Source organism: Bacillus sp. EE-W1 (assembly GCF_009760835.1).
GTDB lineage: Bacteria > Bacillota > Bacilli > Bacillales > Bacillaceae_G > Bacillus_A > Bacillus_A wiedmannii.
In genome coordinates, this window is record NZ_WIPE01000074.1 from 115,344 (window position 1) to 173,014 (window position 57,671).

The window sequence follows — 57,671 nt, forward strand, 5'->3', positions numbered from 1 at the left end:
TTGCGTTGCAACACATTTTCGTAACGGAACTTTTCGATTGCTCATACTCATCACCTCTATTCGATTTCGTCTTCAACTGAATCGAATCCGAATGCGATTACGCTATCTTCTTCTGTTACAATACCAAGTTGTTTCGCATCATACTCACTCTTAATATCAATTTTCCAACCTGTTAATTTAGCTGCAAGACGTGCATTTTGTCCACGCTTACCAATAGCTAATGACAGTTGGTGGTCTGGAACAACAACTGTTGTTGCTTTTTCTTCTTCATCTACAAGCACTTTAACAACTTGTGATGGGCTTAAAGCATTTGCAACATATTCTACTGGATCATTTGACCAGCGAACGATGTCAATCTTTTCGCCTTTTAGTTCGTCTACAATGCGTTGTACACGTTGTCCTTTCGGTCCTACACAAGAACCTACTGGATCAACATCAATGTTCTCTGCATGTACAGAAATTTTAGAGCGATCGCCTGCTTCGCGTGCTACAGAACGAATTTCAACAGTTCCATCATAAATTTCAGGAACTTCCATTTCGAATAAACGTTTTAAAAGACCAGGATGTGTACGTGATACGTAAATTTGTGGTCCTTTCGTTGTTTTTTCTACTTTCGTAATGAATACGCGAATACGATCATGTGGTTTGTACTGTTCGTTTGGCATTTGCTCACTTACAGGTAATAAAGCTTCTACTTTCCCTAAGCTTACATAGATGAAACGAGCATCTTGACGTTGTACGATACCCACCATGATATCTTCTTCACGGTCACTAAACTCAGAGTAAATAACACCACGCTCTGCTTCGCGCACTCGTTGTGTTACAACCTGTTTTGCAGTTTGTGCTGCAATACGACCGAAATCTTTTGGTGTTACTTCAATCTCTAGTACGTCACCATCTTGATAGTTTGGATTAATTTGTCTTGCTTCTTCAACAGAAATTTCAAGACGTGGATCAAACACATTATCAACAACGTCTTTACGTGCTAAAACTTGAATTGTTCCCACTTCTGGGTTAAAGCTCACACGAACGTTTTGTGCTTGGTTAAAATTGCGTTTATAAGCAGAGATTAACGCTGCTTCAATCGCATCAATAATAATATCTTTGCTAATTCCTTTTTCTGACTCTAATACGAGCAAGGCATCTAACAACTCAGTGCTCATGAAGATCCCCCTTCTAACTAAAACGTAACAGCAAGTCGCGCATTTGCAACTTTATCCATTGAAATTTGGATTTCTTTTTTACGTGTTTTAATTGTTAATAATAATGTAATTGTAGTACCATCGTAGGAAAGTAGCTTTCCTTCAAACATTTTTTCACCATCAATCGGCTCATATGTTTTAATTGCCACTTGTTTTCCTACCGCTTGCTGGAAGTCTTTCTCTTTCTTTAATGGGCGTTCCGCTCCAGGAGATGATACATCCAAAAAGTAAAGATGAGGAATTGGATCCTCTTTATCTAAAGCTTCGCTTAAACGTTCACTTACCGCACCGCATTCTTCAATGTCGACTCCCTTTTCAGAATCGATGAATACGCGTAAGAACCAGTCTTGTCCTTCTTGCACATACTCTACATCTACAAGTTCAAGATTTAACTCTTCAACGATTGGCTGCGCAAATGCTTCTACAACTTCTGTGACTTTCTTATCCATAAACAGCCTCCTTCCTGCCGCCATGTACCATTTACAAGAAAAGACCCCGTCCATAAAAACGGTCCATCTTATTCTTTCTCGTTAGCTAATAAAAGCCCCTGCCGTTAAGCAGGGAATATCTGTCTTAGTATTACCAAATTTAAGAAGTAAAACTTGTAACAAAATATGTATATACGACAGAAATTTCTTACCTCTCCACATCAATAAAACGTAGATAGTAACACGAAAGAGTGGGTTTCCCCACTCTTTTTTTTACACAATATACATGACATGGTTATCTCGGTTAATAGTATACCATAGCAAATGTTGATTTGCAAAGAATTTTCCTACCTATTAGAACAGTGATAACTGGTTTTGATCAGGTAGATCGCCTAAGCAACCTTGACTATCTAAATACTCAATAATTGTTTTCGAAACCTTACTGCGCTGCTGCAGGTCTTCTTTTGATAAGAAATCTCCATTTTTGCGTGCTTCTACAATACTTAAAGCTGCATTTGTACCAAGTCCAGGCACTGCATTAAATGGAGGAATTAAAGTATCCCCATCAATAATAAATTCTGTTGCATGCGAACGGTATAAATCAACCTTTTGGAATGAGTATCCACGCTCACACATTTCAAGTGTCATTTCTAGTACTGTTAATAAACTTTTCTCTTTCGGCGCTGCATCCAAACCTTTTTGCGCAATTTCATCAATTCTTACACGTATAGATGCTGAACCTTTCGCCATCGCCTCTACATCAAAGTCATCTGCACGAACTGTAAAGTATGCCGCATAGAATAGAAGCGCGAAATGTACTTTAAAGTATGCAATACGTACAGCCATAAGTACGTAAGCAGCCGCATGGGCTTTAGGGAACATGTACTTTATTTTCTTACATGAATCAATATACCAACCTGGTACATTATTACTTTTCATGTCATCTTCCCATTCTTCCGGTACACCTTTACCTTTACGAACTGACTCCATGATTTTGAAGGCTAATGATGGGTCTAAACCTTGATAGATTAAATATACCATGATGTCATCACGACAACCGATAACTTCACTCAGCGTACATGTACCGTTATAAATTAACTCGTTTGCATTACCAAGCCATACGTCTGTACCATGTGATAGTCCAGAGATTTGGACTAACTCAGAGAATGTCGTAGGTTTCGTCTCTTCTAACATCTGCCTTACGAATTTCGTACCAAACTCTGGTATACCAAGTGTACCTGTTTTACAGTTAATTTGTTCTTCCGTTACCCCTAACGATTCCGGGCCTGAGAAAATTTTCATTACTTCCGGATCGTCTGTTGGGATTGTTTTCGGATCAATACCACTTAAATCTTGTAACATACGAATAACAGTAGGATCATCGTGTCCTAGTATATCAAGTTTCAATAAATTATCATGAATGGAGTGGAAATCAAAGTGTGTAGTTCTCCACTCAGCCCCTATTGAATCTGCCGGAAACTGAATTGGTGAGAAATCAAAGATATCCATGTAATCTGGCACAACGATAATACCACCTGGATGCTGTCCGGTTGTACGTTTTACGCCCGTACATCCTGCTACTAAGCGGTCAATCTCTGCATTTCGAATCGTTAAATTATGATCATTTGCATAACCTTTTACATATCCATAAGCCGTTTTTTCCGCAACTGTACCTATTGTACCCGCACGGTATACATAATCTTCACCGAACAGTACTTTCGTATAGTTATGGGCACGTGGTTGGTATTCCCCGGAGAAGTTCAGATCGATATCGGGTACCTTATCTCCTTTAAATCCAAGGAACGTTTCGAACGGAATATCATGTCCATCTTTCACGTATGGAACATTACATGCAGGACATTCTTTATCCGGCAAGTCAAAACCAGAACCTACAGAACCATCATTAAAGAATTCTGATTGCTTACACTTCGGACATACATAGTGTGGTGGTAATGGGTTTACTTCTGTAATTTCCATCATCGTTGCAACGAATGATGAACCTACCGATCCACGCGAACCTACTAAATATCCGTCTACTAACGATTTTTTCACAAGCTTATGTGAAATTAAATAAATTACGGCAAATCCATGCCCAATAATACTTTTTAATTCTTTTTCTAAACGTGCTTCTACAATTTCAGGTAACTCTTCACCATAAATGCTACGCGCCATTTTATAACTCATATCACGCGTCTCATCATCTGCACCTTCAATTTTCGGTGTATATAGATCATCTTTCACTGGATGAACATCACCAATTAATGATGCAATCTTTTGTGTATTCGTTACAACAATTTCTTTCGCTACGTCTTCACCTAAGAATGAAAAACACTCTAACATTTCATCCGTTGTACGGAAATGTACAGGTGGTAATGAATGCCGGTTTAACGGATTGGCTCCGCCCTGCGAACTGACTAAAATCTTGCGATACATTGCATCCTCTGGATCTATATAATGCACGTTTCCTGTAGCAACAACTGGTTTATCTAACGTCTCACCTAGTTTTACTAAGTTAGAAATAATTGTTTTTAATTGTCCCTCATCTCGAACAAGTTCACGCTCTACTAAATGACGTAACACCTCTGGAGGCATTACTTCAATGTAATCATAGAACTGCGCAATTTCTTCTACCTCTTCAGGAGCTTTTTGCATCATCGCCTCAAATACTTCACCTTTATCACAAGCCGTTCCTACTAAAATTCCTTCACGATATTTTTTTAATAGTGACCTTGGTACTCGTGGTACACGGTAAAAGTAATTTAGGTGAGAATAGGAAACAAGTTTATATAAATTTTTCAACCCTACATCTGATGTCGCAAGTAACGTCATATGACTTGGACGTCCACGCTTATACGCATCCCCTTGCCCCATGCTATCATTTAATTGATCGTGATATTCAAATCCCTTTTCAATCACATCTTTTAACATTTTCACAAGTAAGTATCCCGTTGCTTCTGTATCATAAATCGCACGATGATGTTGCGTTAATTCAATATCAAGCTTTTTACACATCGTATTTAATCGATGGTTTTTCATTTCCGGGAATAAGAATCTTGCAAGTTCTAACGTATCAATAACAGGATTATTCGTTTTTTCTAGTCCAGCCTTTTTAAAACCTACGTTAATAAAGCCCATATCAAAACTTGCGTTATGAGCAACAAGTGTATGGTCACCCATCCATGCTTCAAACTTTTTAAACACTTCGTCCACTTCTGGTGCATCCGTTAACATATCATCTGTAATACCTGTTAATTCAATGATCGTCGCAGATAATGGTTGATGTGGATTTGCGAAAGATTCAAAGCGGTCAATAATTTCGCCACCTTTTACTTTTACAGCCGCTAACTCGATAACAGTATCATATACAGCTGATAAACCTGTCGTCTCAACGTCGAAAACAACATAAGTTTCCTCTGCAAGTAAACGATGCGCTTCGTTATATGCAATCGGTACACCATCATTAACTAAATTCGCCTCTACACCATATATAACTTTAACCCCAGCCTTTTTACCCGCAGAATATGCCTCTGGGAAAGACTGCGCAACAGCATGGTCTGTAACAGCGATTGCCTCATGTCCCCATTTACCTGCTTGGGCAACAAGTCTAGAAACAGGAGTAACAGCGTCCATTTGGCTCATCGGTGTGTGAAGATGCAGCTCTACACGTTTTTCACCTTCTGGCGCTTTATCTTTACGAGACGGTCCTGTTATTTCATTTATATCATTTGCAATCATTACTAAATCTCGAACGAATGTATCGTTTTGAACAGAACCACGCGCTTTCACCCACATTCCTTTTTTCAAGGATTGCAGCATTGGAATATCTTCTTTGTCACGCGAGAACATTTTGATCATAATTGAATCCGTATAGTCTGTTATTTTTAAAGTTAATAACGTACGGCCACTACGTAGCTCTTTCGTTTCTACATGGAAGACATACCCTTGAACTGTTTTTCTTCTTTCTTCATCTTGAATTTCTCGCATCGGTGTAATCTCTTCATCCGGCTTAATAAGATATCCGAGTACAACCGGTCCTTCATGCACAACGCTACTTTCTTCAGCTTGCTTCTTTGCCATTTCTTCCATAGCTTGTATAACACGTTCACGATCTTCTTGCTGCGTTTGCTCACGAAACTTTTGCATTTCTTCTGTATTTTGCTGTATATGTGTGTCTAACTGAAAACGCGGGAATCCAAAAGTTTCGTATTGATCCCCTACTGGTTTCGCAACGTTTTTCTTTAAAGCAGTAGATTCCAGCTCATTATTCACATTTATTAGCAACTTCACTCCATTCACCTGCGGAAGCTGCTTTTTTAAGTAAGCAAACATAGGTGAAAATGTAATTCGTTCCGTACAAAGTGGCCAATACGCCCTCACTTCTTCTTCTGTAAATTGTTTATTCTCTGTTTCTAATGCAAATGTTGTTCTTGCAATATGAGAAAATGATTGCTTAAGCTTTGTTTCTAGCAATTCATATAATTCTGTAGGCAAAATTCGTGGCACTTGTAAATCAAAATGCCAACTTTTATTCGTTTTATCAATAACGAGCCTTTCAATGCCACCACCTTGTAAATATTGATTTATAAGGTCGTCTGGTATTTGCAACTGCTGGAGCAAAATTTGAAATCGCTCTTGTTGTTCATTTGTTAAAGACATAAGCACTCTCCTTCCATTTGCTATTATAAATTGAAACGTACTACAAAGAAAGATTTCTCCCTTCTTCTTTTACAAAATACGTTTACAAAGAAAGAGAAGGTACCTCATTACGAGGTACCTCTTCTTATTTTAAAATATTTGCAATATATGTTTGAAGTTCTTCTACTTTCACTTCTTCAGACTCGCCTGTAGCACGTACTTTCACTTCTACAATACCTTCGTCTGCTTTTTTACCAACTGTCACGCGAACTGGAAGGCCGAATAAATCTGCATCTGCAAATTTAACACCTGCACGTTCTGCACGATCATCTAGTAATACTTCGTACCCTTGCTCTTGTAATGAGTTGTAGATGTTTTCACCCATTTCACGTTGCGCATCAGATTTCATGTTTACTGGAATTACATGCACATGGAACGGTGCAACAGCTTTTGGCCAAACTAAACCGTTCTCATCATTAAACTGCTCTGCGATTGCTGCAACTGTACGAGATACACCGATACCGTAACAACCCATAATAAGTGGTTGTGTTTTTCCGTTTTCATCTAGGAATGTTGCGTTCATTGCTTCACTATAACGAGTTCCTAATTTGAATACATGGCCAACTTCAATTCCGCGTGCGAAAAGAATTGTTCCATTTCCATCTGGAGACTGGTCTCCTTCTTGAATGAAGCGTAAATCTGTATATTGACTTACTTTAAAGTCACGTTCTGGATTTACATTTACATAATGGAACCCTTCTTCGTTCGCTCCTGAACATCCGTTAACAATTGATGCTACAGCATGGTCTGCGATAATTTCGATATCACCTGTTACACCAATCGGTCCTAAAGAACCAACTTCACAGTTTAATAACTCTTTCACTTCTTCATGAGAAGCAAGCTCAACAACTGAAGCGCCGTATACATTTTTCACTTTTACATCGTTTACTTCATGATCACCACGAACAAGTACAACTACTAATTTCTCATCTACTTTAAATACCATAGACTTAATGCACTTGTCAGCTTCAATGTTTAAGAATGCAGATACTTCTTCAATTGCTTTTTGATCTGGTGTTGCTACTTTTTCAAGTGCCTTTTCTGCTTCATCACTCTTCGTATACGTAGCTACCACAGGAGCCATTTCGATGTTTGCTGCATAATTAGATGTATCAGAGTATGCAATTGTATCTTCACCAACTTCAGATAATACCATAAATTCATGCGTATCTTTTCCGCCCATTGCTCCAGAGTCAGCAATAACTGCACGGAAATTCAAGCCACAACGAGCAAAAATGTTAGAGTATGCTTTGTATAAGCGATCGTATACTTCATCTAAACTCTCTTGTGTAGCATGGAAAGAGTATGCATCTTTCATTAGAAACTCTCTTCCACGTAATAAACCGAAACGAGGTCTTTGTTCATCACGGAATTTCGTTTGAATTTGGTACAATGTTAACGGTAATTTTTTATATGATTTCACTTCATCACGTACAAGATCCGTAATTACTTCTTCATGTGTCGCTCCTAATGCGAATTCACGAGCGTTACGATCTTTCATACGCATTAATTCAGATCCGTAAGAATACCAACGGCCTGATTCTTGCCATAATTCTGCAGCTTGCATCGCTGGCATTAATAATTCTACAGCTCCTGCGCGCTCCATTTCTTCTCGAACGATACGTTCTACTTTGTGTAGTACTTTTAATCCAAATGGTAGAAAACTATAAATACCAGAAGCATTTTGACGCATAAAACCTGCACGAAGTAATAACTGATGACTCTTAATCTCCGCATCAGCTGGAACTTCACGTAATGTAGGACTGAATACCATACTTTGTTTCATTTATTCGCACCTCTTCATTTTACTCTTACACGCAGTAAAACCCCTCACCTCGAGTTAGGTGAGGGATTTTATTCTACGAGCTCTATTTCATTATAAGTTTCACTTTATTTTACAAGAAAAACTTACGAATGTCATTCCAAGTTACAACTAACATAAGTAACATTAATAATGCAAAACCAATAAAGTGAACCATTCCTTCTTTTTGGCGGTCAATTGGTTTCCCTCGTAACGCTTCAATTAAGAAGAAGAACAAACGTCCACCGTCTAAAGCAGGGACTGGTAGTAAATTAAATAAACCAAGGTTAATACTTAAAACTGCTGCTAAACTTAATACACGCGTAAATCCATAATCTACGACTTGATCTGTTAGATTATAAATTCCTACTGGACCTGACAACTCATTAATAGAGAATTGACCAGTTACTAATTTCACAAGTGAATCAAAAATTAGTTTTGTCCATTGGTATGTTTGTTCAAATCCTGATTTAATAGAACCCATTACTGTTTTCTCTACTGGAGAGTAAACACCAATTCTACCTACTTCGTCTTTTCCTTCTTTATCGAGTGTTGGCGTTACTTTTACATTAAACTGTTCATTATCACGCTTTACTTGTAACGTAATTTCTTTATTTGGGTTTTCACGTACAATGGTAACAACATCTTTCCATGTACTTGTGTTTTTCCCATCGATTGCTTGAATTGTATCATTTTCTTTTAATCCGGCTTGCTCGGCTGCACTATTCTCCATTACTTTTCCGACCATTGGCTTGTCAACAGGAACACCTTGTACAAATCCAAGAATCACAAAAATAACAAATGCTAAAATGAAGTTCATTGCAGGACCTGCAAAGATTGTTAAGGCACGTTGACCCAATTTCTTGGAGCCGAATTGCCTATTATACGGAGCAATTTGTATTTCTTCACCAGCAGTAATAATACGAGCCTTTTCATTCACTCGGAATGTTTGAAGCTCTTCCTCGTACTCTTCATAGCCCGAAATTGTTAAATTATGCTCTAAATCAGCTTGTTCGACTTCAATGACACGAACATTTGGATACTTTTCATATCCATCAAAAACTAATTTCGCAACTTCGTCTTTTTCATTTAATACAAGGCCAACCTTTTTTCCAGGCTTTAACTCAACTGTGTCTGCATCCTCGCCAGCCATTCTTACATAGCCACCAAGGGGCAGTAATCGAATCGTATACACCGTTTCATTCTTTTCAAATGAGAATATTTTCGGACCAAAACCAATCGCAAACTCACGGCATAAAATACCTGCTCTTTTTGCGAAATATAGATGCCCTAGCTCATGGAAAAATACGAGTGCACCGAAAATTAATATAAAGGCAATCGCTGTATTCAATTCCATACCACCTTTGCTAAATTTGTTCCATCACAAACCGTCTTGTGGTTGCATCAATTTCCAGAATTTCCTCTAAGCTCGGACGTGCAATGACATTGTGATGGTTCATTGCTTTTTCAATGAGGTCTTCCACTGTTAAGAAACCAATTCTCTTTTGTAAAAATGCTTCAACAGCTACTTCATTCGCTGCATTCATTACAGCTGGCATACTTCCACCTGTTTTTCCAGCTTCGTACGCAAAACGCAAACAACGGAAACGTTCTTGGTTCATTTTCTCAAAATGCAATGTCCCCATTTCCCATAAATTTAACTGTTTTGTGTCTGAAAGAGGTAATCGATCAGGATATGTAAGTGCGTATTGAATTGGTACTCGCATATCAGGTGAGCCAAGCTGTGCCATCACACTACGATCTTCAAATTCAACCATAGAATGAATAATACTTTCTTTATGTAAAACAACATCGATTTGCTCATAAGGGATACCAAAAAGCCAATGTGCTTCAATTACTTCTAGCCCCTTATTCATCATTGTAGCAGAATCAATTGTAATTTTCGAACCCATTGACCAGTTTGGATGTCGAAGCGCATCTTCTACGGTCACATGATGCAATTCATCTCTCGTTTTATCACGGAAACTTCCACCAGAAGCCGTAATAATTAGTCGAGAAATTCTTTTTTCATTTTCACCATTCAAGCATTGAAAAATAGCTGAATGTTCACTGTCTACTGGAAGTAACGAAACATTATGTTTTCGTGCTGCTTCCATTACAAGATGCCCTGCGGTTACTAACGTTTCTTTGTTTGCAATTCCGATTGTTTTTTTCGCCTCAATTGCACGAAGTGTTGGTAACAACCCTACGCTACCTACAACAGCATTTACTACAATCTCTGCATCTGGATGTAATGCTACTTCTAAAAGCCCTTCACTACCATATACAATTTTTGTATTACCAGAGACAGCTTGTAATTTTAAAACATCTTCCTCTCTTTGCACAGAGACAATTTGCGGAGAAAATTCTTGAATGACCTTTACTGCGTAGTCAATATTTTTCCCTACAGAAAAAGCAACGAGACGGAATTGGTCTGGGTGCGAGCGTAATACATCTAAAGTTTGTGTACCAATTGATCCGCTTGCACCTAATAAACTAATGTTTTTCATGACTCCAACCCCTCGTTCATTTATTAATTGTATTGTAATAAGAAGTAGAGAATTGGTAAAACAAATAACCAACTATCTGTTCGATCTAATATACCACCATGTCCAGGTAAAATTGTACCTGAATCTTTTACGCCATAATGACGTTTAAATGCAGATTGTACTAAATCACCAATTTGTCCAAAAATAGAAATGATAATTGTCAACACAATTAAAATCCCTACATTAGCCTCAACTGGGAAGAACATATTGTAAACAAGTGCCACAACAATCCCACAAACGATGCCGCCTAATGAACCCTCAATCGTTTTATTCGGACTAATTTCTGGCCATAATTTTCTTTTTCCTAATGCTTTCCCTACGAAATATGCGCCTGAATCGGTAGCCCATATAACAAATAATGCGCAAAACACATATTTAATTCCTAAAATTCTCGTTTCATTCAAATATAAGAATCCCATTGCAACATATGTTGTTGCCATTAGTAAAAAGGAAGCATGGTCAAAAGTAAATGTATTCTTAGAAAGGACTGTATATGATAAAAGTAATAAAACAATCACAAATGTGATTTCTAATTTACCTAATCCAATCCAAGTAAACAGTTCTGATGCACTACTTGGAATTAAAATAACCCATAATAATACTGCAGCTAAAACTGTTGGTATTGAAATAAGCGTAAGCTTATTCATACGAATTAATTCATATAAACCTATAGAAGCAAGTGCATACACTAAAACCGTAAAAGGCACGCCACCGTAAATTACGATGGGAATGAATAGCGCGGCAGCAACCACTCCAGTAATAATTCTCTGTTTCACTACCAAACCCTCTCTTTCTACACGCCTCCGAATCTGCGCCCTCTATGTTGAAAGTCTGTAATCGCATTTAGCAAATGTTCCTCGGTAAAATCTGGCCAATACACATCTGTAAACCAAAACTCCGAATATGCAATTTGCCATAACATGAAATTACTAATACGTAGCTCTCCGCTCGTACGAATTAACAACTCTGGATCAGGTAAAGAACTCGTCATTAAGTAGGAAGAAAGCATTTCTTCACTTACATCTTCAACACGAATTTTTCCTTCCTCACTATCTTTCACCATATGTTGCACAGCAGAAACGATCTCATCTCGACTTCCATAGTTTAACGCGAAATTAAGAATTAATCCTGTATTCTCTTTCGTATCTTCCATGGCCTTTTCCATCGCTCTGCGTGTATGCGTAGGAAGACGATCTTGTTGTCCTATCACTCGGACTTGTACGTTCTCTTCAATCAATTCTGGTAAAAATGTACCTAGAAATTCTTCTGGAAGCCTCATTAAATAGTCAACTTCCTTTTTCGGTCTTTTCCAGTTCTCAGTTGAAAAAGCATAAAGAGTTAACACTTTCACATTAAGTTTGCTTGCAAATTTTGTGATTTTCTTTACAACTTGCATGCCTTCATGATGTCCCGCAATACGAGGCATCGCTCTCCTCTTTGCCCATCTTCCATTACCATCCATAATGATGGCAATATGTTCTGGGATGTATCCTTTTTTCACTTTTTCAACGAGATGATCAAACGATGCGACCTTTTTACTTTTAAAAAAAGGAAAGTTTTTAAACATCATTCATACCCTCCAGCAAGCAGACGTATGCCTAAAAGTGTAAAAAGACCCCCTTAAGAAGAGGGTCATATTTGCGAAGGTATCGCTATTACACTTCCATGATTTCTTTTTCTTTGTTTTTTGCGATTTCGTCAACTTTTGCAATATATTTATCTGTTTCTTTTTGGATATCTTCAGTATATCCTCTTAAATCATCTTCTGTAATATCGCCAGCTTTTTCAAGCTTCTTAAGATCATCGTTACTGTCACGACGTACGTTACGAACAGCAACTTTTGCTTCTTCAGCATATTTTTTCACAACTTTTACAAGATCGCGACGACGCTCTTCTGTTAATGCAGGGAATGCAATACGAATTACAGTTCCATCATTAGAAGGATTTAAGCCTAAATCTGCTTTTAAGATTGCTTTTTCAATATCACCGATAGAAGTTTTATCATAAGGTTGAATTACAAGTAAACGTGCTTCTGGAACTGTAATGTTCGCTAATTGCACAACAGGTGTTGGTGCACCATAGTAATCAACTTGTACCTTATCTAATACAGACGAGCTTGCACGACCTGCGCGAACTGTTGCCAATTCACGAGAGTAAGCAGCAACTGCTTTTTCCATTTTTTCATTTGAAGACTTCAATACTTGTTGTCCCATATTTATTTCCCCCTTACAACTGTTCCGATATTTTCGCCTAAAACGGCACGTTTAATGTTACCTTTTTCCATAACCGAGAATACAATTAATGGAATATCATTGTCCATACATAAAGAAGAAGCTGTTGAATCCATTACACCTAAACCTTCTTTTAATACATCTAAGTAAGTAAGTGTTTCGTATTTCGTAGCTGTTGGGTCAAGAGATGGATCTGCATTATATACGCCATCTACATTGTTTTTCGCCATTAAGATAACGTCTGCTTCGATTTCCGCTGCACGTAGTGCTGCCGTTGTATCTGTAGAGAAATATGGGTTACCTGTACCTGCTGCAAAGATCACAACACGTTTTTTCTCTAGATGACGAATTGCTTTACGACGAATGTAAGGCTCTGCTACTTGACGCATTTCGATTGAAGTTTGAACACGAGTTTGAATTCCAATGTTCTCTAGGCTATCTTGAAGAGCTAATGAGTTCATAACTGTTGCTAACATACCCATGTAATCTGCTCCAGCACGATCCATTCCCATTTCACTTCCGATTTTTCCACGCCAAATGTTTCCGCCACCAACAACAACAGCAACCTCTACATCAAGTTCTGCAATTTCTTTCACTTGTTCCGCAACTGATTTAATAACAGATGGGTTAATTCCAAATCCTTGTTCGCCAGCTAACGCTTCTCCGCTTAGCTTTAATACGACACGATTATATTTCGGTTTACTCATAATGAACCTCCAATTGCTTACATCTTTATTTTAAAAAAGGGAACACAATGTGTTCCCTAATCTTTATTAGTTGCTACCTTTTACTTGGTTCATTACTTCTTCAGCAAAGTTGTCTTCGCGTTTTTCGATACCTTCACCAACAGCGTAGCGAACGAATCCTTTTAATGTTCCGCCTTTAGACTCAACGAACTGACGAACTTTCATATCAGGGTTTTTAACGAATGCTTGGTCAAGTAAGCAAATTTCTTCGAAGAATTTGCCTAGACGGCCTTCAACCATTTTTGCAACGATTTTTTCAGGCTTGCCTTCGTTTAAAGCTTGTTGTGTCAATACTTGACGCTCATGCTCAACTTCTTCAGCTGTTACAGCATCGCGGTCGATGTATTTAGGGTTAACTGCTGCGATGTGCATTGCTACATCTTTAGCAGCAGCTTCGTCAGTAGAACCTTCAAGAACTGTTAATACACCAATACGTCCACCCATGTGTAGGTAAGCGCCGAATGCATCAGCATCAGTTTTTGATACGATTTCGAAACGACGAAGTGTAAGTTTTTCACCAATTTTAGCGATTGCTTCGTTGATGTGCTCTTCTACTGTTTTGCCGCCTTCGATTGTTTGAGCCATAGCTTCTTCAATGTTAGCTGGTTTGTTAGTTAATAAGTGTGCAGCTAATTCTTTAATTAATGCTTGGAAACCTTCGTTTTTCGCAACGAAATCAGTTTCAGAGTTTAATTCTAAGATTAAACCTTCGTTACCGTTTGTTTCGATGAAAGTTAAGCCTTCAGCAGCGATGCGGTCTGCTTTTTTAGCAGCTTTTGCAATACCTTTTTCACGTAAGAAGTCAATTGCTTTCTCCATGTCGCCATTAGTCTCAGTTAAAGCTTTTTTGCAGTCCATCATACCTGCGCCTGTTTTTTCACGAAGTTCTTTTACCATTTGTGCAGTGATTGCCATATTTTTCATCCTCCTAAAATATGTATTTATACCTTTTATAAAGGTGTTTATACCTTAAAAAAGGTGATAAAAGGCCGAACCCCTTATCACCTTTCCAAATTTGTTACGCAGTAACAGTTTCTTCACCTTGTTTTGCTTCAAGGATCGCGTCTGCCATTTTAGATGTAAGAAGTTTTACAGCACGAATTGCATCATCGTTTGCTGGGATAACGTGATCGATTTCGTCTGGATCACAGTTTGTATCAACGATACCGATGATTGGAATGTGTAATTTGCGTGCTTCAGCAACTGCAATACGCTCTTTACGAGGGTCTACTATGAATAATGCACTTGGAAGACCTTTCATATCTTTAATACCGCCTAAGAATTTCTCAAGACGCTCTAACTCTTTTTTAAGTTGAACAACTTCTTTCTTAGGAAGTACTTCGAAAGTACCATCTTCTTGCATTCTTTCGATGTCTTTAAGACGCTTGATACGCTTTTGGATTGTTTGGAAGTTTGTTAAAGTTCCACCTAACCAACGTTGGTTAACGAAGTACATACCAGCACGAGTTGCTTCTTCTTTAATAGCTTCTTGTGCTTGTTTTTTAGTACCTACGAATAAAATGTCTCCACCTTCAGCAGCGATGTCGCGCATCGTTCTGTAAGCTTCCTCAACTTTTTTCACAGTTTTTTGTAAGTCGATGATGTAGATACCGTTACGCTCTGTGAAAATGTAACGCTTCATTTTTGGGTTCCAACGACGAGTTTGATGTCCGAAATGAACACCAGCTTCAAGCAATTGCTTCATAGAAATTACTGACATAATATAGTTCCTCCTAAATGGTTTTTGATATCCTCCGTTTACTTCATCTCTAAGCGAAACTACAAACGTAGCACCAACACTTAAATCAGCAAACGTGTGTACTTTGTACTGACACCACTGCTTACTATATCATACTGAAATATTACAATCAAGTCGAAAATGCGAACAATGTAAAACTTTCTTTGTTCACACTCGAATTCTAGTATTACCAACCTGCATTTCTTTTAAGCAAAAAAGTGAAATTCAACTCATAGCTTTTCCAAAGAACACGATTATGACGCTTTTTACAGACACCATTAATCTTTTACACACAAAAAACTCTCCTCAAAAAACGAGGAGAGTTTTATAAATTAGTTTGTTTTTAATTTAGCAAGTTCCTGTAGAAACTTGTCGTTTAGCACTTTAATGTATGTTCCTTTCATACCTAAAGAGCGAGACTCAATAACACCAGCACTTTCTAATTTACGCAGTGCATTTACGATTACAGAGCGAGTAATTCCTACGCGATCAGCAATTTTACTTGCAACAAGTAAACCTTCTGTTCCATTTAATTCTTCGAAGATATGCTCGATTGCTTCTAACTCACTGTAAGATAATGAGCTAATCGCCATTTGAACAACAGCTTTACTACGTGCTTCCTCTTCGATTTCTTCTGCTTTTTCACGTAAGATTTCCATACCTACTACAGTTGAACTGTATTCAGCAAGGATTAAATCATCGTCTAAGAACTCTTGACCAAGACGAGCTAACACTAATGTGCCTAGACGCTCACCACCACCAACGATTGGTACGATTGTAGTTAAACCTTGATCGAATAATTCTCTATTTTCTACTGGGAATGCTGTGTAAGCACTGTTTACATCTAAGTTTGAAGACGTTTCTGTAATGTTGAATAAGCTTTGCGTGTACTCTTCCGGGAATTGACGCTCTGCAAGCATTTGTTTCATACGCTCATTCTCAATTTGTTGGTGAATTGCATAACCTAGTAATTTACCACGACGACTTACTACGAATACGTTCGCTTCAATTACTTCACACATTGTGTCAGACATTTCTCTAAAGTTTACAGGCTTTCCTGCTGCGCTCTGTAATAACGCATTTAATTTTCTTGTTTTTGCTAATAATTCCATTTCAAAAGTTCCTCCTACATGTTACTTACATATTTTTTCATCACTTGGAAACTAGGGCGAGTCACCTGATGACACTATTACAAAATAAACTGGCTCACATCTTTATTTTTAGCAATCGTTGCTAATTTCTCCTCAACGTATTGAGGTGTTATCGTTATTTTCTCTAACGTAATTTCAGATGCTTCAAACGATAAATCTTCAAGGAGTTTCTCCATAATCGTATGAAGTCTTCTTGCTCCAATATTATCTGTATCCTGATTAACTTGATAAGCAATCTCAGCAATCTTACGAATAGCTTCGTCTGAAAATTCAATTTCTATACCTTCAGTCGCTAATAAAGCCATATATTGTTTAATTAACGCATTGTCAGGCTCGATTAATATTTTAACAAAATCATCTGTCGATAATTTTGTTAATTCTACTCGAATCGGAAATCTCCCTTGCAGTTCCGGAATTAAATCCGACGGTTTAGACATATGAAACGCTCCAGCTGCAACGAATAAAATATAATCCGTTTTTACTGATCCGTATTTTGTCGCAACATTCGATCCTTCTACAATTGGTAAAATGTCACGTTGCACACCTTCACGTGATACATCTACGCTATTCGACTGCTTACCAGCAATTTTGTCAATTTCATCGATAAAAATAATCCCGAGCTGTTCAGCACGATAAACAGCCTCTTGTGTAACTTCATCCATATCAATTAAGCGCTGTGCTTCCTCATTTGTCAAGAGTTTTCTTGCTTCTTTCACAGAAAGTTTACGTTTTTTTGTTTTTTTCGGCATAAAACTTCCTAATGCATCCTGGAAATTCATTCCCATTTGTTCCATACCAGTTCCTTGTAACATATCGAACATGGAAGACTGTTGCTCAGTCACTTCAATCGATACAATTTCATCTTCAAGAAGTCCTGCAGCAAGCTTTCTTTCCACATCTTGACGTTTCTTTTCGATTTCACCATCTTCCTGTGCATCAGATGTTTGATTCGAATTTTGAGCACCGCCAAATAGCATTTCTAATGGGTTTTTAAATCCAGATTGTTTCTCCGGACTCGGCACTAAAATTTCAACAAGACGTTGGTTCGCTTGTTCTTCTGCTTTGTCTTGTACTTTAATTACCATTTCTTCTTTCACGATACGAACTGACGTTTCCACAAGGTCACGTACCATCGATTCTACATCTCTACCTACATATCCAACTTCTGTAAATTTGGTAGCTTCAACCTTAATAAAAGGTGCTCCAACGAGTTTCGCCATTCGTCGTGCTACCTCTGTTTTACCAACACCTGTCGGTCCAATCATTAAAATATTTTTAGGCGCAATTTCATCACGTAGATTTTCAGCTAATTTACTTCGACGATATCGATTTCTTAAAGCTACAGCAACCGCTTTCTTCGCATCTTTTTGACCGATAATGTATTGATCTAATTTTTCCACAATTTGACGCGGAGTAAAATGTAAATGCATATAAAATGCCTCCCTTACGATTCTACAATTCTTCCACAATTATATTGTGGTTTGTATAAACACAAATATCGCCAGCAATGTCTAAACTCGCTTTCGCAATTTGCTTCGCTGTTAAATGTTCACTTGCATATTGCTTTAAAGCACGACCTGCAGAAAGCGCATAATTCCCACCAGATCCAATCGCTAAAATCCCATCATCTGGTTCAATCACTTCTCCTGTACCTGAAACAAGAAGCATAGTTGTTTTATCCATGACAATGAGCATCGCTTCTAGCTGACGTAACATTTTGTCGCCACGCCATTGTTTTGCCATCTCAACTGCAGCACGCTGCAAGTTCCCATTGTACTCTTCTAATTTCCCTTCAAACATTTCAAAAAGAGTAAATGCGTCAGCAACGGAACCTGCAAAGCCAGCTAAAACTTTCCCTTGGAAAAGTTTACGGACTTTACGAGCTGTATGTTTCATTACAACTGCATTTCCCATTGTCACCTGACCATCTCCAGCCATTGCACATTCTCCATTATGATGAACTGCAAATATCGTTGTAGCGTGGAAATTTCCCATAGAAAAAACTCCTTTATATGTTTTTATAGCTTTAAAAGCAATTTATGCCCGCGGGTGATGCTTCATGTAGACCGAACGCAATCTTTCTTTAGAGACATGCGTATAAATTTGTGTCGTCGACAAATTCTCATGACCGAGTAGCTCCTGTACAGTACGTAAATCTGCCCCTTCATCTAACATATGTGTAGCAAATGTATGCCTTAACATATGGGGACTTATCCGCATTGTCAGTGAAGCCTTCTTAATGAGTTCGTTTAATACATAGCGTACCCCTCGACTTGTTAGCGGCGTGCCTTTCGCATTTAAAAATACCATATGAGAGTGTTCTTCAGTTTTGTGAGCCAACTGTTTTCTCCCGTTCTCTATATAAGTAATTAAAGCATCTTGCGCATAGCTTCCGAACGGAATATACCTTTGTTTTTTTCCTTTTCCCATTACTAAAATTGTTCCCACCGCGAAGTCAATATCGGTAAGTTGTAAATTGACACATTCACTCACACGGATTCCAGTCGCATACATCAACTCTAATAAAGCTTGATTCCTTTGACCTAGCGGTGTTTCCGTATCAGCAACTTCAAATAATTCCTCTAATTCTTCAGCATATAAAAACTTTGGGATTGACAATTCTTTTTTGGGGAGTGACGCAAGTGCAAACGGATTATCTTTCCGATAACCTTCACGCATCAAAAAACGATATAAACTTCGTAAGCTTGATACTTTTCTTGCGACAGATTTACGGGCTAACTTTTCATCGTGCAACGTCGTTAAGTACAAACGAACATCCGCGTATGTAACATCTAAAAAAGAGGATATGCCTTCTCGCTCCATAAATTGCACAAAATGTTCTAAATCATTTTGATAACTTGCAATTGTATATTTTGAATAATTTCTTTCAATTTGTAAATATCCAACGAATAATTGTAACAATTTCTTCACATTCACACAATTCACCTCAATAAAGGCTACTAAATCGTATCACAACTTAGTAGCCTTTGCAAGAAATTTAACTAAATATTTACAAAATTTTGAATTGTTTCTAAAGCGCGTGTTGCATATGCTTCATTTCGTTCTGCTTTCCTCTTAATTTTCTTCTCTAACGGTGCAAACAAACCGAAGTTTGCATTCATTGGCTGGAAGTTTTTCGCGTTTGTCGCAGTAATATAATTCGCCATACTTCCCATTGCAGTTACAGGCGGTAATACAACCGGCTCTTCACCTTTCACAAGTCGAGCAGCGTTAATACCCGCTAGTAATCCTGATGCCGCCGATTCAACATATCCCTCTACTCCAGTCATTTGGCCAGCGAAGAATAAATCATCACGTTGTTTATATTGATATGTTGGACGAAGCAAGTTAGGTGAATTAATAAACGTATTACGATGCATTACACCATAACGTACAATCTCTGCATTTTCCAGTCCTGGAATCAACTGTAACACTTCTTTTTGTGGTCCCCACTTTAAATGCGTTTGGAAACCTACGATATTGTATAACGTTCCTGCTGCATCATCTTGACGTAACTGAACAACAGCATATGGCGTTTTTCCTGTTTTCGGATCTTCTAATCCAACAGGTTTCATCGGTCCAAATACTAGCGTCTGTCTTCCTCTACTTGCCATAACTTCTACCGGCATACAACCTTCAAAGAAAATTTCTTTTTCAAATTCTTTTAAAGGTACTGTTTCAGCAGCAATTAATGCCTCGTAAAAACGGTCAAATTCCTCTTCCGTCATTGGGCAGTTTAAATATGCAGCTTCCCCTTTATCGTAACGAGACTTTAAATATACTTTATTCATATCAATGCTATCTTTCTCAACAATCGGTGCTGCAGCATCATAGAAATAAAAATAATCTTCACCTGTTAATTCTTTTAATTGTGCAGCAAGATCAGGAGACGTAAGTGGACCTGTCGCGATAACAGTAGGCCCTTCTGGAATTTCAGTAATTTCTTCATTCATCACAGTTACGTTCGGATGTTTTTTCACATACTCTGTTACCTTTGCCGCAAATTCATGACGATCTACAGCTAAAGCTCCTCCTGCTGGTACAGAGCACTCATCAGCTGCACGAATAATAACAGAGTCCATTAAACGCATTTCTTCTTTAATAACACCAACAGCGTTTGTTAATGTGTTTGCGCGAAGCGAGTTACTGCATACTAACTCTGCAAATTTATCTGTGTGATGAGCTGGCGTTTGCCTTACTGGTCTCATTTCATATAATTTCACTTGGACACCACGTTTTGCAATTTGGTAAGCTGCTTCACTTCCTGCAAGACCTGCGCCAATGACGTTTACTACTTGTGTTGTCATATTTATCACCTTTCCTTTTCTTCCCGAAAAAAATGTGAGCAGTTACGCTCACATTTGTTGTTCTTCTTCATAATCACACGAAATACATTGTACTTGCACGCCTTTTTTCAACTTCTTCTCTACAAGCATACCTTCGCACTTCGGACATTTACGACCAATTGGTTTATCCCAAGATACAAAGTCACACTCTGGATACGTACCGCATCCATAGAAAAGACGTTTCTTTTTATTACTACGGCGTTCAATAATTTGACCTTTATCACACTTCGGACAAGTAACACCGATTTCTTTCACAATCGGTTTTGTATTACGACAATCTGGGAAATTCGAACAAGCCATAAATTTCCCGTATTTACCCATTTTAAAGACCATTGGGTGATCACACAATTCACAGTCTTCCCCAGCTGGTTCATCTTTAATTTCCACTTCACGCATTTCTTTTTCCGCTTTTTCTAAACGCGGTTCAAAGCCTACGTAGAAATCATCAACAATTTTTACCCAATTCGCATTTCCTTCTTCTACTTCATCAAGACTTTGCTCCATGTTAGCAGTAAATTCAATGTTAATAATTTCTGGGAAAAACTCTAAAATAAGTTCAATTACTATTTCACCAAGTTCAGTTGGAACGAAGCGTTTATTATCCAAACCTACGTATCCACGTTTTTGAATCGTTTCAAGTGTCGGTACGTAAGTCGACGGTCTTCCAATTCCAAGCTCTTCAAGTGTTCTTACTAGACGAGCCTCTGTATAGCGCGGCGGAGGTTGTGTAAAGTGTTGCTTCGGTTCTAAATCCTTCGAAAATACCGTTTCCCCTACTTCTAAAGGTGGCAACATTTTATCCTTTTCTTCAGCCCCGTCATCTTTCGACTCTACATACACTTTCATAAATCCTGGAAACTTTACAACCGATCCACTTGCACGGAACTGAACATTGTTATTAATGAGTCTAGCTGTCACAGTATCCATTATAGCAGACGCCATTTGACTTGCAACAAATCGCTCCCAAATCAGTTTATACAACCGAAGTTGATCACGACTTAAGAAACTCTTTAGTTCCTCTGGCCTTCTCATTACCGAAGTAGGACGAATTGCCTCATGCGCATCTTGCGCGTTCGACTTTTTCGTTTCTTTCTTCTTTTCTGTCCCTATGTATTCCGCACCAAACGCCTCAGTAATGTAAGTACGCGCCTCTGTTTGAGCTGTTTCTGAGATACGTGTTGAGTCAGTTCTCATATACGTAATAAGACCTACAGTCCCTTGCTTTCCAAGATCTATCCCTTCATACAATTGCTGCGCGAGCATCATTGTTTTCTTTGCTCGCATGTTTAACTTACGAGCTGCCTCTTGTTGCAAGGAAGATGTTGTAAACGGTAATGCAGGATTACGTTTTCGCTCTTTTCGCGTTACATTTTCAACTGAAAACGCATTATCTTTCATCTGTTCAATTATTTCATTCACTTGCGTTTCATTCGTTAATTGAACTTTTTCACCATCTACACCGTAAAAACTTGCTTCAAATGTGTCTTTCCCTTTCACAAATTCTGTCTTAATTGTCCAGAATTCTTCAGGCTCAAAGATTTGAATTTCTTTTTCACGTTCGATAATTAAACGAACTGCTACAGATTGTACGCGTCCTGCACTTAATCCTTTTTTTACTTTCTTCCATAATAAAGGACTAATATTGTAACCAACAAGACGATCTAGTATACGCCTTGCTTGCTGTGCATCTACTAAATCCATATTAATCGCACGAGGATGTTTAAATGATTCTTTTATTGCATCTTTTGTAATCTCATTAAACACAACTCGGCAATCTGATTCAACGTCCACATTTAACGTATTGGCTAAATGCCAAGCAATCGCTTCCCCTTCGCGGTCTGGATCGGCCGCGAGATAGACTTTCTTTGCTTTTTTGGCCGCTGATTTTAAATCTTTTAAGACGGGACCTTTACCACGAATGGTAATATACTTCGGGGTGAAGTTGTTCTTTACTTCTATCCCCATTTGGCTTTTAGGTAAATCGCGAACGTGTCCCATAGACGCGACAACTTTGTATTTTTTCCCTAAATATTTCTCAATGGTCTTCGCCTTAGAAGGCGACTCCACGATTACGAGGTAATCTGACATGCTAGTGCCTCCTTAAGAGGTGGATTCAAGTCTTCATCAATCTTATTGATTTCTCTTGTTTTTGTCAATCAAGAATGAATATACCATACAGTGCCTATCTACCATTTGTCAATAATTGTTTAATAAAAACATAAAAATATAAAGTTAATTTAAAACTTCTTCCAAGATATCTTCTGCATTTCTTACTAGTTTTGCTCCTTGTTGAATCAGATGATTCGTTCCTGATGCACTATCTATAAATATAGGTCCAGGAAGTGCAAATACCTCTCTATTTTGCTCTAAAGCAAGGTCCGCAGTAATAAGTGTTCCACTTCTTGATTTCGCTTCTACAACTAAAACACCCTTACTTATACCACTAATAATCCGGTTCCTTTTTGGAAAATACCATTTTTTCGGTGCATAGTGCGGCGGATACTCTGTTAATAACAATATATATTCATTCCACGTTTCATATAAATGTCTATTCTCTTTTGGATACATATACGATAATCCATGTCCTAGTATTGCAATAGTCGGGCAATGCCGTCTTACTGTAATTTCATGAGACATTGTATCTATCCCTCTTGCAAACCCACTGACAATAAGCCATTCCCTTTCTAATAATGGGTGTAAAATAAATTTTAAACTCTCATGTCCATATAAAGTCGGTTCTCTAGTTCCAATAACCGCCAATTTATTCGATTTATTGAGAAAATACTTCTCTCCTTTTCCATATAATACAAATGGGGGATCTTGTATTTCACGTAATAATTGTGGATAATCTTCATCCCATATAGTCATATAAAAAATTCGATTTTTCTCTAAATAAGATATATATTGCGAGAGATTTGAACTTTGAAGAAAATTTACTAATTCTGAAGATTTTTTCGAGGATATTCCAGTGTAGTATTCCATTTGTTTCGTATTAAAAGTGTATATTCCCTTCAATTCAGGATCGACATATAGTAGTCTTTCCATCGCCTTCCAATGATCTGCTAAAAAATAATGAAGATGTAATAATCGTTCTCTTTTCATCTTAATTCTCCTTACCCATAATTTTTATTATGTAAACAAGAATTGCGTAAAAAGACACCTTCAAGCAAGAAGGTGTCTTTCAACAGATTAGTAGTTTTTACAAGTCTCAAATAGCCCTTTTTCTTTTAAGACAGAGATTAGCGTTTCGCCCATAACCGCTGGAGTTTCCGCTACTTTAATACCACAAGCTTCCATCGTTTTAATCTTTTCTGCAGCAGTTCCTTTACCACCAGAAATGATTGCACCAGCATGGCCCATACGTTTGCCAGCAGGCGCTGTTTGGCCACCAATGAAGCCTACAACAGGTTTTGTCATATTAGCTTTCACCCATTCAGCCGCCTCTTCTTCCGCTGTACCACCAATTTCACCAATCATAATTACAGCATGTGTTTCTTCATCTTCATTAAATGCTTTTAACGCATCTATAAAGTCCGTACCGTTAACTGGGTCCCCGCCGATACCTACAGCAGTAGATTGGCCAATACCTTCTTGTGTTAACTGATGTACAGCCTCATACGTTAATGTACCAGAGCGAGATACGATACCTACATGGCCTTTTTTATGAATGTACCCTGGCATAATACCAATTTTACATTCATCAGGCGTAATAACACCAGGACAGTTTGGTCCAAGTAAACGTGTATGTTTACCTGCCATATATCTCTTTACATTTACCATATCTAATACAGGAATACCTTCAGTAATACATACTACTAAATCGATTTCTGCATCAACTGCTTCCATAATTGCATCAGCCGCAAAAGCGGGTGGAACGTATACAACTGAAGCGTTTGCGCCTGTTGCTTTCACTGCATCTTCTACAGTATCAAATACTGGTACACCTTCAATATCAGTGCCACCTTTACCTGGCGTTACACCACCGACAATTTTCGTACCGTATTCAATCATTTGTTTTGTGTGGAATAAACCTTGAGAACCTGTAATACCTTGAACAATAACTTTTGTATCTTTATTAACTAATACGCTCATTTTTCTCCCCCGCTTTCTATTAGCCCACTAGTGAAACAATTTTTTGTGCACCGTCTGCCATAGATTCTGCTGCAACAATATTTAAGCCAGACTCATTTAAAATTTTCTTACCTAACTCTACGTTTGTACCTTCAAGACGTACAACTAAAGGCAATTCAAGACCTACTTGTTTCGTCGCTTCAATAACACCTTCTGCGATAACATCACACTTCATAATGCCACCAAAAATGTTAACGAAGATACCTTTTACATTTTTGTCAGAAAGGATAATTTTGAATGCTTCTGTAACTTTTTCAGCTGTTGCACCGCCACCAACATCTAAGAAGTTAGCTGGATCGCCATGGTAATGTTTAATGATATCCATTGTAGCCATCGCTAAACCTGCACCATTAACCATACAACCGATATTTCCATCTAAAGGAATGTAGTTTAGGTCATATTTAGAAGCTTCAATTTCTTTTGAATCTTCTTCATCAAGATCACGAAGTTCTAAAATGTCTTTATTGCGATATAAAGCATTAGAATCAAAGTTTAATTTCGCATCTAATGCCATAACTTTACCGTCACCTGTTGTAACAAGTGGATTGATCTCCGCGATAGAGCAATCTTTTTCGATAAACGCACGGTATAAGCCCATCATAAACTTCACAGCTTGTCCTACAAGCTCTTTTGGAATATTGATGTTAAACGCGATTCGGCGCGCTTGGAAGCCTTGTAAGCCTACTGCTGGATCAATATATTCTTTAAAGATCTTTTCAGGTGTTTGCTCTGCTACTTCTTCAATTTCTGTTCCACCTTCTTCAGATGCCATTAAAACAACTTGAGAAGTTGCACGATCTAAAACTAGACCAACATAATATTCTTTTTTAATATCGCAACCTTCTTCGATAAGTAAGCGTTTTACTTCCTTACCTTCAGGACCTGTTTGATGTGTCACAAGTGTAGTTCCTAAAATGCTCTCTGCATATGTACGAACTTCATCTAAATTTTTTGCAACTTTTACTCCGCCAGCTTTGCCGCGTCCACCAGCGTGAATTTGTGCTTTTACTACACATACATCCGTTCCTAATTCTTTCGCTGCTTCTACAGCTTCTTCTACTGTAAATGCAACCTTCCCGTTCGGAACGCTAACCCCATAGCTTTTAAGGACTGCCTTACCTTGGTACTCATGGATATTCATGGTCCCATCCTCCCCTGTTTTCCTGTTTTACTCGAAAAGTTTTTAAATGTTTAAAAAACATTACATTGCCATTGTATAAGATGATTGGCACGCTGTCTACAATAAAGTGTCAGAAAACTGAAATCGCTTTATTCTTTTTTAAAAATAATAATGTTCATATACCAAAATAAAAAAATAAGCTGCATATTCGCAGCTTATTTGTGAATCGTATCTTTAATTGGTGCAAACGATTTGCGATGTTCTTCTAATACTCCATGCGCTTCAATCGCTTCTAAATGTTGTTTTGTGCCATATCCCATATGTTGTTCAAATCCATATGCAGGATACTTTTCTCCAAGCTCTTTCATCATACGATCTCTCGTTACTTTCGCAATAATGGATGCAGCTGAAATAGAAATACTTTTCGCATCACCTTTAATAATGGATGTTTGCGGAATTGGTGTAGGAAGTTTCATCGCATCAATTAATAAATGTTCTGGTGCACAAGATAAATTCGCAACAGCATCTAACATCGCTTGTTTCGTCGCTTGATAAATATTTATCTCATCAATAACTTGTGGTGATACAATTCCAACTCCAATTGCAATTGCTTGTGCTTTAATTTCATCATAAAAACGCTCTCGCTTCGCCTCACTCAGCTTTTTCGAGTCATTTAACCCTGGAATATAAAAATCTTCCGGAAGGACAACAGCTGCCGTCACGACAGGCCCAGCTAGCGGCCCACGCCCTACTTCATCTATACCTGCAATAAATGTGAGCCCTTTTTCACGTAATGCAATCTCATACTTGGACATTTCGAAAAACTTTTCTTTTTCTTTCTGCGCTAACTCTTTTTGTTTATGCCACTTCAAAATGAGCTTTTGTACCCCTTTTCGCTCATCTTTCATTAATATTTGAAAGCGGTCGTCCTCTTCACTCATAATTTTTTGCAGTAAATGTTCCGCTTCTTGAATAGTCACTTTTTGCATTCACGCACACTCCTTTTATATACAAAAAAGAAAAGACGTACAAACGCACGTCTTATACTTCTTCTACTTTTTCAACACCTTCTACTTGCTCCGCAAACTCTTCTGGTGTTTCAAACGTCATTTTCCCAAGTTTCCCACCACGAAGCTCACGAAGTATAAGCTCAGATGTTTTATCATAATCAATCATTCCGCCGCCCATTAAACAGCCTCTATTTTTTCCAATTGCATCGAATAACTCCACAATATCTTCTGGAATTTCATTTAAATTATATCGATCTTTCAAACGTTCTGGATAATGTTTTTCCATAAAACGTAAAGCGTAAACAGCAACATCTTGTAAATTTAAAATTGAATCTTTAATTGCGCCTGTTGTCGCTAAACGAAGACCCACTAATTGATCTTCAAATTTAGGCCATAAAATACCCGGTGTATCTAACAGTTCCATTTCCTTCCCAACTTTAATCCATTGTTGAGCTGTTGTTACACCAGGACGATCTCCTGTTTTAGCAATATTTTTCTTCGCCAACTTATTAATTAACGTAGATTTACCAACATTCGGTATACCTACAATTAATGCACGAATTGCTCTCGGTCTAATACCTTTTGCAACCATTTTATCAAATTTTTCTTTCACCAACACTTTACAAGCCGCTGCAATTTCCTTCATACCTTGTCCAGCTTGTGCGTTAATTGAAATTGCCATTTGGCCTTTTTCTTTAAAATATGCAATCCACTGCTTTGTTAAACGATCATCTGCCATATCCGCTTTATTTAAAACAACAAGCCTCGGCTTATGTGTAATAATCTCATCGATCATTGGATTTCGAGAAGATAAAGGTAATCGAGCATCTACAAGCTCAATTACAACATCAATTAACTTTAATTTTTCTGTTACTTGGCGTCTAGCCTTTGCCATATGTCCCGGGAACCATTGAATTACCATGTTGCCACCTTCTTTTTCTTTTATTTCACAATACGAGCATCTTTTAACGGCCAATATAGTATATTTGCTTTTCCAATCACTTGGTCCATTGCAATTGTACCAATCGAACGGCTATCTTTACTAAAACGACGATTATCGCCTAAAACAAATAATTGACCTTCTGGAACAGTTTTCTTCCCTGTCATTTCTTCAAGAGTAAAATCATATGTAAGCGGTCCGTCAGCAATTTGTTTTTTTTGCTTGTCTAAATACGGCTCCTCATAAGCCTTTCCGTTAACATATAGTTTATCATTACGATACTCTATTTCATCGCCTGGCAGGCCGATAATGCGCTTAATATAATCTTTATCTTCCGTTGCTCGGAATACGATAATATCAAATCGTTTCGGATCTCCTATGTGATAACCAATTTTATTGACAATCATTCGATCGCGATCATGTAAAGTAGACGCCATCGATACTCCATCTACGAGAATTGGAGCAAAGAAAAACTGTCTAATAACACCCGCTAATACAACAGCAATCAAAATTGCTTTGATCCATTCCCAAAGTGAACTCTTTTCTTTTTTCATGCATTTCCCCTCCACGATTATGTAAGCTGCTCGTATTATATCAAAATTTTATATAGATTGGAAAAAGGGAGCTTGTGTATTTACAAGCTCCCATACATGTCTTATCGAATTTCTTTAATACGTGCTTTTTTACCGCGAAGGTTACGTAAGTAGTATAACTTAGCACGACGTACTTTACCACGACGAAGTACTTCAAGTTTCGCGATTCTTGGCGTGTGAACTGGGAATGTACGCTCAACACCTACACCGTAAGAAATCTTACGAACTGTGAATGTTTCACTGATTCCGCCACCACGACGTTTAATTACAACACCTTCGAAAAGCTGAATTCTTTCACGAGTTCCCTCAACTACTTTTACGTGTACACGTAAAGTGTCTCCAGGACGGAATGAAGGAAGGTCAGTTTTTAATTGGCCTTGAGTAATTTCTGCGATTAATTGTTGCATATTAAATTCTCTCCTTTAAACAGATGCTCTTATAAAGTCTTAATAAATTACAGCGGAACATCGTTAATACGGCCACTGATTTCAGTAGCACAAGTGTTATAATAGCATATTGCTAGGACTGTTGCAATAGAAAATATATCAAGCCCTTACTTGTCTTCTTTAATTTGTTCTAGCCATTTCGCTTCTTGCTTAGATAATTTTCGTTCTTCCAGTAAATCCGGTCTACGCGTGTACGTACGACGTAGTGATTCTTTGTGTCGCCATTCATCAATATTTTTATGATTTCCTGACATTAGTACATCCGGTACCTTCATACCACGAAAATCAGCTGGACGTGTATAATGAGGATGTTCTAATAAACCTGTACTAAACGAATCCTCGACTTGTGAAGCATGATTTCCTAGCACTCCTGGGAGGAGACGCACGACACTATCCGTAATAACCATAGAGGCTAACTCTCCGCCGGTTAATACGTAGTCACCGATAGAAATTTCATCCGTTACGAGATGCTCACGAATTCGTTCATCGTACCCTTCATAATGACCACACACAAAAATAACATGCTCTTCTTCAGCAAGTTCTTCTGCCTTCTTCTGCGTAAAACGCTCTCCTTGTGGACACATTAGGACAACTCTCGGTTTACGGTCTGTTTCCTTCGTTAACTCTTCCACTGCATCAAAGATAGGCTGGGGGGTTAATACCATCCCAGCGCCACCACCATACGGATAATCATCTACGCTATTATGCTTACTCGTTGTATAATCGCGGAAATTGACAACACGAAGCTCTACCGCTTCTTTTTCTTGCGCTTTCTTTAAAATTGAAGATCCAAACACACCCGTAAACATATCTGGAAACAATGTTAAAATGTCAATTTTCATTATAATAGCCCTTCCATTACATGAATGGTTACTAATTTATTCTCAATGTTAACTTGAAGTACAACATCATCAATATAAGGAATTAATAGATCTTGACCTTTTGGACGTTTAATTACCCAAACATCATTTGCACCAGGAGATAAAATTTCTTTTATTGTTCCTAACGCTTCTCCTTCTTCCGTTACAACACTGCAACCAATAATTTCATGGTAGTAGTATTCGCCTTCAGCTAGTTCACCTAACTGCTCTTCTGGTACTTTTATTAAAGAACCTTTAAACTTCTCTGCTTCATCTACATTGTTGTATCCTTCAAATGTTAATAGATCAAATGTCTTATGTTGACGATGAGAAGTTACTTTCACTGGAAGGTAGTCTGTACTTTTCTCATTACTTATGTATAACGTGTTTCCTACTTTATATCGCTCTTCTGGAAAATCAGTACGAGAAATAACACGTATTTCTCCTCTTACGCCATGAGTATTTACAATTTTCCCTACGTTAAACCATTTTGTCATAAATAGTATGTCACCCCTGGTTTCTATATAAATTAAGCATCTCCATTTCACATATGGAACATGCAACTTCTCTTTAAATGTTAAAAAAGGGAGAGGAAATAACTCCTCGCCCTTTTTACGTTTATTGAATTTCCAGTGTTACTTTTTCATCATTATGATGTCCCACTGAATACAAGAGCATTCGAATTGCTTTCGCAACTTTCCCTTGCTTTCCAATGACTTTTCCAACATCCTCAGGATGTACAGTTAATCGATACTTTATCTCTCCGTTGTAAAGTTCCTGTGTAACTTTTACATCTTCAGGATGATCGACAAGAGGCTTGACAATCGTCTCGACTAACTTCTTCATAGTCATTGCCTCAATTACTTACCTTGTTTAGATAAGTGGAATTTCTCCATGATACCTTGGTTAGAGAATAAGTTACGAACTGTATCAGATGGTTTAGCACCATTTCCTAACCATTTTAATGCTGCTTCTTCGTTGATCTTAACTTCAGCTGGTTGAGCAACCGGATTGTAAGTACCGATTTCCTCAATGAAACGTCCGTCACGAGGAGAACGAGAATCTGCAACAACTACACGATAGAAAGGAGTTTTTTTAGCTCCCATACGTTTTAAACGAATTTTAACTGCCATTTATAAAGCACCTCCGAATTTATTTCACACAGATAATTATATTAGCAAAAAGACTATTGCTTTGTAAAGTATTTTTTCTTAACAGAGCCATCTTTTTTCCTTACATGAATGGAAACTTCAATCCACCTAGTCCTTTTTTCTTACCTTTTTGCATTCCCGTCATCGTTTTCATCATCTTTTTCATATCATCAAATTGCTTGATTAAACGATTGATTTCTTGTACCGTTGTACCGCTACCTTTGGCAATGCGCTTTTTGCGACTAGCATTGATTATTTCCGGTTGTTCTCGCTCTAATTTAGTCATAGAACGAATAATTGCCTCAATATGCCCAATTTGTTTTTCATCAACTTGCGCATTTTTCAGCCCTTTAATTTTATTTGCACCAGGAAGCATTCCTAACAATTCATCAAGCGGTCCAAGTTGACGCACTTGTCCAAGTTGTTCTAGGAAATCGTCAAGCGTAAACGAAAGCGTACGCATTTTTTGCTCAAGTTCTTTTGCTTTCTCTTCATCAACTGTAGCTTGCGCTTTTTCAATTAATGTTAAGACGTCTCCCATCCCTAAAATACGGGATGCCATACGCTCTGGATGGAACGCTTCAATCGCATCTAGTTTTTCACCCATACCAGCAAATTTAATCGGTGTATTTGTTACCGCCTTAATAGATAATGCCGCACCACCGCGCGTATCACCATCTAATTTCGTTAATACAACACCTGTTAAACCTAACTGTTCATGGAAACTTTGTGCAACATTTACCGCGTCTTGTCCCGTCATCGCATCGACAACAAGGAAAATTTCATCCGGTTTCGCAACTTCTTTCACTTTCGCTAATTCATCCATTAGTTCTTCATCAATATGCAGGCGACCTGCTGTATCAATTAAAACATAATCGTGATGATCTTCTTTTGCTTTTGCAATCGCTTGTTTCGCAATTTCAACAGGACTTACTTGATCTCCTAAAGAGAATACAGGCATGTCCAATTGCTTCCCTAATGTTTCAAGCTGTTTAATCGCTGCTGGACGGTAAATATCCGCTGCAACAAGCATTGGTTTACGATTATGCTTTTTACGAAGCAAATTCGCAAGCTTACCTGTCGTCGTTGTTTTACCCGCACCTTGCAGACCAACCATCATTATAACAGTCGGTGGCCTATTAGCAACAGCAATTTTGCTTTGCTCTCCGCCCATAAGTTCTGTAAGTTCTTCCTGTACGACTTTAATTACTTGTTGTCCAGGTGTCAAACTTGTCATTACATCTTGTCCGACAGCACGTTCAGACACACGCTTTACAAAATCTTTTACTACTTTAAAGTTAACGTCCGCTTCTAAAAGAGCTAGACGAACTTCTCTCATCATTTCTTTCACATCGGCTTCAGAAACTTTTCCTTTGCCGCGGATTTTTTGCATTGTCTGTTGAAGTCGGTCGGCTAATCCTTCAAATGCCATATTGCCGCCCTCCTAATCTAATTTTTCGATAGCTTCAACAACTTGTTTCATTTCTTCATTCACATGCTCTTCTTCGCTGATTAGCTGTTTTAGCTTTGCAACAAGTCGCTGTCGCTCTTGAAACTTTTGAAGTAATACTAATTTATCTTCATATTCTTCAAGCATCGCTTCAGTCCGTTTAATGTTATCATACACGGCTTGGCGACTTACATCAAATTCTTCCGCAATTTCACCAAGAGATAAATCATCTAGATAATAAAGCGACATATAACTTCTTTGTTTTTGCGTTAACAACGATTGATAAAAATCAAATAAATAGTTCATTCTCGTTGTTTTCTCGAGCATGTTGGATCATCCTTTGTTAAGTGATTTCCCTTTACATGAATTAGTTTACATGGAGTACAAAAGAGTGTCAAGTTTTTTTCTTAACATCACATATTTTTATAGAAAAAGAAGCGGAAAATACCGCTTCTTTCACTTACACTTCTTCTGTTTCTACTAAGTTCGCAAATAAACCATACACATATTGTTCTGGATCAAACTGCTGCAAGTCATCCATTTGCTCTCCTAATCCAACGAATTTCACCGGTACATCCATTTCGTTACGAATCGCTAATACAATACCACCTTTAGCAGTTCCATCTAACTTCGTTAAAACAATACCAGTAACATTCGTTGCTTCACGGAATGTCTTCGCTTGACTTAAACCGTTTTGTCCTGTTGTTGCATCAATAACAAGTAATACTTCGTGAGGAGCCCCCGGTACTTCACGCTCAATTACACGCTTCACTTTCTCTAACTCTTTCATTAAGTTTACTTTATTTTGTAAGCGTCCTGCTGTGTCACATAGTAATACGTCTACTTTACGTGCTTTCGCGGCTTGTACAGCGTCATACATAACCGCCGCTGGATCAGATCCTGACCCTTGTTTAATCACTTCTACACCAACGCGATCGCCCCATACTTCTAATTGTTCAATCGCTCCTGCGCGGAATGTATCTCCTGCCGCCAATAGGACAGACTTACCTTCTGATTTGAATTTATGTGCTAGTTTACCAATCGTCGTCGTTTTCCCTACGCCGTTAACACCGACAAATAAAACAACTGTTAATTGATCCTCTTGCATATTAATTTCGTTACTAAACTCACTGTCGCCTTTGTAAATTCCTACTAACTTTTCTGAAATAACAGCTTGTACTTCTTTTGGATCTTGGATGTTACGACGTTGCACTTCTTCTTTCAATTGATCAATTAATTCCATTACCGTCGAAACTCCGACATCTGCACCAATTAAAATTTCTTCTAATTCCTCAAAGAAATCTTCATCTACTTTACGATAACGATAAACTAAATCATTTACTTTATCTGCAAACGAATTTCTCGTTTTTTCTAATCCATGTTTAAATTTCTCTGTTACCGTATCTGTTTGTTTTGAAATTTTTTCTTTTAATTTTTTAAAAAAACTCATACTGTCCCATCCTTCCTAATTACTTGCAACTAGTTCTTCTCCATCATCCAAACGAACCGAAACAAGTTTAGATACCCCTGACTCTTGCATTGTTACACCGTACAATACGTCAGACTCTTCCATTGTACCTTTTCTATGTGTAATAACAATAAACTGTGTCTCATCACTAAATCTCTTTAAATACTGCGCAAAACGGGCAACATTCGCCTCATCAAGAGCCGCCTCTACCTCATCTAATACACAGAATGGGACTGGGCGCACTTTTAAAATACCGAATAACAGCGCAATTGCTGTTAAAGCACGCTCCCCACCAGAAAGTAAACCTAAGTTTTGCAGTTTCTTCCCTGGCGGTTGCGCTACAATATCAATACCAGTATTTAATAAGTCCTCTGGATTCGTCATGACTAAATCCGCTCTACCGCCTCCAAATAATTCAGAGAATACCGATTGAAACTCCATTCGAATTCCTTCAAACGTAGTAGAAAAACGTTTTTTCATTTCTTCATCCATTTCGGTAATAAGTTGGTGCAATGTCGCTTTCGCTTCTTCTAGGTCATCTTTTTGCTCTAGTAAGAATGTATGACGCTCTGCTACACGCTCATACTCTTCAATTGCCCCTAAGTTCACTGTGCCTAGCTCTTCGATGGATAATTTAATTAGTTTCACCTTTTTACGTGCATCCTCTGCAGGCATCATCATTGTATACTTCAGTTTTGCTGCTTCAAATGAAATCGTATATGTTTCACGTAAATGTTGTAATCTATTTTCTAACTCTACATCAAGTCGGTTTATTTTTACTTCTTGATTTTTCAGCATCTCAAGAATGTATTTATGTTTACCTGTTGTTTCTTTCAGATTACGTTCTAAATGTTCTACTCTCTCTTGTAACGATACGCGTTGTTCACGACGAGAGCGAATTAACTCTGAAGTTTGATTACGATCATATGCTTTCTTCTCAATCATATTCGTAATCTGTTCTTCACCACTTGAATTAGATGTCATTTCTTGTTTTAAGAATGCTAAATCCTCTTTCGTTTTGACAAGCGTTGCATCCGTTTCTTCTTTTTCCTTCGTCAATCGTTCAACTTTTTCTTTTTGATTAGATAAGCGTTGTTGCTTTTCAGCCGCCAACACTTTTAACTCAGTCATTTCTTTTTGCACTTTTTCCTTCGAAGAATGCTGCTCACTTTTTTGTTTTGTTAAAGCGACAATTTTGCTATCTAATTCCGTAATCTCCGCTTGAAGCGTTGCTAAAATCTTTTCTAGCTCTTCTTTACGTCCTTGTATTTTCACTTGATCTTGTAAGAATCCTTCAATCTCTAAATCGTAAATAGATAAACGATCATTAATACGATGTTCTTCTAATTCTAAGCGACTAATTTCTTCTCTTAATTTCTGTTCATCTACACGCTCTGCTTCTACACTTTGCCTTAGTTCCCGTATTTTCACTTCTTTTTCTTGAATCTCTTGCTTTACTGCTTTAACAAAGTTTTCTAACTTTGTCGTTTTTTCTTCCATATCAGTTAACTTGTTCGTCCACTCTTCTAGCTCACGTTGACGTCCTAATAAAGAAGATTTCGCCTGTTTTACCGCTCCACCAGTCATAGAACCACCAGGGTTCACTACATCACCTTCGATTGTTACAATGCGATAACGGTATTGCAATTGTTTCGCCAACTCATTCGCCCCACGTAAATCTTTCGCAACAATAACAGTACCTAATAAATTTGAAACTACATTTTCATATTTATTGTTATATTGCACAAGTTCTGCCGCCACACCTACAAACGATGGGTGTTGATTTACAATACGTAATTGTTCAAATGATAACGATCTACTTTTAATAACAGCTTGTGGTAAAAACGTTGCTCGTCCATGTTTATTTTGTTTTAAAAACGTAATTGCATTACGAGCATGTTCTTCTTTTTGTACGACAATATGCTGCATCGCTGCACCTAGAGCAATTTCCATTGCAATTTCATATTCTTTCGGTACCGTTAGCAGTTCTGCAACAGCACCCTCGATACCTTGCAACCTATCTTCTCTAGCTTTTAATACTTCACGTACCCCTTGATAGAAACCAGAGTAATCCTCTTGCATCTCTTCTAGCATTTCTTTTCGAGAACGTGCCTGTTGTACAAATTGATACGCTTGATACAGTTTTGTTTCATTTTCACTATACTGCGTCTTGCATTTCCCAAGTGCCGCTTCTGTCTTTTGTATATTCGAAAGGATACCAGCTACTTTTTCTTTCACTTGTTCATAACTTTCCACAAGTTTCGTCTTTTTCGCTGTAATTTCCATGCGTATTTCTACATATTTCGCATTTTCTTCATCGAGGCGTTCATTTTTTGAGTTTTGTTGTTTAGATTGTTCTTCAATCATAGATAACTCATTACGATGACTAGCTTGTTGATTTAAAAGTTCAATATAGTCACCTTTTAAATTCTCAATTTGTTCCTCTAAATTGTCAGCAAAAGTTGCAAGCAGTAGCTCATTATCATGCAATTTCGTCTCCAACTCTTTTACTTGATTTACAAATTGCATCAACACTTCTGTACTGGATTCAATTTCACCATCATAACTTGTAGCTTTCTCTGTTAATTCAACAATTAACTGTTCGAGTTGTGCACAATGCGTCGTTGCATTTTGTTTTCTCTCTTTTAATAACTCACGCTGTCCTTCTAACTTTTCTAGCTCTTTACTAGAAAGAAGCAGCACTTCTTGTAAGGAATCTACAGACTCATCTACTGCTTGTAATTGTCCTCGTAATTCCTCAAGCTCTTCTTCACCTTTTTGTAAATGCGTTGACATTTTAGCTTCTTCGTTTTTATTATGCCCAAACTGATTTCGAAGCGCTTCCCATTTCTCATGTAATTCTTCAATTTCATGTACAATAAGCGCCGCTTCTACTTTCTCTAATTCTTCTTTTTTCTCGAGATAATCTTTCGCAATAGAAGCTTGTCTTTCTAAAGGTTCTACTTGACTACTTAATTCGTGAATGATATCTTGTACACGATTTAAGTTTTCTTGTGTGTCTGCTAATTTCACTTCAGCTTTCTTTTTACGAAGTTTGTATTTCAGCACTCCCGCAGCTTCTTCAAATACACCACGACGTTCTTCTGATTTACTACTTAAAATCTCTTCAACTTTCCCCTGGCTAATAATCGAAAAAGCTTCTCTTCCCATACCAGAGTCCATAAATAAATCGATAATATCTTTCAATCTACATGATTGTTTATTAATATAAAAATCACTATCACCAGAACGAGATACACGACGCGTTACACACACCTCATTATATTCAATCGGTAAACGTTGATCTTCATTATTTAAAGTTAATGTTACTTCAGCAACATTAACTGCTCTTCTCGTATCACTGCCTGCAAAAATAATATCCTCCATCTTTGCACCACGTAATGATTTTGCAGATTGTTCACCAAGTACCCAGCGAATCGCATCAGTAATATTACTTTTCCCACTTCCATTAGGTCCTACTACGGAAGTTACACCTGGGACAAAATCAACAGATACACGCTCAGCAAAAGACTTAAACCCTGCTATTTCTAATCTTTTTAAAAACACGAAAGGCCTTCCTCCTATTCTCCGTTGTTATAACTGTTGTCTATACAAAAACAAGCTATTATACGGATTTCCCTTCCCTTTATTCACAAACAAAAAGAAAGTTTCATTCTATGCATAAGGAATCCCCCTCATTCAAAGGGGGATTCCTTATAGTTGTTCTTTTAATTTTTTCAATGCTTCTGCAGCAGCTTGTTGCTCTGCTTCTTTTTTCGACTTGCCACTACCAAGACCTAAAGCCACGTTATTTAACGTAACACGTGACACAAATTCTCGATTGTGGGCCGGTCCTTTTTCCTGCAAAATTTGATACTCAATATTGCCACTACCATCACGCTGAATCAACTCTTGTAATTGACTCTTATAATCCATCACATGAGAAAAAGCACCTTCATTAATTTTAGGGTATACAATTTCTTTTAAGAAGCCCCATACTGTTTCTAACCCTTGATCAAGATAAAGGGCACCAATAAACGCTTCAAAGACATCCGCTAATAAAGCTGGTCGTTCACGTCCACCTGTCATTTCCTCACCTTTTCCTAATAAAACAAGGCTACCAAATGACAACTCGTTTGCAAAACGAACAAGAGATGGTTCACATACAATAGCTGCACGTAGTTTCGTTAACTCTCCTTCGCTCATTGTCGGATATTTTTGAAACAGATACTGTGACACAGTAAGTTCCAATACTGCATCTCCAAGGAATTCGAGACGCTCATTGTCTTCATGCGGTTTTTTTCGATGCTCATTCACATACGATGAATGCGTAAATGCTTGAATCAATAATTTTTCATCTGAAAACGTAATACCTATCTCTTCTTGAAATACTTTAAACGCTTCACGATATTTTGTTTCGTATTTTTTTTCTCTATGTTTTCGGTACGGCATAAGTCCCTCCAGATATAAGCCGAGAAGCCCCGCTAAAAAACGGGACTTCACTTAAGCATTATAGATGACTCTCTATGTAAGTCACAGCATCGCCAACAGTAGCAATCTTTTCAGCATCTTCATCAGAAATTTCCATTTCGAATTCATCTTCCAATTGCATTACAAGTTCTACTACATCTAGGGAGTCTGCGCCTAAATCTTCTTTAAAGCTCGCAGCTGGTACTACTTCAGTTTCTTCTACACCTAAACGATCAACGATGATTTTTGTTACACGCTCTAAAACATCTGCCATTCCATTCACCTCCCCTCAAATATTATATTAAATATTGGCCAAAAAAACTAGTTGAAATCAATTCTTTTATTACATTACCATTCCGCCATCAACATTTAACGTTTGCCCTGTAATATATTTGCTTTGATCAGAAGCAAAAAACGTTACAGTATTTGCGATATCTTGCGCTTCACCAAACTGAGCTGCAGGAATTAACTTTAACATTTCGGCTTTTATATTTTCATTTAATATATCCGTCATATCAGTCGCAATAAAACCTGGAGCAATTGCATTTACAGTAATATTACGGCTCGCTAATTCTTTTGCTGATGTTTTTGTTAATCCAATTACACCCGCTTTAGCAGCAACATAGTTTGCTTGTCCTGGATTACCTGTCACTCCAACAACAGAAGCGATATTAATAATACGTCCATGACGCTGGCGCATCATGTATCGAGATACTGCCTTCGTACATAAGAATACACCTTTTAGGTTTGTATTAATAACTGTATCCCATTCTTCTTCTTTCATACGCATTAATAAATTATCTTTTGTTACACCTGCATTATTTACAAGAATATCAACTTGTCCAAATGTATCTACAGTTTGTTTCACCATATTTGTAACGTCTTCAGCATTTGCAACATCTGCTCTTACTGCAATTGCATCCGAACCTAATTTCTTTATTTCATCAACTACTTCATTCGCCTTTTGCTCATTACCAGCATAATTTACTACAACATTTGCCCCTTGTTTCGCTAAATCAATCGCAATCGCACGACCAATTCCACGTGAAGCGCCAGTTACTAATGCTACTTTCCCTTTTAACATCAGTTTTCTCCTCTCAAATTTGAAATGGTATCTTTTAATGTCTCTTCATCGTATATCGCATATGCTTTTACTGATGAATCAATTGACTTCATAAGCCCAGCAAGTACTTTCCCAGGTCCAATCTCAATAAATGTATCTACCCCTTGATTCACCATGTTTTCAATGGACGGGTACCATAAGACAGGCGAATAGAGCTGTTCAATTAGCTTTTCTTGAATAAGTGCACCACTTGTAATAACGTCTGCTGTTACATTTGCGATAACAGGAATATTCGTATCTTGAATTGTAATTTCTTTTAAGACACTTTGGAACTTCTCCGCTGCTGGCTTCATAAGCGAAGAGTGGAACGGTCCACTTACCTTAAGCGGAATTGCTCTCTTTGCACCATTTTCTTTCGCTCTTTGAGAAGCAATCTCAACTCCTTGCTTTGTTCCAGAAATCACAATTTGCTTCGTACTATTCATATTAGCGATTTGCACTGCATATCCTTCACTTGTTACTTCTTCTGTAACTTGTTTCAGCATATGTGGATCAGCACCTAAAATAGCCGCCATTGCACCTTCTCCACCAGGAACAGCTTCTTCCATATATTCCCCACGTTTTCTTACAGCATATACAGCGTCTTCAAAAGTTATTGCACCCGCTGCTACAAGAGCGCTATATTCACCTAAACTATGCCCTGCAACAAAGTCTGGTGTAATATCATACTCTTTCAAAGCTGTCAAAATAGCAAAACTCGTTGTTAATAAGGCCGGCTGCGCATTTGTCGTTAACGTAAGCTTTTCCTGCGGCCCTTCAAAAATCACTTCTGAAAGTGAATCTTGCAACACCTCATCTGCTTTCGCAAACACATTTGCAACCTCTTTATTATTCTCCGCTAACTGTTTACCCATTCCAACTGCCTGTGAACCTTGGCCCGGAAAAAGAAATGCTAGTTTTCCCATTTCAAATCCTCCTCTTATTGGAGTGGCTCTTTCTCCATTACGCTTGAAATAGTAGGAATAACTTCTTTCGCTACCATTTCTCTCGTTTGACGAATCGCACTAAATATTGATTGGTCATTGGAAGAACCGTGAGCCTTAATGACTGGAGCTTTCAATCCAAATAATGCCGCTCCTCCATACTCCGAATAATCCATTTTATCTTTTAATACCATAAGTTTTGGCTTTAATACCGCTGCTGCTAATTTGCTCGTAAACGAACTCATTAACTGCTCTTTTAACATAGAAAATAACGCAAGTGCTGTTCCTTCTAATGATTTTAGCGCTACATTCCCTGTAAAACCATCACATACAACAACATCTGCTACACCTTGCAATAAATCTCTTGATTCAACGTTCCCAACGAAATTAATTGGGGCATCCTTAAGCATTGCAAAGACTTGTTTTGAAAGCTCGTTCCCTTTGCCATCCTCTGTTCCAACGTTCAAAAGTCCAACGCGAGGATTTTTAATTCCTCTTACTTTCTCAGCGTATACAGATCCCATTACTGCATATTGATATAAATGAATTGGTTTTGCATCAACGTTCGCTCCAACATCTAACATAACAAAACCTTCTCCATCAACCGTCGGCATTGTAGGGGATAAAGCTGGTCGCTCAATTCCTTCCATACGACCTACAACGAACAATCCAGCCGCCATTAAAGCTCCTGTACTACCAGCTGATATACAAGCATCCGCTACGCCGTCTTTCACTTGCTGCGCTGCTAGTACCATTGAGGCTTGTTTTTTTCGACGAACGGCTCTTACTGGTTCATCTGTCGATTCTATTTTTTCATCTGTATGAAGTATAGTAATTCGTTCTTCACTCGTTAAGTATTGACGAATTTCCTCTTCTTTCCCTACTAACGTAATATGTAAATCAGAATATTCCTTAATAGCTTTCATTGCTCCTAATACGACAGCCTTTGGAGCATGATCGCCGCCCATTGCATCTATTGCGATTTTCATAAGTTGTTACCTTCCTCACTATAATTACTAGATCGATACATTTCAAAAGTGCCTGTAAAAACAAGTTCTTCTCCAACAAAGCTACGCACTTTGACAACGGTCCGTCCTTTATCATTCTCTACATCTTCAACGCGCGCTTTTGCAACAACACGCTCTCCTAATTTTACAGGACGAATGTATCGAATGGTAGACTTTGCAGTTAAAGCTAATTCTTCATCAATAACCGCAACAGCTAGTGAGTTTGCTTGTGCAAACAAATGATGCCCACGGGCAATCTGATTTCTTTTAAATACGTGTTCTACCTTCACTTCAAAGATAGAAATCGCATGTCTATCTAATTCTATATCGATAATTTCTCCGACAACCTCTTCTAACGGTAAAGATTTCACATCTTCTTCATGTTGCTTTGTAGCTACATGTTTAATTCTTTCTCTTAATTCAGGAATAGATAATTCCATACGGTCAAGACGTACGGTTTGTATACTCACTTGAAATTTTTCTGCTAAATCTTCATCCGTAATAAAAGGATTCGTTTCTATTGTTTGTTGTAATAATTGTTGTCTTTCTTTTTTACTTCTTCTTTTTTTCATACCGCACCATCCATTTTTATGACTAGGTACTAACAGTAGTATATAATCATTAAAAGTAGAATGCAACAAAAACTTTCGTTGCCTCCCTTTAATCGAGCTTCTCTCCTTGGAACACACCTGTCCCGTCAAGATAAGTACGCAGCGAAGCATACTGATCATTATGCCAAAACGCTTCTGATTCTACTAGTAACGCCGCATCTTGTCTAGCTGTTTCTAACGCTCGATAATCATGTACCATATCAGCAACCTTGAATTCTGGTAAACCACTTTGCTTACTTCCAAAGAAATCTCCAGGACCTCTTAACTCTAAATCTTTTTCTGACAATACAAATCCATCATTCGTTTCGGTCATAATACGCATTCGCTCTTTTCCCGTTTCCGATTTTGGATCCGCGATTAATAAACAATATGATTGTTCACTACCACGCCCAACACGTCCCCTGAGCTGATGGAGCTGCGATAAACCGAAACGCTCTGCATCATAAATAACCATTACAGTCGCATTCGGTACGTTCACACCTACTTCAACAACTGTTGTCGACACAAGAATTTGCACTTTATTTTCACTAAATTGTCCCATTATGTCTTCTTTTTCTTGAGATGAGAGTCTGCCATGCATTAATCCGACTTGACATTTCCCTTGATAATGATGAGTCAGCATACTATGTAAGTCAATCGCATTTTGTACATCAAGTTTCTCAGATTCTTCAATAAGGGGACAAATAACATATGCTTGTCTTCCTTTTTTTATCTCCTTCTCCACAAAACCGAGAACTCGATCTAACATATCATGTTTTGCCCAGTATGTTTCAATTACCTTTCTACCAGCTGGCATCTCATCGATTATAGAAACATCCATCTCTCCAAATGCAGTAATTGCTAACGTACGCGGAATTGGCGTCGCCGTCATAAATAAAACATCCGGACTTTCACCTTTCTCCCTTAAAACTCGTCGCTGCGCTACACCAAATCGATGTTGTTCATCAGTAATAACGAGACCTAACCTATGAAAGATAACTTCATCTTGAATTAAAGCATGTGTTCCAACAAGGATATCTATTTCTCCTTGTTCTAATTTTGCCAAAATCTCTCGACGCCTTACACCTTTAACAGAACTGGTTAACAATTCAACATTCATACCAAAGTGCGAGAACGTCTCTGCAAGCGATTGATAATGTTGCTCTGCTAAAATTTCTGTAGGAACCATTAAAGCACCTTGATAATGTGCTAACTTCGCTGCATAAAGGCCAATCGCTGCAACGACTGTTTTCCCAGAACCTACATCACCTTGCAACAGACGATTCATCCGATAAGGAGATGTCATATCTTTCATAATTTCATCTACTACCCGACGCTGTGCACCAGTTAATGGAAACGGAAGTGCATCAATAAACTCTTGCAATTCTGCTGAAGGAATTTCTTTTTTCGTCCCTTTCGAATTTTCCCTCTCCATTTTCCGTAATGTTTGCATTTTTAGCTGAAATAAGAAAAACTCCTCATATACAAAACGGCGACGTGCTTGTTTTAAATCTTCCTGTCCTGCTGGAAAATGCAACGCCCGAAGCGCTTCATAACGCGGCAATAATTTATATCGACTTAGCAATCCATCAGGTAACACTTCAACTATAGATTCTCCATACTCCTTGAACGCTTGGGCAATAAAACGGCGCATCTGTTTTACTGTAAGTTTCCCTTTCACTGAGTATACAGGCTCTACTTCTTGTTGACGTACAACTGGTCCAAAATGAAGCTCTGATACCGCAATAGTTTGACGGTGCTGATCCCATTTACCAGTAATCGTTACTGTTTCATTTAAATTTAACTTCTGCTTATAGTACGGCCTATTAAAGCATACAGCTGTAATTAAATAACGACCGACGAGGACACGAACCGTAAGACGCGACTTCTTCTTCCCATAATATTGCAGTAAAGGAGCACTATGAACCTTTCCCTCAACTGTTACACGTTCATCGTGCTTTACTTCAGCAAGATCTTTCATCGCATAATCTTCATAACGGTACGGAAAATGTTCTAATAGATGAGAAACTGTATAAATCCCCATCTCGTGTAGTAATTCAGATGTTTCTCCTCCGATTCCCTTTACATCCGTAACAGGAACTTGTACAACTTCATTCAAGATTCTCACGCTCCGTCACATTATTTTCTTTGATTCATTCATACTATTGACATCTGTAATCGCTCTCTTTCACCCTATATATTCTATCATAGGCATTCTTAGAGAAACTACTCAAATCCCTCATAAACAATACGAAAGAAAAGAGCCTCACTATTAGCAGCAAGGCTCTTTTTTATCTTCAATATGCTAGCCTTTTGAATAAAAACTAGTAATAAACTTCATATTACTACTTCTTACCCATTAGCAAGTAAGTAATCCATTTATTTTCAAAACGAATTTCTTCTTATTCTACAGAGAAGATGAACGAATACACCGGTTGGTTTCCAGCATGTACTTCTACTTCTGCATCTTCAAAATTCTCTTCTACAAATGCAACTAACTCAGCTACTTCTTCGTCAGTTGCATCTTCACCTTGTAGAATCGTTACAATTTCAGAATCTTCATCAATAAGTGCTTCTAGTAATTGCTTTGCAGCTCCTACTTTTGCAGCATTTGTTGATACAATTTTTCCATCTGCAATACACATGAAATCATCTTTTTGAATCGCTACACCATCAATTTCCGTATCACGTACAGCATACGTAATTTGACCGGTTTTCACATGAGATAAAGCTTCTTTCATGTTTTCTTCGTTCTCTTCTAACGTTCCAACTGGATTAAATGCTAACATTGCAGCCATACCTTGAGGAACTGTTTTTGAACGAATTACAATCACTTCTTGATCCACAACTGACGCTGCTTGTTCTGCTGCCATCACGATATTTCCGTTGTTCGGTAAAATAATGATTTTTTCAGCATTCGCTTCTTCAATCGCCTTCACAATATCCTCCGTACTTGGATTCATCGTTTGGCCACCTTCGATAACTTTCGTCGCGCCAATGCTCTCAAATAAAGTTTTGATACCAGATCCCATAGCAACAGTTACGATACCGTACGGTTGTTTCTCTTTAGACTGGCTAGTTGGCTCAGGCATCATAGTAGGCTCATCTAATAAAGCAGTATGCTGTTCACGCATATTTTCTACTTTAATCTTAATTAAACTACCATAGCGTTGTCCATAATTCATAGGATCTCCAGGATGTTCCGCATGAATATGAACCTTAACAACCTCATCATCTGATACAACAAGTAGTGAATCTCCGTACACACTAATATCTTCACGGAATTTTTGTTCAGAGAAATTATGTTCTTTCATTTTTTCAGGCTCTAATTTCACCATGAATTCCGTACAATATCCATACTTAATATCTTCTGTACTCAATTGGCTTTGTACACTACGGTGATGTTCTGCGCGTACCATGTCATTCATAGATGGTTGGGCAGACACATTAGAAGAAATCGTTTCTCCTTTTAAGTCAGCTAAAAATCCTTCGTATACAACAACAAGACCTTTACCACCGCTATCTACAACGCCAACTTGTTTTAATACAGGTAATAAATCCGGCGTACGATTTAACGATGCATTCGCTTCTTTCACAACGTCTTCCATAAACAAAACAAAGTCGCGCTGTTTTTTCGCAACTGTCACTGCATATTTACCCGTTTCTCTTGCAACCGTTAAAATCGTTCCTTCAATCGGTTTCATAACCGCTTTGTAAGCCGCTTCTACCCCAGCATCTAAAGCTGCAGCAAAATCAACTGTTGTTAATTCTTCTTTTTGTTCAATGGATTTAGAGAAACCACGGAACAACTGAGATAAAATAACTCCAGAGTTACCACGTGCTCCCATTAATAATCCTTTGGCTAAACTTACGCCGACTTTACCAGCATGCTGTGAAGGATTTGCTTTCACTTCACGTGCGCCTGAAGTCATTGATAAGTTCATGTTTGTACCGGTATCGCCATCTGGAACCGGAAATACGTTTAATGCATCAACAAGCTGAACATTATTTGTTAAATTATTCGCTCCTTGCATGATCATTTGTGATAAACGTTTCCCATCAATTTTTTGAATTGACACAGATTTTCCTCCTTAATGCACATTACAAGTTTATTACTTTAACTCCTTGTACGTAGATGTTTACAGAATCTACTGCTAGTCCTACAGTTTGATCTAATGTATATTTCACTTTCGTCTGCACGTTATGTGCTACTTCTGAAATTTTCGTACCATAGCTCACAATAATATACATATCAATATGTACTTCATCTTCATCTTTACGAACAATAACACCTCTAGTGAAGTTTTCTTTTCGTAAAATGTCTGTTAAACCATCTTTTAACTGATTTTTTGATGCCATACCTACGATACCGTAGCAATCTACTGCGGCACCTCCAGCAATTGTTGCAATTACATCTGTACTAATATCAATTTGACCATACTTCGTTTTAATTTCAATTGACATCTCGTTTCCCCCTTCATAAATGGTGAAAGTGAGCTAGACTACTTTAGTTACTATCATATAATCTTTTTAAAGAAAATTCCATCGTTCTTTCTTTTCACTCTCATATTTTATGTTTTAAATCACATTTTTTATGATGAGCAAAATAGTCCATTGTTATTATACAACATGTACCACTATAATATGTCAAGCAATTTTTCTTGATTTCAACTTTTCATCATCGACATATGGTGTCAAGTAATTTTTCTTGATTTCTTTTTTCTACGGTGTTGCATTCTCTTTTTAGTTGTGTTAAATTATAGTAGTGTTTTTAGCATCGCAAAAAAGACTAACATTGAAAAATTACGTATGGTAAGGTATCAAGGGAGGGAAATATAAATGGCTCGTGTTTGTGCTATCACTGGAAGAAAAGCTCGTTCTGGTAACTCTCGTTCTCACGCAATGAACGCTACAAAACGTAAATGGGGCGCTAACCTTCAAAAAGTTCGCGTACGCATCGACGGAAAAGTTCAACGTGTTTACGTTTCTGCTAGAGCATTAAAATCTGGCAAAATCGAACGTGTTTAATAATAAAAAAAAGAGCCGCTAGGCTCTTTTTTTACTATGACATTGGAAAAAGCACCGGTAATAGGTGCTTTTTTTAATCTTTTTTGAAGGTATTTAACATGGCACGAACAATTCCACCAAGAAATTTAGGTAACTTAATTGTATAAAATCTCATGGTTTCCCTCCTAATCCCCATTACTCCACTTGTTCACTATATGATGTAAGGAGCAAAATTGTTTCTTTAATCAGTGCTTCTTATCACCATTAATATGCCAGAAGTAAATGAAAAAGTACCTTTTTCCTCAACGAGTTCATTACTAATACAAAGTGTTGATCCCCATTCTATTGTTTTATTAGTTAGAGGATACTTAAAACCAAGTAATGTAATCCCTTCTACTATTTCAGTAACCGGCACAAAAGATACATAAGGGAAATTTTTATTTTCTTCAATTATATGTGTACCCACTTTTTTCACGCTTATTTCATTTTTATTGTCTACAATACACATTTCTATCCCTACTTCTAACCCTCTTAAAAGCATCTGTATATTTGCTAAACCGTGATCCAGCCTTCCACCGGTGGCACCAAAAATACGAATCAATGTCGGATTTTGTTCTAACGCCCAGTTAATCGCAATTTCTAAATCTGTTTGATCTTTTTCACGAGGAACAATATGTAAGTCATTTGTTTGCTGGCCCATCCATACTAATTCCTCTTCAGTAACTGAATCGTAATCTCCAAATGCAACAGCTGGAGTAATCCCTCCTTTTAATAGACGATATACTCCTCTATCAACTGCCGCCCACACTACTTTCTCATTTTCATATCGAGAAAAATCTGCACAATATTCCGCAGGTCCACCCGCTAAAATATGAATAATCATGTTTCCTTCCCCTTCTATTGTAAAAAGGCAATCTGCCATTCGGTAGATTGCCTTTTTACATATTTTTTCTCTATCCTTTATAAATAGTGAAAACTTACTACACTAGCAGTTTCACTAGGATAAAGACTCGTTCATTCATTATCCACGAATGACACGAATTGCTTCACCACGGTCTTTTTGATTGTATACTGCTGATCCAGCTACAAGTACATTTGCTCCTGCTTCAGCACAAAGTCGTGCTGTTTCAGTGTTTACACCACCATCAACTTCAATTTCTACTTCTAGATTGCGCTCTTTAACCATTTCTGCCACTTGTTTAATTTTCGGTAATACAGAATGGATAAATTTCTGTCCACCAAATCCAGGGTTTACTGTCATAAGCAATACCATATCGATATCTTCTAATACATGCTCAATCGTCGAAACTGGCGTATGCGGATTTAATACAACTCCCGCTTTAATGCCATGAGACTTAATTAGCTGAATTGTACGATGCAAATGAGGGCACGCCTCTACATGAACAGTAATAATATCTGCTCCCGCTTTTGCGAAAGTCGGGATATAGTTATCAGGATTTTCAATCATTAAATGTACATCTAATGGTAAAGATGTAATTGGACGGATAGCTTCTACAATTAATGGTCCAATCGTAATATTTGGTACGAAATGTCCATCCATTACATCGACGTGAATGTAATCCGCTCCACCTTTTTCTACATCTTTAATCTCTTCCCCTAATTTTGAAAAATCTGCTGATAAGATCGATGGTGCAATTTTAATCATAACTAATACCTCGGCTTTCTCTCTCTAATTTCTTCTACGAATTGTTTGTAATTTTTATAACGATATTCTGTAATCTTCCCTTCTTCAACTGCTGTCTTCACAGCACATTTCGGTTCAGAAAGATGTGTACACCCTCTAAATTTACAGTATTGGCTCGCTTCTTTCAACTCTGGAAAACAATATGTAAGATCTTCTACCTCTATATCTATGAAATCCAGTGAACTAAAACCAGGTGTATCTGCAACTAGTCCGCTTCCAACCGCAATTAATTCCACGTGTCTTGTCGTATGTTTCCCGCGTCCTAAATGCGAGGAAATATCATTCGTTTTCAGTTCTAACTCTGGACGTAAAACGTTAAGCATAGAAGATTTCCCAACACCAGATTGCCCTGCAACGACAGAAATACACCCTTCTAAGAATGGTTTTAAAATATCAATACTTTCCGATGTATTTATAGAAGTAAATAATACATCATATCCCATCTCACGATAGTCATTTGCATAAGATTCAACAGTCTCTCTCATTTTTTCATCCACTAAATCCATCTTACTAATGCAAATAATCGGCTTAATGTTATGATATTCAATCAGCACTAAAAATCGATCTAATAGTCCCGGATTAAAATCTGGTTCTACTGCAGAGAAAACGAGAATCGCTTGATCAACATTAGCAATAGGAGGCCTAACAAGTTCATTTTTCCGATCAAATACTTCAAGCACATATCCTTCAGTTGGATTATCTGCTTGAAAGACAACTTGGTCTCCTACCAGTGGCGTAATTTTATTTTTTCTGAACACACCACGCCCACGGCATTGTGTAATCCCTTCTTCATGCTGCACATAATAAAATCCACTTAGAGCTTTTACAATTTTTCCTTCTGGCATATAATTCTCCTTTATTTTGTATAAAGTGAAGCTGTCATTAATATTAAATGGTTTAAAATTCTTTAAATACTTATTTCAAAACCCGTCATATATACAAGTTAATATATTTAATCTACCATCAAATTTAAAATATTATTTATAACAGTATCACTTTTATAGCTTTTTGAATCATATATTTTTGCCTGTTATACAGTCCACTATATGTAGACAGCATAACAGGCAAGAGTAATACATTCCATCCCCTCTAGAAAGAAAATGGAAGTCATTATTATTGAGTTGGGTATGGTACTTCTTTGTCGATAATTGTTACACCATCTCGTACAATTTTATAGTGTCCTTTTGTACCTTCTTGAATTACAAATTCTAAAGAAATAGTTGCCGACTCTGAAATTGTTCTAGTTTCAATTGGTCTATCCATTTTTTGTTGCATATCTTCTTTATAAATTTCTATTGTTTGCGGTTTTTTCTCACCAATTATAGAAGACTCATACGGAATAGAAATATTATCCACTTTCACTGTTTTCGTTACTTTCGGCTTAGGCCCCTCTGAGATGATAATCGTCACTTTATCTCCTTCTTTTAACGGCGTTCCTGGTTTTGGAGATTGCGAAATTACAAGTCCTTTATCAACAGTATCGGAATACTCTCGTTTTATATCTGGAGTTAGTTTTCTCTCATTCAAATAACCATTTACGCTATTTTCAGTCCATCCTGAAAAATCACCTGGTCTAATTTGATAAGGACCTTTACTTACCCAAATTTTCAGTTCTTGTTCCGCCTCTACTACCATTTGATCAGGCGTCGGAATTTGCTCTACGATTTCACCTTTTGGCCTATCATTTTCAATATAATTTATTGTAACTTGCTTATATTTTTCTTCTAATTCATTCCTTATACTCTCAAAATCTTTTCCTGTGAGATCACTCATCTTACTTTTCTTTTTTCCACCTGATTGATAGATAGTAATTTTAGAGTTTTCTTTCACGACTCTACCTGCCACAGGGTCTGTTTTTATCACATCACCGGTTTCAACATCATCTGTATATACAATATTAGGTTCCGTAACCTCAAAACCCTTTTCAACTAATGTATTTACTGCTGTCGTATACTTCATACCAGCCACATCAGGGACTTTTACATCTTTTGGAATAAAGAATCCCGGAATAACAGTAAGCGCTAACGTTATTCCAATTGCTAAAAGTAAAAATGTAGTAATTAAAACTTTAATCCATTTATTACTTCGTTTTTTCTTCTTATATAATTCCGTTTCTTCTTTTCTTTTCTGTTCATCCACTTTACTTCCTTTTAAAACAATTGTTTCATCAGTTACATTTTCGAATAATTGTTCTTGTTGAATAATCGGAATCGCTTTTGTCGCTTCCATATCTTCCGGTATGTAAAATGGCTGCTCATTTATCCTCTCTGGATATAGCGCAGTTTCAATATCTCGTTTCATCGCATTGGCAGATTGATATCGGTGAAACGGATCTTTCGCAGTTGCCTTTAATATAATATTTTCAACACTTTGCGGAATATTTTCATTCCATCTCTTTGGAGACGGAATTTCACTTTGTAAATGTTTTAAAGCTATAGCAACAGCAGATTCGCCTGAAAACGGTTGTCTTCCTGTTAACAACTCAAACATAACGATTCCTAGGGAATAAATATCTGATTGTTTATTTGCTATCCCGCCGCGTGCTTGTTCTGGTGATAAGTAATGTACCGAACCGAGTACCGAATTTGTATGTGTAATTGTTGTTGCACTTGTAGCTGTCGCAATTCCAAAATCTGTTACTTTTATTACTCCATCAGCTCGAATTAAAATATTGTGCGGTTTAATATCACGGTGCACAATTTCAAAATGATGGGCATGTGCCATGGCGGATGTTAACTGCTCCATAATATCAAGAGCTTCTCCTATAGGTAACATCCCTCGCTCAATTATGTATTGCTTCAATGTTTGTCCTGGTACATACTCCATTACAAGATAATATATACCATCTTCTTCTCCGACATCATACATATTCACAATATTTGGATGCGACAACGTTGTAACAGACTGCGCTTCTCGATGGAAACGTTTAATAAACTCTTCATTATTTGAATAGTCGAGTCTTAATATTTTTACCGCTACATCTCGGCCAAGTATATCATCATGAGCTAAATACACATTGGCCATTCCACCACCACCAATCATTTTCAGCAGCTTATAACGGTCATTTAAGCGTTTTCCAATCAGCACGTTGCACTCACCTACTTTCGTTTGTCGAACCCGCATAATCAATAAGAACAAGGGTGATATTATCTTCCCCGCCACGATCATTCGCCAATTGAATGAGACGTTGTCCCTTAGTTTCAAGCTGTTCATTTAACTGTAAAATTTGTTGCATATCAGCAATAGAAACTTTGTTAGATAACCCATCCGAGCAAAGAAGTAACTGATCATCTTCCTCAAGCACCAATGTTTTAACATCTAATCCGACTTTTTCTTCTGTTCCTAATGCCCTTAACAAAACATTCTTTTTCGGGTGATATTCTGCGTCTTCTTTTGAAATTTCACCATGTCTTACAAGTTCATTTACAAGTGAGTGATCTTCCGTTACAAGCGAGATTTCTCCCTCTGATACCATATAACAACGACTATCTCCTATATGACCTATTGTCACAAAGTTTGGCGTACAAATCGCTATTATAAGTGTTGTTCCCATACCATTACATTCTACATGTTGCTTAGAGTACTCATATATACGCTCATTAATAATCCCAACACTCGTATGTAACCACTCTTCTACTTTTTTTGGTTCATTCATATTATGCGTTTGCTTCCAATAATCATGAAATAATTGAATGGTCATCGAGCTAGCTACATCACCAGCTCGATGACCTCCCATTCCATCTGCTACTACCGCTAAAATATTTCCATCTAAATTGTGAAAAACTCCCGCACTATCTTCATTATGTTGACGAACTTTTCCTTTATCTGATAGAAACACGGCTTTCATCTCGTCACCTCGTCTCTTCTTTACGCTCCTTCGCACGTAACTGACCGCAGGCTGCATCAATATCATGACCTTGTTCACGGCGAATTGTTACATTCACTCCACGATCTTTTAACGTTTTTTCAAATAAGAAAATTTGTTCACGTGGCGTACGTACATAATCACGTTCAGGTACGTAGTTTACCGGAATTAAGTTTACATGACATTTTACACCTTTTAAAAGCGCAGCAAGTTCTTCAGCTTGCTCAACTTGGTCATTTTCTCCTCCAAATAAGCCATATTCAAACGTAATACGACGCCCTGTTCTATTTACATAGTATTTAACAGCTTCCATTAAGTCTGGTAGCTTATAAGCACGGTTAATCGGCATTAATTTTGAACGTAACTCTGTATTTGCAGAATGCAATGAAATCGCAAAATTAATTTGCATATCTTCTTCAGCGAACTTATAAATTTTTGGAACAATTCCACTTGTTGAAACTGTCATATGTCTTGCACCAATATGAATTCCTTTTTCATGGTTTACAATGCGTAAGAATGACATTAAGTTGTCGTAATTATCAAACGGCTCTCCAATTCCCATAACAACAAGCGAACTTACACGTTCTTCTGTTTCATCAAGTGCACGTTGCACTTCTACTACTTGCGCTACAATCTCTCCAGCCTCTAAGTTTCGTTTTAACCCACCAAGTGTAGATGCACAGAACGTACAACCAATACGGCATCCAACCTGTGTTGTTACACAAATAGAATTTCCATATTCGTGTCGCATTAACACTGTTTCAATAGAATAACCATCATATAATTGGAATAAAAATTTAATTGTTCCATCAGAAGATGTTTGTTTTACTAATGTATTTAAAGTAGTAATATCAAAGGAATTCGACAATTTATCGCGTAATCCTTTAGAAAGATTCGACATGTCGTCATAATTTTTTACACGTTTTTTATATAGCCAATCAAAGATTTGTCCTGCACGGAATTTAGGTTCTCCTTGTTCCTTTAACCAATCTTGCATTTCATGAAGTTGTAAAGAATAAATTGATGGTTTCTTCGTTTCTAGATTTTTCTTTTGTTTTCTCACAGTCGTTTCCACGATGCTACACCTTCTTCCTTAAACAAGCAATATAAAAGCCATCTGTTGCAAAATAATGCGGTAAAATTCGCACTTGACCTTCATCAATATACGGATTTAACTTTTCTGGCATGCGATCTTTTATCGTAGTATCCCATTCAAATTCAGGATGCTCTTGTAAAAATTGCTTTATTACTTGTTCATTTTCTATTTTTTCTATTGTGCACGTACTATAAACAAGGCGACCACCTTGTTTTAATAACGGTGCTATTTTTTCTAGTATTGCAAGTTGAATCGTCGATAATCTTTCACTATCGCCTTTATTTTTACCTAACTTAATATCAGGTTTACGTCTAATCACACCAAATCCAGAACATGGTGCATCTACTAATATTTTATCAAATGTTTCATTCGCAAAGTGTTCTTGCACTTTTCTAGCATCTAGTGCTTTTGTTTCGACATTTTCTAGACCAAGTCTCTCCGCTTGTTGTTTAATTAAACGTACTTTGTGTGCATGTAAATCAAGAGACATAACTTGACCTGTTCCTTTTAATCGCTCTGCAATGTGCGTTGTCTTTCCGCCCGGAGCAGCACAACTATCAAGAACTTCATCTCCCTCATTCGGTTCTAAAGCGCGTGCTACAAGCATAGAACTTTCATCTTGAATAGAAAGAAAACCTTTTTTGAACGCATCTGTATGCGCTACATTCCCTCTTTCAATTTGAATTGCATCCTCTGATAAATCGCCGCGCTTCGCTTCTATACCTTCACCAGCCAACAACTCTATTGCTTCTTCTACTGTTATTTTATCAACATTTACACGCGCTGTTGGTACCGGGGGTAACATGTTCACTTCACACATTTTCTCTGCTGTCTCTAAACCATATTCAGAAGCCCAGTCTTGCACAAGCCACATTGGATGACTTGTTGCAATTGCCAAACGTTCTATTGGATCCTTGATTTCATCTACAGAAGGTACCCCTTCTCTCTGAATCGAACGTAATACCCCGTTTACCATACCAGCAATCCCTTTATGCCCGCGACGCTTTGCAATTTCAACTGCTTCATGAATAGCCGCTCTTTCTGGCACTCGGTCTAAATAAATCATTTGATATAAAGATAAGCGAAGTAATACTCTTACCCACGCCTCAACCTTCTTTTTTAAAAAAGGCTGTAAATAATAATCTAATGTGTCACGACGTTGAATCGTTCCATATACAATTTCAGTTAACAAACCAATATCTTTTCTATCAATTGCATTTTTTTCAATTAGATTATTTAAAAGTAAGTTACTGTATGCACCACTTTTTTCTACTTGAATTAAGCCATCAAGAGCTAACTCACGAACATTTTGTCTCATGCATTTTCTCCTAACTTCGTTCCAATTTCAGGTTTTGTGCCACGTAAAAATTGCGAACAACTCATACGTTTTTTACCAGAAGGTTGCAATTCAGTGATTTTAACACCTGTCTCATTCCCTGTTGCAACAACAAATCCATCTTCTTCAAGAGCTACTATTGTACCTGGTTCAGCTTTCTCTGTAATAGAGACCTTCTCTCCCCACCATACTTTAATAACTTGTCCTGCCAAAGTCGTATAAGCGACTGGCCATGGATTCAATCCGCGAATGTGATTGTATACTTCTTCACCTGTTTTTGTCCAATCAATTTTCTCTTGCTCACGTTTTATATTATATGCAAACGTTACTTCTTCTTCGTTTTGTTTAATTGGTTCTAACTTACCTTGAATTAATAAAGGTACTGTTTTAGATAGAAGGTGTGCCCCTGCTTCACTTAACTTATCGAATAAAGAGCCTGTCGTTTCACGCTCTTCAATCTCGACTTCTACTTGTGTTAAGATATCACCAGCATCCAATTTCTCTACCATATACATAATTGTAATACCCGTTTTTTCTTTACCTTCCATAATTGCATAATGGATTGGTGCACCACCACGAAGTTCAGGTAGTAAAGACGCGTGGACGTTAATACATCCATACTTCGGTGCTTCTAAAATTTCATTTGGTACAATCTGACCGAAAGCAGCTGTTACAATTAAATCAGGCTCTAATGCCAAGACTTGTTCATATTCGTCTTTTTCACGAATTCTTAACGGTTGTAACACCGGAATACCATGTTTTTCTGCTTCAACTTTAACAGGCGTAGGTGTTAATACTTTTTTTCTACCTACCGGACGATCAGGCTGCGTCACAACACCTATTACATCATAGCCATCTTCGATAAGACGACGAAGCACCGGCACTGAAAAGTCCGGTGTTCCCATAAATACTACTTTTATCATTCAAAAACCGCTCCTTTTAATACCTATTCTAATTCGTTTTCCTCATAATATCTTGTCACTTTCGATGTAAATAACACACCGTGTAAATGATCGATTTCATGTTGAATTGCACGTGCTAAAAATCCTTCTGCTTCTAGTAAAAATACTTTACCTCGGCGATTTTGAGCACGTACTTTAATATAATCCGCACGTTCCACTTCACCATAAAGTCCCGGGAAGCTTAGACAGCCTTCGGGACCTACTTGTTCACCACGTTTTTCTAGTATCGATGGATTGATTAACTCGATTTTCCCCGTATCATCACCGATATCAACTACCGCAACTTGCAAGCTTACACCTACTTGAGGCGCAGCTAAACCGACTCCGTCCGCAATTAACATTGTTTCATGCATATCTTTCAACAATTTCACTAACTTTTTATCAAAGTTAATTACTCTTTCGCATGGTGTTTCTAACACTTCATTTGGATGCTTTACTATTTCTAAAACTGCCATATTTCCCTCCGCTACATTAACATTGTTGGATTAAAATCAATTGAGATTTGTAGCTCTTTTTGCATTTCTGCCTGATAATGTTCATTTACCATTTTGAGCACGTTCTTTAAGTTTGGTTCCCGTTTGTATTTTATCATGCATTGATAACGATATCTATCTTTTATCCTTGGAATTGCTGAAGCAACCGGTCCTAACACCATCGTTTGCTCTGTGCAGTGCGCCCGTAAATGACCGACAATTTTTTCCGTCACTTGCACTGCCTTTAATAATTCTGGATGAGATACTGTTACAAGTACAACATAGTAATAAGGTGGATATTGTCTTGTTCGTCTCATTTGCATTTCTTGATCAAAAAACACATCATATTGTTGGTTCTTTGCTAACTCTATACTATAATGTTCTGGCGTATACGTTTGAATTATAACTTCCCCTGGCAATTCATGTCTGCCTGCTCTTCCACTTACTTGCGTCAATAACTGATACGTCTTTTCACTCGCTCGAAAATCAGGCAAGTGAAGCATCGTATCTGCAGTTAAAACCCCGACAAGCGTTACTTTAGGAAAATCTAATCCTTTCGCAATCATTTGTGTTCCAAGTAGTATATCTGCTTTTTCTTCCCCGAACGCCTTTAATAATTTTTCATGCATTCCTTTGCGACTTGTCGTATCTACATCCATTCGAATAACTCGTGCCTCTGGAAATAGTTTTGTAATTTCTTCTTCTACCTTTTGTGTACCTGTACCAAAGAAACGAATATATGTACTTTGACAAGCAGGACACGCAGTCGGCATATTCTCTTCGTGACTGCAGTAATGACATTTTAAACGATGGTTCATTTTATGATATGTCAGCGAGATATCACAATGCGGACATTGTACAACATACCCACAATCACGGCACATAACAAATGTAGAATGACCTCTTCTATTTAAAAAGAGCACCATCTGTTCTTTCTTTTCTAATCGATCTGCTATTTTTTCATGCAATGCCTTCGAAAACATGGAACGATTCCCGTCACGAAGTTCCTCACGCATATCAACAATCTCTACTGTTGGTAACGCTTGTTTATTCATACG

Annotated in this window: 55 protein-coding genes (2 of these 55 cut by a window edge); 1 reads left to right on the forward strand and 54 read right to left on the reverse strand. The window is 37.6% G+C overall.

Annotation, left to right across the window (positions count from 1 at the left end; all coding sequences use genetic code 11):
- From rnpM to GFJ36_RS20030, 43 genes are all read right to left on the reverse strand, one after another.
- Positions 1 to 45, reverse strand: partial view of an RNase P modulator RnpM gene (gene rnpM, locus GFJ36_RS19820; protein WP_000071127.1) — the 5' end (the start) only. Its footprint begins 228 nt before the window's first position; only the first 45 of its 273 coding nucleotides appear in the window; its start codon is at positions 43 to 45; the stop codon falls past the left edge of the window.
- An 11-nt stretch (positions 46 to 56) separates the two neighbouring features.
- Positions 57 to 1,163, reverse strand: coding sequence for a transcription termination factor NusA (nusA, locus tag GFJ36_RS19825; RefSeq protein ID WP_157349725.1), 1,107 nt, complete (start codon positions 1,161 to 1,163; stop codon positions 57 to 59).
- Between the two features lie 17 nt (positions 1,164 to 1,180).
- Positions 1,181 to 1,651 carry a ribosome maturation factor RimP gene (rimP, locus tag GFJ36_RS19830; RefSeq protein WP_000359099.1) on the reverse strand — a complete coding sequence of 157 codons (471 nt, stop codon included), beginning with the start codon at positions 1,649 to 1,651 and terminating at the stop codon, positions 1,181 to 1,183.
- Positions 1,652 to 1,984: 333 nt separating this feature from the next.
- On the reverse strand, positions 1,985 to 6,286 hold the full coding sequence (locus GFJ36_RS19835) for a PolC-type DNA polymerase III (protein ID WP_098145662.1): 4,302 nt from the start codon (positions 6,284 to 6,286) through the stop codon (positions 1,985 to 1,987).
- Positions 6,287 to 6,410: 124 nt separating this feature from the next.
- On the reverse strand, positions 6,411 to 8,111 hold the full coding sequence (locus GFJ36_RS19840) for a proline--tRNA ligase (RefSeq protein ID WP_046956487.1): 1,701 nt from the start codon (positions 8,109 to 8,111) through the stop codon (positions 6,411 to 6,413).
- Positions 8,112 to 8,220: 109 nt separating this feature from the next.
- Complete coding sequence (rseP, locus tag GFJ36_RS19845) at positions 8,221 to 9,477, reverse strand: RIP metalloprotease RseP (protein ID WP_001090238.1); 1,257 nt, start codon at positions 9,475 to 9,477, stop codon at positions 8,221 to 8,223.
- A 16-nt stretch (positions 9,478 to 9,493) separates the two neighbouring features.
- The gene (dxr, locus tag GFJ36_RS19850; RefSeq protein ID WP_000790363.1) at positions 9,494 to 10,636 is read right to left on the reverse strand and encodes a 1-deoxy-D-xylulose-5-phosphate reductoisomerase; all 1,143 of its coding nucleotides are present in this window, start codon (positions 10,634 to 10,636) and stop codon (positions 9,494 to 9,496) included.
- 23 nt (positions 10,637 to 10,659) lie between these two features.
- Positions 10,660 to 11,451, reverse strand: coding sequence for a phosphatidate cytidylyltransferase (gene cdsA / locus GFJ36_RS19855; protein WP_048545995.1), 792 nt, complete (start codon positions 11,449 to 11,451; stop codon positions 10,660 to 10,662).
- A gap of 17 nt (positions 11,452 to 11,468) precedes the next feature.
- Positions 11,469 to 12,245: an isoprenyl transferase gene (uppS, locus tag GFJ36_RS19860; RefSeq protein WP_000971311.1), complete on the reverse strand. Its 777-nt coding sequence runs from the start codon at positions 12,243 to 12,245 to the stop codon at positions 11,469 to 11,471.
- 85 nt (positions 12,246 to 12,330) lie between these two features.
- The gene (frr, locus tag GFJ36_RS19865) at positions 12,331 to 12,888 is read right to left on the reverse strand and encodes a ribosome recycling factor (RefSeq protein WP_000531506.1); all 558 of its coding nucleotides are present in this window, start codon (positions 12,886 to 12,888) and stop codon (positions 12,331 to 12,333) included.
- Between the two features lie 2 nt (positions 12,889 to 12,890).
- A complete protein-coding gene (gene pyrH / locus GFJ36_RS19870; RefSeq protein ID WP_000042666.1) occupies positions 12,891 to 13,613 on the reverse strand; it encodes a UMP kinase in 723 nt (240 codons plus the stop codon).
- A 66-nt stretch (positions 13,614 to 13,679) separates the two neighbouring features.
- Positions 13,680 to 14,567 carry a translation elongation factor Ts gene (tsf, locus tag GFJ36_RS19875; protein WP_048545999.1) on the reverse strand — a complete coding sequence of 296 codons (888 nt, stop codon included), beginning with the start codon at positions 14,565 to 14,567 and terminating at the stop codon, positions 13,680 to 13,682.
- 103 nt (positions 14,568 to 14,670) lie between these two features.
- Complete coding sequence (rpsB, locus tag GFJ36_RS19880) at positions 14,671 to 15,372, reverse strand: 30S ribosomal protein S2 (protein WP_048546000.1); 702 nt, start codon at positions 15,370 to 15,372, stop codon at positions 14,671 to 14,673.
- 350 nt (positions 15,373 to 15,722) lie between these two features.
- A complete protein-coding gene (gene codY / locus GFJ36_RS19885; RefSeq protein ID WP_157349726.1) occupies positions 15,723 to 16,502 on the reverse strand; it encodes a GTP-sensing pleiotropic transcriptional regulator CodY in 780 nt (259 codons plus the stop codon).
- Positions 16,503 to 16,579: 77 nt separating this feature from the next.
- Positions 16,580 to 17,971: an ATP-dependent protease ATPase subunit HslU gene (gene hslU / locus GFJ36_RS19890; protein WP_060488429.1), complete on the reverse strand. Its 1,392-nt coding sequence runs from the start codon at positions 17,969 to 17,971 to the stop codon at positions 16,580 to 16,582.
- Between the two features lie 22 nt (positions 17,972 to 17,993).
- Entirely contained in the window at positions 17,994 to 18,536 is a 543-nt protein-coding gene (gene hslV / locus GFJ36_RS19895) for an ATP-dependent protease proteolytic subunit HslV (protein WP_000526271.1), read from the reverse strand.
- Positions 18,537 to 18,578: 42 nt separating this feature from the next.
- Positions 18,579 to 19,478: a tyrosine recombinase XerC gene (gene xerC, locus GFJ36_RS19900; RefSeq protein WP_001101235.1), complete on the reverse strand. Its 900-nt coding sequence runs from the start codon at positions 19,476 to 19,478 to the stop codon at positions 18,579 to 18,581.
- Positions 19,479 to 19,543: 65 nt separating this feature from the next.
- Positions 19,544 to 20,848, reverse strand: a complete 1,305-nt coding sequence (gene trmFO, locus GFJ36_RS19905; protein WP_060488428.1) for an FADH(2)-oxidizing methylenetetrahydrofolate--tRNA-(uracil(54)-C(5))-methyltransferase TrmFO — start codon at positions 20,846 to 20,848, stop codon at positions 19,544 to 19,546.
- A 48-nt stretch (positions 20,849 to 20,896) separates the two neighbouring features.
- On the reverse strand, positions 20,897 to 22,975 hold the full coding sequence (topA, locus tag GFJ36_RS19910; protein WP_001286953.1) for a type I DNA topoisomerase: 2,079 nt from the start codon (positions 22,973 to 22,975) through the stop codon (positions 20,897 to 20,899).
- 144 nt (positions 22,976 to 23,119) lie between these two features.
- Positions 23,120 to 23,989, reverse strand: a complete 870-nt coding sequence (gene dprA, locus GFJ36_RS19915) for a DNA-processing protein DprA (protein WP_088064286.1) — start codon at positions 23,987 to 23,989, stop codon at positions 23,120 to 23,122.
- Positions 23,990 to 24,076: 87 nt separating this feature from the next.
- Positions 24,077 to 24,979 carry a succinate--CoA ligase subunit alpha gene (gene sucD, locus GFJ36_RS19920; RefSeq protein WP_000115178.1) on the reverse strand — a complete coding sequence of 301 codons (903 nt, stop codon included), beginning with the start codon at positions 24,977 to 24,979 and terminating at the stop codon, positions 24,077 to 24,079.
- Between the two features lie 19 nt (positions 24,980 to 24,998).
- Positions 24,999 to 26,159 (reverse strand): ADP-forming succinate--CoA ligase subunit beta, encoded by a 1,161-nt coding sequence (sucC, locus tag GFJ36_RS19925; RefSeq protein ID WP_001020778.1) that lies wholly within the window; start codon positions 26,157 to 26,159, stop codon positions 24,999 to 25,001.
- 194 nt (positions 26,160 to 26,353) lie between these two features.
- On the reverse strand, positions 26,354 to 27,127 hold the full coding sequence (locus GFJ36_RS19930; protein ID WP_088064287.1) for a ribonuclease HII: 774 nt from the start codon (positions 27,125 to 27,127) through the stop codon (positions 26,354 to 26,356).
- Positions 27,128 to 27,179: 52 nt separating this feature from the next.
- Entirely contained in the window at positions 27,180 to 28,070 is an 891-nt protein-coding gene (gene ylqF, locus GFJ36_RS19935; RefSeq protein WP_048546006.1) for a ribosome biogenesis GTPase YlqF, read from the reverse strand.
- 20 nt (positions 28,071 to 28,090) lie between these two features.
- Positions 28,091 to 28,642: a signal peptidase I gene (lepB, locus tag GFJ36_RS19940; protein WP_087981660.1), complete on the reverse strand. Its 552-nt coding sequence runs from the start codon at positions 28,640 to 28,642 to the stop codon at positions 28,091 to 28,093.
- Between the two features lie 101 nt (positions 28,643 to 28,743).
- The gene (gene rplS, locus GFJ36_RS19945; RefSeq protein ID WP_001186518.1) at positions 28,744 to 29,088 is read right to left on the reverse strand and encodes a 50S ribosomal protein L19; all 345 of its coding nucleotides are present in this window, start codon (positions 29,086 to 29,088) and stop codon (positions 28,744 to 28,746) included.
- Between the two features lie 146 nt (positions 29,089 to 29,234).
- Positions 29,235 to 29,969, reverse strand: a complete 735-nt coding sequence (gene trmD, locus GFJ36_RS19950; protein WP_097889673.1) for a tRNA (guanosine(37)-N1)-methyltransferase TrmD — start codon at positions 29,967 to 29,969, stop codon at positions 29,235 to 29,237.
- Positions 29,969 to 30,484 carry a ribosome maturation factor RimM gene (gene rimM / locus GFJ36_RS19955; RefSeq protein WP_000170282.1) on the reverse strand — a complete coding sequence of 172 codons (516 nt, stop codon included), beginning with the start codon at positions 30,482 to 30,484 and terminating at the stop codon, positions 29,969 to 29,971. The genes trmD and rimM overlap by 1 nt, the downstream gene beginning before the upstream one ends.
- 121 nt (positions 30,485 to 30,605) lie before the next feature.
- Positions 30,606 to 30,833, reverse strand: a complete 228-nt coding sequence (locus GFJ36_RS19960) for a KH domain-containing protein (protein WP_000737397.1) — start codon at positions 30,831 to 30,833, stop codon at positions 30,606 to 30,608.
- A gap of 14 nt (positions 30,834 to 30,847) precedes the next feature.
- Positions 30,848 to 31,120, reverse strand: coding sequence for a 30S ribosomal protein S16 (gene rpsP / locus GFJ36_RS19965; protein WP_000268750.1), 273 nt, complete (start codon positions 31,118 to 31,120; stop codon positions 30,848 to 30,850).
- Positions 31,121 to 31,220: 100 nt separating this feature from the next.
- Positions 31,221 to 32,570 carry a signal recognition particle protein gene (gene ffh, locus GFJ36_RS19970; RefSeq protein ID WP_000863466.1) on the reverse strand — a complete coding sequence of 450 codons (1,350 nt, stop codon included), beginning with the start codon at positions 32,568 to 32,570 and terminating at the stop codon, positions 31,221 to 31,223.
- A gap of 12 nt (positions 32,571 to 32,582) precedes the next feature.
- Positions 32,583 to 32,915: a putative DNA-binding protein gene (locus GFJ36_RS19975; protein ID WP_000891061.1), complete on the reverse strand. Its 333-nt coding sequence runs from the start codon at positions 32,913 to 32,915 to the stop codon at positions 32,583 to 32,585.
- A gap of 133 nt (positions 32,916 to 33,048) precedes the next feature.
- On the reverse strand, positions 33,049 to 34,038 hold the full coding sequence (ftsY, locus tag GFJ36_RS19980; RefSeq protein WP_000007644.1) for a signal recognition particle-docking protein FtsY: 990 nt from the start codon (positions 34,036 to 34,038) through the stop codon (positions 33,049 to 33,051).
- A gap of 15 nt (positions 34,039 to 34,053) precedes the next feature.
- Positions 34,054 to 37,623, reverse strand: coding sequence for a chromosome segregation protein SMC (smc, locus tag GFJ36_RS19985; protein WP_097889672.1), 3,570 nt, complete (start codon positions 37,621 to 37,623; stop codon positions 34,054 to 34,056).
- A gap of 147 nt (positions 37,624 to 37,770) precedes the next feature.
- The gene (rncS, locus tag GFJ36_RS19990) at positions 37,771 to 38,508 is read right to left on the reverse strand and encodes a ribonuclease III (protein WP_001146867.1); all 738 of its coding nucleotides are present in this window, start codon (positions 38,506 to 38,508) and stop codon (positions 37,771 to 37,773) included.
- Between the two features lie 58 nt (positions 38,509 to 38,566).
- Positions 38,567 to 38,800: an acyl carrier protein gene (gene acpP, locus GFJ36_RS19995; protein ID WP_000786062.1), complete on the reverse strand. Its 234-nt coding sequence runs from the start codon at positions 38,798 to 38,800 to the stop codon at positions 38,567 to 38,569.
- Positions 38,801 to 38,869: 69 nt separating this feature from the next.
- Positions 38,870 to 39,610, reverse strand: a complete 741-nt coding sequence (gene fabG, locus GFJ36_RS20000; protein ID WP_097889671.1) for a 3-oxoacyl-[acyl-carrier-protein] reductase — start codon at positions 39,608 to 39,610, stop codon at positions 38,870 to 38,872.
- Positions 39,610 to 40,554 carry an ACP S-malonyltransferase gene (gene fabD, locus GFJ36_RS20005; protein ID WP_048546019.1) on the reverse strand — a complete coding sequence of 315 codons (945 nt, stop codon included), beginning with the start codon at positions 40,552 to 40,554 and terminating at the stop codon, positions 39,610 to 39,612. The genes fabG and fabD overlap by 1 nt, the downstream gene beginning before the upstream one ends.
- A 14-nt stretch (positions 40,555 to 40,568) precedes the next feature.
- Positions 40,569 to 41,561 (reverse strand): phosphate acyltransferase PlsX, encoded by a 993-nt coding sequence (gene plsX / locus GFJ36_RS20010; protein WP_000684108.1) that lies wholly within the window; start codon positions 41,559 to 41,561, stop codon positions 40,569 to 40,571.
- Positions 41,558 to 42,151, reverse strand: coding sequence for a transcription factor FapR (gene fapR / locus GFJ36_RS20015; RefSeq protein WP_048546022.1), 594 nt, complete (start codon positions 42,149 to 42,151; stop codon positions 41,558 to 41,560). The genes plsX and fapR overlap by 4 nt, the downstream gene beginning before the upstream one ends.
- An 88-nt stretch (positions 42,152 to 42,239) precedes the next feature.
- Positions 42,240 to 44,288, reverse strand: coding sequence for an ATP-dependent DNA helicase RecG (gene recG / locus GFJ36_RS20020; protein ID WP_097889670.1), 2,049 nt, complete (start codon positions 44,286 to 44,288; stop codon positions 42,240 to 42,242).
- A gap of 283 nt (positions 44,289 to 44,571) precedes the next feature.
- Positions 44,572 to 46,248, reverse strand: a complete 1,677-nt coding sequence (locus GFJ36_RS20025; protein WP_000027123.1) for a DAK2 domain-containing protein — start codon at positions 46,246 to 46,248, stop codon at positions 44,572 to 44,574.
- Between the two features lie 22 nt (positions 46,249 to 46,270).
- Positions 46,271 to 46,633, reverse strand: coding sequence for an Asp23/Gls24 family envelope stress response protein (locus GFJ36_RS20030; protein WP_000021109.1), 363 nt, complete (start codon positions 46,631 to 46,633; stop codon positions 46,271 to 46,273).
- Between the two features lie 375 nt (positions 46,634 to 47,008).
- Between GFJ36_RS20030 and rpmB the strand changes: the two genes are divergently transcribed.
- Complete coding sequence (gene rpmB / locus GFJ36_RS20035; protein WP_000124776.1) at positions 47,009 to 47,197, forward strand: 50S ribosomal protein L28; 189 nt, start codon at positions 47,009 to 47,011, stop codon at positions 47,195 to 47,197.
- A 73-nt stretch (positions 47,198 to 47,270) separates the two neighbouring features.
- On the opposite strand, the gene spoVM is transcribed toward rpmB, so the two are convergent.
- The 11 genes from spoVM to priA form a co-directional block, all read right to left on the reverse strand.
- Positions 47,271 to 47,351: a stage V sporulation protein SpoVM gene (gene spoVM, locus GFJ36_RS20040; protein ID WP_001213599.1), complete on the reverse strand. Its 81-nt coding sequence runs from the start codon at positions 47,349 to 47,351 to the stop codon at positions 47,271 to 47,273.
- Between the two features lie 66 nt (positions 47,352 to 47,417).
- Positions 47,418 to 48,098, reverse strand: a complete 681-nt coding sequence (locus GFJ36_RS20045; protein ID WP_060488423.1) for a thiamine diphosphokinase — start codon at positions 48,096 to 48,098, stop codon at positions 47,418 to 47,420.
- Positions 48,099 to 48,197: 99 nt separating this feature from the next.
- Positions 48,198 to 48,842, reverse strand: a complete 645-nt coding sequence (gene rpe / locus GFJ36_RS20050) for a ribulose-phosphate 3-epimerase (protein ID WP_097889669.1) — start codon at positions 48,840 to 48,842, stop codon at positions 48,198 to 48,200.
- 2 nt (positions 48,843 to 48,844) lie between these two features.
- Entirely contained in the window at positions 48,845 to 49,726 is an 882-nt protein-coding gene (gene rsgA, locus GFJ36_RS20055) for a ribosome small subunit-dependent GTPase A (RefSeq protein ID WP_001113945.1), read from the reverse strand.
- Positions 49,727 to 49,994: 268 nt separating this feature from the next.
- A complete protein-coding gene (gene prkC, locus GFJ36_RS20060) occupies positions 49,995 to 51,968 on the reverse strand; it encodes a serine/threonine protein kinase PrkC (protein ID WP_088064291.1) in 1,974 nt (657 codons plus the stop codon).
- A gap of 7 nt (positions 51,969 to 51,975) precedes the next feature.
- Positions 51,976 to 52,728, reverse strand: coding sequence for a Stp1/IreP family PP2C-type Ser/Thr phosphatase (locus tag GFJ36_RS20065; RefSeq protein ID WP_000648694.1), 753 nt, complete (start codon positions 52,726 to 52,728; stop codon positions 51,976 to 51,978).
- 4 nt (positions 52,729 to 52,732) lie between these two features.
- Complete coding sequence (rlmN, locus tag GFJ36_RS20070; protein ID WP_000450539.1) at positions 52,733 to 53,821, reverse strand: dual-specificity RNA methyltransferase RlmN; 1,089 nt, start codon at positions 53,819 to 53,821, stop codon at positions 52,733 to 52,735.
- Positions 53,822 to 53,825: 4 nt separating this feature from the next.
- On the reverse strand, positions 53,826 to 55,160 hold the full coding sequence (gene rsmB, locus GFJ36_RS20075; RefSeq protein ID WP_001249653.1) for a 16S rRNA (cytosine(967)-C(5))-methyltransferase RsmB: 1,335 nt from the start codon (positions 55,158 to 55,160) through the stop codon (positions 53,826 to 53,828).
- Positions 55,157 to 56,101: a methionyl-tRNA formyltransferase gene (gene fmt, locus GFJ36_RS20080; protein ID WP_000598793.1), complete on the reverse strand. Its 945-nt coding sequence runs from the start codon at positions 56,099 to 56,101 to the stop codon at positions 55,157 to 55,159. Before fmt ends, rsmB begins: the two co-directional genes overlap by 4 nt.
- Positions 56,102 to 56,124: 23 nt before the next feature.
- Complete coding sequence (gene def, locus GFJ36_RS20085) at positions 56,125 to 56,595, reverse strand: peptide deformylase (protein WP_000279468.1); 471 nt, start codon at positions 56,593 to 56,595, stop codon at positions 56,125 to 56,127.
- Positions 56,596 to 56,606: 11 nt separating this feature from the next.
- Positions 56,607 to 57,671, reverse strand: the 3' end of a protein-coding gene (gene priA, locus GFJ36_RS20090; RefSeq protein WP_088064293.1) for a primosomal protein N'. The gene runs 1,341 nt beyond the window's last position; 1,065 of the gene's 2,406 nt are visible here — the last part of the coding sequence; its start codon lies off the right edge, out of view; the stop codon is at positions 56,607 to 56,609.

What these genes read in the sequence shown, in the direction of transcription:
- trmD (WP_097889673.1), bottom strand. Translation starts at nt 29,969, where the DNA reads ATGAAAATTGACATTTTAACATTGTTTCCAGATATGTTTACGGGTGTG.
- rpsP (WP_000268750.1), bottom strand. Translation starts at nt 31,120, where the DNA reads ATGGCAGTTAAAATTCGTTTAAAACGTATGGGAGCTAAAAAAACTCCT.
- GFJ36_RS20030 (WP_000021109.1), bottom strand. Translation starts at nt 46,633, where the DNA reads ATGTCAATTGAAATTAAAACGAAGTATGGTCAAATTGATATTAGTACA.
- GFJ36_RS19835 (WP_098145662.1), bottom strand. Translation starts at nt 6,286, where the DNA reads ATGTCTTTAACAAATGAACAACAAGAGCGATTTCAAATTTTGCTCCAG.
- lepB (WP_087981660.1), bottom strand. Translation starts at nt 28,642, where the DNA reads ATGAAAAAAGAAAAGAGTTCACTTTGGGAATGGATCAAAGCAATTTTG.
- spoVM (WP_001213599.1), bottom strand. Translation starts at nt 47,351, where the DNA reads ATGAGATTTTATACAATTAAGTTACCTAAATTTCTTGGTGGAATTGTT.
- topA (WP_001286953.1), bottom strand. Translation starts at nt 22,975, where the DNA reads ATGTCAGATTACCTCGTAATCGTGGAGTCGCCTTCTAAGGCGAAGACC.
- sucC (WP_001020778.1), bottom strand. Translation starts at nt 26,159, where the DNA reads ATGAATATCCATGAGTACCAAGGTAAGGCAGTCCTTAAAAGCTATGGG.
- rimM (WP_000170282.1), bottom strand. Translation starts at nt 30,484, where the DNA reads ATGACAAAATGGTTTAACGTAGGGAAAATTGTAAATACTCATGGCGTA.
- rpmB (WP_000124776.1), top strand. Translation starts at nt 47,009, where the DNA reads ATGGCTCGTGTTTGTGCTATCACTGGAAGAAAAGCTCGTTCTGGTAAC.
- rpsB (WP_048546000.1), bottom strand. Translation starts at nt 15,372, where the DNA reads ATGTCAGTAATTTCTATGAAGCAATTGCTTGAAGCTGGTGTTCATTTC.
- rncS (WP_001146867.1), bottom strand. Translation starts at nt 38,508, where the DNA reads ATGCCGTACCGAAAACATAGAGAAAAAAAATACGAAACAAAATATCGT.
- codY (WP_157349726.1), bottom strand. Translation starts at nt 16,502, where the DNA reads ATGGAATTATTAGCAAAAACAAGAAAATTAAATGCGTTATTACAGAGC.
- fabD (WP_048546019.1), bottom strand. Translation starts at nt 40,554, where the DNA reads ATGGGAAAACTAGCATTTCTTTTTCCGGGCCAAGGTTCACAGGCAGTT.
- fmt (WP_000598793.1), bottom strand. Translation starts at nt 56,101, where the DNA reads ATGATAAAAGTAGTATTTATGGGAACACCGGACTTTTCAGTGCCGGTG.
- fabG (WP_097889671.1), bottom strand. Translation starts at nt 39,610, where the DNA reads ATGTTAAAAGGGAAAGTAGCATTAGTAACTGGCGCTTCACGTGGAATT.
- rimP (WP_000359099.1), bottom strand. Translation starts at nt 1,651, where the DNA reads ATGGATAAGAAAGTCACAGAAGTTGTAGAAGCATTTGCGCAGCCAATC.
- pyrH (WP_000042666.1), bottom strand. Translation starts at nt 13,613, where the DNA reads ATGAGTAAACCGAAATATAATCGTGTCGTATTAAAGCTAAGCGGAGAA.
- uppS (WP_000971311.1), bottom strand. Translation starts at nt 12,245, where the DNA reads ATGATGTTTAAAAACTTTCCTTTTTTTAAAAGTAAAAAGGTCGCATCG.
- GFJ36_RS19930 (WP_088064287.1), bottom strand. Translation starts at nt 27,127, where the DNA reads ATGCAAAAAGTGACTATTCAAGAAGCGGAACATTTACTGCAAAAAATT.
- nusA (WP_157349725.1), bottom strand. Translation starts at nt 1,163, where the DNA reads ATGAGCACTGAGTTGTTAGATGCCTTGCTCGTATTAGAGTCAGAAAAA.
- trmFO (WP_060488428.1), bottom strand. Translation starts at nt 20,848, where the DNA reads ATGACAACACAAGTAGTAAACGTCATTGGCGCAGGTCTTGCAGGAAGT.
- frr (WP_000531506.1), bottom strand. Translation starts at nt 12,888, where the DNA reads ATGGGACAACAAGTATTGAAGTCTTCAAATGAAAAAATGGAAAAAGCA.
- GFJ36_RS19975 (WP_000891061.1), bottom strand. Translation starts at nt 32,915, where the DNA reads ATGCTCGAGAAAACAACGAGAATGAACTATTTATTTGATTTTTATCAA.
- tsf (WP_048545999.1), bottom strand. Translation starts at nt 14,567, where the DNA reads ATGGCAATCACTGCACAAATGGTAAAAGAACTTCGTGAAAAAACAGGC.
- hslV (WP_000526271.1), bottom strand. Translation starts at nt 18,536, where the DNA reads ATGGGAAATTTCCACGCTACAACGATATTTGCAGTTCATCATAATGGA.
- ftsY (WP_000007644.1), bottom strand. Translation starts at nt 34,038, where the DNA reads ATGAGTTTTTTTAAAAAATTAAAAGAAAAAATTTCAAAACAAACAGAT.
- hslU (WP_060488429.1), bottom strand. Translation starts at nt 17,971, where the DNA reads ATGCATTTACATTTTACTCCGCGTCAAATTGTGGAAAAATTAGATCAA.
- rsmB (WP_001249653.1), bottom strand. Translation starts at nt 55,160, where the DNA reads ATGAGACAAAATGTTCGTGAGTTAGCTCTTGATGGCTTAATTCAAGTA.
- dxr (WP_000790363.1), bottom strand. Translation starts at nt 10,636, where the DNA reads ATGAAAAACATTAGTTTATTAGGTGCAAGCGGATCAATTGGTACACAA.
- fapR (WP_048546022.1), bottom strand. Translation starts at nt 42,151, where the DNA reads ATGAAAAAAAGAAGAAGTAAAAAAGAAAGACAACAATTATTACAACAA.
- sucD (WP_000115178.1), bottom strand. Translation starts at nt 24,979, where the DNA reads ATGAGCGTATTAGTTAATAAAGATACAAAAGTTATTGTTCAAGGTATT.
- def (WP_000279468.1), bottom strand. Translation starts at nt 56,595, where the DNA reads ATGGCAGTTTTAGAAATAGTAAAGCATCCAAATGAAGTGTTAGAAACA.
- ylqF (WP_048546006.1), bottom strand. Translation starts at nt 28,070, where the DNA reads ATGGTAATTCAATGGTTCCCGGGACATATGGCAAAGGCTAGACGCCAA.
- GFJ36_RS19960 (WP_000737397.1), bottom strand. Translation starts at nt 30,833, where the DNA reads ATGAAGAAGTTAGTCGAGACGATTGTCAAGCCTCTTGTCGATCATCCT.
- plsX (WP_000684108.1), bottom strand. Translation starts at nt 41,561, where the DNA reads ATGAAAATCGCAATAGATGCAATGGGCGGCGATCATGCTCCAAAGGCT.
- GFJ36_RS20065 (WP_000648694.1), bottom strand. Translation starts at nt 52,728, where the DNA reads ATGAAAGCCGTGTTTCTATCAGATAAAGGAAAAGTTCGTCAACATAAT.
- GFJ36_RS19840 (WP_046956487.1), bottom strand. Translation starts at nt 8,111, where the DNA reads ATGAAACAAAGTATGGTATTCAGTCCTACATTACGTGAAGTTCCAGCT.
- rplS (WP_001186518.1), bottom strand. Translation starts at nt 29,088, where the DNA reads ATGCAACAATTAATCGCAGAAATTACTCAAGGCCAATTAAAAACTGAC.
- ffh (WP_000863466.1), bottom strand. Translation starts at nt 32,570, where the DNA reads ATGGCATTTGAAGGATTAGCCGACCGACTTCAACAGACAATGCAAAAA.
- GFJ36_RS20045 (WP_060488423.1), bottom strand. Translation starts at nt 48,098, where the DNA reads ATGGCAGATTGCCTTTTTACAATAGAAGGGGAAGGAAACATGATTATT.
- acpP (WP_000786062.1), bottom strand. Translation starts at nt 38,800, where the DNA reads ATGGCAGATGTTTTAGAGCGTGTAACAAAAATCATCGTTGATCGTTTA.
- dprA (WP_088064286.1), bottom strand. Translation starts at nt 23,989, where the DNA reads ATGAAAAGAGAACGATTATTACATCTTCATTATTTTTTAGCAGATCAT.
- rpe (WP_097889669.1), bottom strand. Translation starts at nt 48,842, where the DNA reads ATGATTAAAATTGCACCATCGATCTTATCAGCAGATTTTTCAAAATTA.
- rsgA (WP_001113945.1), bottom strand. Translation starts at nt 49,726, where the DNA reads ATGCCAGAAGGAAAAATTGTAAAAGCTCTAAGTGGATTTTATTATGTG.